Annotated in this window: 71 protein-coding genes and 1 tRNA gene (2 of these 72 only partly in view); 36 read left to right on the plus strand and 36 right to left on the minus strand. The window is 47.5% G+C overall.

The genetic code is table 11. The annotated features are described in order from the left end of the window. The 3 genes from GACE_RS05205 to asd all read right to left on the minus strand — a co-directional run. On the minus strand, positions 1–222 hold the 5' end (the start) of the coding sequence (locus tag GACE_RS05205; RefSeq protein WP_048091770.1) for a phosphoglycerate kinase. Its footprint begins 1017 nt before the window's first position; the window shows 222 of its 1239 coding nt (coding positions 1–222); its start codon is at positions 220–222; its stop codon lies beyond the left edge, outside the window. 77 nt (positions 223–299) lie between these two features. Further along, positions 300–572: a DNA-binding protein Alba gene (gene albA, locus GACE_RS05210; RefSeq protein WP_048093681.1), complete on the minus strand. Its 273-nt coding sequence runs from the start codon at positions 570–572 to the stop codon at positions 300–302. Between the two features lie 40 nt (positions 573–612). After that, entirely contained in the window at positions 613–1647 is a 1035-nt protein-coding gene (gene asd, locus GACE_RS05215) for an aspartate-semialdehyde dehydrogenase (protein WP_048091771.1), read from the minus strand. A 289-nt stretch (positions 1648–1936) separates the two neighbouring features. Here asd and glmM point away from each other — a divergent pair, with 289 nt between their 5' ends. Next, entirely contained in the window at positions 1937–3277 is a 1341-nt protein-coding gene (glmM, locus tag GACE_RS05220) for a phosphoglucosamine mutase (protein ID WP_048091772.1), read from the plus strand. Here the strand turns inward: glmM and GACE_RS05225 are convergent. After that, a complete protein-coding gene (locus GACE_RS05225) occupies positions 3266–3631 on the minus strand; it encodes a response regulator (RefSeq protein WP_048093683.1) in 366 nt (121 codons plus the stop codon). The two genes, glmM and GACE_RS05225, sit on opposite strands and share 12 nt — an antisense overlap. 160 nt (positions 3632–3791) lie before the next feature. On the opposite strand from GACE_RS05225, the gene GACE_RS05230 reads away from it, so the two are divergent. Both GACE_RS05230 and GACE_RS05235 read left to right on the plus strand, forming a co-directional pair. After that, a complete protein-coding gene (locus GACE_RS05230; protein ID WP_048093685.1) occupies positions 3792–4478 on the plus strand; it encodes a metal-dependent hydrolase in 687 nt (228 codons plus the stop codon). Positions 4479–4526: 48 nt separating this feature from the next. After that, entirely contained in the window at positions 4527–5213 is a 687-nt protein-coding gene (locus GACE_RS05235) for a helix-turn-helix transcriptional regulator (protein WP_048091773.1), read from the plus strand. Here GACE_RS05235 and GACE_RS05240 read toward each other — a convergent pair. Together GACE_RS05240 and GACE_RS05245 are read right to left on the minus strand one after the other, a co-directional pair. Continuing rightward, positions 5194–6312, minus strand: a complete 1119-nt coding sequence (locus GACE_RS05240; RefSeq protein ID WP_048091776.1) for a M20 family metallopeptidase — start codon at positions 6310–6312, stop codon at positions 5194–5196. The two genes, GACE_RS05235 and GACE_RS05240, sit on opposite strands and share 20 nt — an antisense overlap. Beyond that, positions 6299–6607, minus strand: a complete 309-nt coding sequence (locus GACE_RS05245; RefSeq protein WP_048091778.1) for a NifB/NifX family molybdenum-iron cluster-binding protein — start codon at positions 6605–6607, stop codon at positions 6299–6301. Before GACE_RS05245 ends, GACE_RS05240 begins: the two co-directional genes overlap by 14 nt. Positions 6608–6728: 121 nt before the next feature. Between GACE_RS05245 and GACE_RS05250 the strand changes: the two genes are divergently transcribed. Then, positions 6729–7598 (plus strand): DMT family transporter, encoded by an 870-nt coding sequence (locus GACE_RS05250; RefSeq protein ID WP_048091780.1) that lies wholly within the window; start codon positions 6729–6731, stop codon positions 7596–7598. A 26-nt stretch (positions 7599–7624) separates the two neighbouring features. Here the strand turns inward: GACE_RS05250 and GACE_RS11215 are convergent, their stop codons facing one another. The 3 genes from GACE_RS11215 to GACE_RS05270 all read right to left on the minus strand — a co-directional run bounded on the left by GACE_RS11215 (position 7625) and on the right by GACE_RS05270 (position 9623). Continuing rightward, positions 7625–8650 (minus strand): Fic family protein, encoded by a 1026-nt coding sequence (locus tag GACE_RS11215; RefSeq protein ID WP_052400229.1) that lies wholly within the window; start codon positions 8648–8650, stop codon positions 7625–7627. A gap of 290 nt (positions 8651–8940) precedes the next feature. Next, positions 8941–9014 (minus strand) — tRNA-Thr (locus GACE_RS05265). A 111-nt stretch (positions 9015–9125) separates the two neighbouring features. After that, a complete protein-coding gene (locus tag GACE_RS05270; RefSeq protein ID WP_048091783.1) occupies positions 9126–9623 on the minus strand; it encodes a LeuD/DmdB family oxidoreductase small subunit in 498 nt (165 codons plus the stop codon). A 104-nt stretch (positions 9624–9727) separates the two neighbouring features. Between GACE_RS05270 and GACE_RS05275 the strand changes: the two genes are divergently transcribed. From GACE_RS05275 to GACE_RS05295, 5 genes are all read left to right on the plus strand, one after another. Further along, complete coding sequence (locus tag GACE_RS05275) at positions 9728–10741, plus strand: adenylosuccinate synthetase (RefSeq protein ID WP_048091785.1); 1014 nt, start codon at positions 9728–9730, stop codon at positions 10739–10741. 70 nt (positions 10742–10811) lie between these two features. Next, the gene (locus tag GACE_RS05280; RefSeq protein WP_048091787.1) at positions 10812–11000 is read left to right on the plus strand and encodes a methytransferase partner Trm112; all 189 of its coding nucleotides are present in this window, start codon (positions 10812–10814) and stop codon (positions 10998–11000) included. Continuing rightward, entirely contained in the window at positions 10997–12595 is a 1599-nt protein-coding gene (pyrG, locus tag GACE_RS05285) for a glutamine hydrolyzing CTP synthase (protein ID WP_048091789.1), read from the plus strand. The genes GACE_RS05280 and pyrG overlap by 4 nt, the downstream gene beginning before the upstream one ends. After that, positions 12588–13502 carry a glutamine-hydrolyzing GMP synthase gene (gene guaA, locus GACE_RS05290; protein WP_048091792.1) on the plus strand — a complete coding sequence of 305 codons (915 nt, stop codon included), beginning with the start codon at positions 12588–12590 and terminating at the stop codon, positions 13500–13502. Before pyrG ends, guaA begins: the two co-directional genes overlap by 8 nt. Then, positions 13495–14640 carry an aspartate aminotransferase family protein gene (locus GACE_RS05295; protein ID WP_048091794.1) on the plus strand — a complete coding sequence of 382 codons (1146 nt, stop codon included), beginning with the start codon at positions 13495–13497 and terminating at the stop codon, positions 14638–14640. Before guaA ends, GACE_RS05295 begins: the two co-directional genes overlap by 8 nt. On the opposite strand, the gene GACE_RS05300 is transcribed toward GACE_RS05295, so the two are convergent. Next, positions 14637–15452, minus strand: coding sequence for an MBL fold metallo-hydrolase (locus GACE_RS05300; RefSeq protein WP_048091796.1), 816 nt, complete (start codon positions 15450–15452; stop codon positions 14637–14639). The genes GACE_RS05295 and GACE_RS05300 overlap by 4 nt on opposite strands. 125 nt (positions 15453–15577) lie before the next feature. Here GACE_RS05300 and GACE_RS05305 point away from each other — a divergent pair, with 125 nt between their 5' ends. Next, on the plus strand, positions 15578–16732 hold the full coding sequence (locus GACE_RS05305) for an MFS transporter (RefSeq protein WP_048091797.1): 1155 nt from the start codon (positions 15578–15580) through the stop codon (positions 16730–16732). Here the strand turns inward: GACE_RS05305 and GACE_RS05310 are convergent. Genes GACE_RS05310 through GACE_RS05355 form a run of 10 tightly spaced genes read right to left on the minus strand, consistent with a single transcriptional unit; the run spans position 16708 to position 25913 of the window. Further along, positions 16708–18432: an aldehyde ferredoxin oxidoreductase family protein gene (locus tag GACE_RS05310; protein ID WP_318249308.1), complete on the minus strand. Its 1725-nt coding sequence runs from the start codon at positions 18430–18432 to the stop codon at positions 16708–16710. The genes GACE_RS05305 and GACE_RS05310 overlap by 25 nt on opposite strands. Next, positions 18429–19514: an iron-containing alcohol dehydrogenase gene (locus tag GACE_RS05315; protein WP_048091799.1), complete on the minus strand. Its 1086-nt coding sequence runs from the start codon at positions 19512–19514 to the stop codon at positions 18429–18431. The genes GACE_RS05310 and GACE_RS05315 overlap by 4 nt, the downstream gene beginning before the upstream one ends. Positions 19515–19519: 5 nt before the next feature. Beyond that, on the minus strand, positions 19520–19927 hold the full coding sequence (locus tag GACE_RS05320) for an SCP2 sterol-binding domain-containing protein (protein WP_048091803.1): 408 nt from the start codon (positions 19925–19927) through the stop codon (positions 19520–19522). 54 nt (positions 19928–19981) lie between these two features. After that, complete coding sequence (gene nifU, locus GACE_RS05325; RefSeq protein ID WP_048091805.1) at positions 19982–20434, minus strand: Fe-S cluster assembly scaffold protein NifU; 453 nt, start codon at positions 20432–20434, stop codon at positions 19982–19984. 2 nt (positions 20435–20436) lie between these two features. Then, positions 20437–21594: an aminotransferase class V-fold PLP-dependent enzyme gene (locus tag GACE_RS05330; protein ID WP_048091806.1), complete on the minus strand. Its 1158-nt coding sequence runs from the start codon at positions 21592–21594 to the stop codon at positions 20437–20439. Between the two features lie 3 nt (positions 21595–21597). Continuing rightward, positions 21598–21825, minus strand: a complete 228-nt coding sequence (locus GACE_RS11540; RefSeq protein ID WP_048091807.1) for a sulfurtransferase TusA family protein — start codon at positions 21823–21825, stop codon at positions 21598–21600. 53 nt (positions 21826–21878) lie between these two features. Then, positions 21879–23009: a tRNA uracil 4-sulfurtransferase ThiI gene (gene thiI / locus GACE_RS05340; protein WP_048091809.1), complete on the minus strand. Its 1131-nt coding sequence runs from the start codon at positions 23007–23009 to the stop codon at positions 21879–21881. Further along, the gene (locus GACE_RS05345; protein WP_048091810.1) at positions 23006–23932 is read right to left on the minus strand and encodes a DUF169 domain-containing protein; all 927 of its coding nucleotides are present in this window, start codon (positions 23930–23932) and stop codon (positions 23006–23008) included. The genes thiI and GACE_RS05345 overlap by 4 nt, the downstream gene beginning before the upstream one ends. Further along, complete coding sequence (gene pscS, locus GACE_RS05350) at positions 23929–25113, minus strand: O-phospho-L-seryl-tRNA:Cys-tRNA synthase (protein ID WP_048091811.1); 1185 nt, start codon at positions 25111–25113, stop codon at positions 23929–23931. The genes GACE_RS05345 and pscS overlap by 4 nt, the downstream gene beginning before the upstream one ends. 26 nt (positions 25114–25139) lie before the next feature. Beyond that, on the minus strand, positions 25140–25913 hold the full coding sequence (locus GACE_RS05355; RefSeq protein ID WP_052400230.1) for a sulfite exporter TauE/SafE family protein: 774 nt from the start codon (positions 25911–25913) through the stop codon (positions 25140–25142). Positions 25914–26033: 120 nt separating this feature from the next. On the opposite strand from GACE_RS05355, the gene GACE_RS05360 reads away from it, so the two are divergent. The 10 genes from GACE_RS05360 (at position 26034) to GACE_RS05405 (ending at position 33556) form a co-directional block, all read left to right on the plus strand. After that, positions 26034–27440, plus strand: a complete 1407-nt coding sequence (locus tag GACE_RS05360) for a nitrite/sulfite reductase (protein WP_048091812.1) — start codon at positions 26034–26036, stop codon at positions 27438–27440. Beyond that, positions 27415–27657 (plus strand): sulfurtransferase TusA family protein, encoded by a 243-nt coding sequence (locus tag GACE_RS05365; protein WP_048091814.1) that lies wholly within the window; start codon positions 27415–27417, stop codon positions 27655–27657. The genes GACE_RS05360 and GACE_RS05365 overlap by 26 nt, the downstream gene beginning before the upstream one ends. Continuing rightward, positions 27648–29201, plus strand: coding sequence for an FAD-binding protein (locus GACE_RS05370; protein WP_048091816.1), 1554 nt, complete (start codon positions 27648–27650; stop codon positions 29199–29201). Before GACE_RS05365 ends, GACE_RS05370 begins: the two co-directional genes overlap by 10 nt. Then, positions 29198–29491, plus strand: coding sequence for a 4Fe-4S binding protein (locus GACE_RS05375; protein WP_048091819.1), 294 nt, complete (start codon positions 29198–29200; stop codon positions 29489–29491). Before GACE_RS05370 ends, GACE_RS05375 begins: the two co-directional genes overlap by 4 nt. Further along, positions 29488–30612 (plus strand): sulfate adenylyltransferase, encoded by a 1125-nt coding sequence (locus GACE_RS05380; protein ID WP_048091820.1) that lies wholly within the window; start codon positions 29488–29490, stop codon positions 30610–30612. Before GACE_RS05375 ends, GACE_RS05380 begins: the two co-directional genes overlap by 4 nt. 9 nt (positions 30613–30621) lie before the next feature. Then, positions 30622–31002, plus strand: a complete 381-nt coding sequence (locus GACE_RS05385) for a DsrE family protein (RefSeq protein ID WP_048091821.1) — start codon at positions 30622–30624, stop codon at positions 31000–31002. A 64-nt stretch (positions 31003–31066) separates the two neighbouring features. Continuing rightward, the gene (gene thrC, locus GACE_RS05390; RefSeq protein WP_048091822.1) at positions 31067–32281 is read left to right on the plus strand and encodes a threonine synthase; all 1215 of its coding nucleotides are present in this window, start codon (positions 31067–31069) and stop codon (positions 32279–32281) included. Beyond that, complete coding sequence (locus tag GACE_RS05395; protein ID WP_048091823.1) at positions 32278–32547, plus strand: ubiquitin-like small modifier protein 1; 270 nt, start codon at positions 32278–32280, stop codon at positions 32545–32547. Before thrC ends, GACE_RS05395 begins: the two co-directional genes overlap by 4 nt. Before the next feature lie 2 nt (positions 32548–32549). Continuing rightward, a complete protein-coding gene (locus GACE_RS05400) occupies positions 32550–33338 on the plus strand; it encodes a HesA/MoeB/ThiF family protein (protein WP_052400231.1) in 789 nt (262 codons plus the stop codon). After that, on the plus strand, positions 33335–33556 hold the full coding sequence (locus GACE_RS05405; RefSeq protein ID WP_048091827.1) for a sulfurtransferase TusA family protein: 222 nt from the start codon (positions 33335–33337) through the stop codon (positions 33554–33556). The genes GACE_RS05400 and GACE_RS05405 overlap by 4 nt, the downstream gene beginning before the upstream one ends. Before the next feature lie 107 nt (positions 33557–33663). On the opposite strand, the gene GACE_RS05410 is transcribed toward GACE_RS05405, so the two are convergent. From GACE_RS05410 to GACE_RS11755, 3 genes are all read right to left on the minus strand, one after another. After that, positions 33664–34167 carry a PIN domain-containing protein gene (locus tag GACE_RS05410; protein WP_084063670.1) on the minus strand — a complete coding sequence of 168 codons (504 nt, stop codon included), beginning with the start codon at positions 34165–34167 and terminating at the stop codon, positions 33664–33666. Further along, the gene (locus GACE_RS05415; RefSeq protein ID WP_318249309.1) at positions 34119–34403 is read right to left on the minus strand and encodes an AbrB/MazE/SpoVT family DNA-binding domain-containing protein; all 285 of its coding nucleotides are present in this window, start codon (positions 34401–34403) and stop codon (positions 34119–34121) included. Before GACE_RS05415 ends, GACE_RS05410 begins: the two co-directional genes overlap by 49 nt. A gap of 158 nt (positions 34404–34561) precedes the next feature. Further along, positions 34562–34711, minus strand: coding sequence for a hypothetical protein (locus tag GACE_RS11755; protein WP_162473325.1), 150 nt, complete (start codon positions 34709–34711; stop codon positions 34562–34564). 66 nt (positions 34712–34777) lie between these two features. Here GACE_RS11755 and GACE_RS05420 point away from each other — a divergent pair, with 66 nt between their 5' ends. From GACE_RS05420 to GACE_RS11810, 3 genes are all read left to right on the plus strand, one after another. Beyond that, positions 34778–34957, plus strand: coding sequence for a UPF0175 family protein (locus GACE_RS05420; RefSeq protein WP_394324665.1), 180 nt, complete (start codon positions 34778–34780; stop codon positions 34955–34957). 74 nt (positions 34958–35031) lie between these two features. Then, on the plus strand, positions 35032–35193 hold the full coding sequence (locus tag GACE_RS11805; protein ID WP_202962750.1) for a hypothetical protein: 162 nt from the start codon (positions 35032–35034) through the stop codon (positions 35191–35193). A gap of 5 nt (positions 35194–35198) precedes the next feature. Next, the gene (locus tag GACE_RS11810; protein ID WP_202962751.1) at positions 35199–35432 is read left to right on the plus strand and encodes a DUF3368 domain-containing protein; all 234 of its coding nucleotides are present in this window, start codon (positions 35199–35201) and stop codon (positions 35430–35432) included. 192 nt (positions 35433–35624) lie between these two features. On the opposite strand, the gene GACE_RS05430 is transcribed toward GACE_RS11810, so the two are convergent. Next, complete coding sequence (locus GACE_RS05430) at positions 35625–35849, minus strand: type II toxin-antitoxin system RelE family toxin (RefSeq protein ID WP_318249310.1); 225 nt, start codon at positions 35847–35849, stop codon at positions 35625–35627. A 22-nt stretch (positions 35850–35871) separates the two neighbouring features. Beyond that, the gene (locus GACE_RS05435; protein WP_048091832.1) at positions 35872–36063 is read right to left on the minus strand and encodes a hypothetical protein; all 192 of its coding nucleotides are present in this window, start codon (positions 36061–36063) and stop codon (positions 35872–35874) included. Positions 36064–36617: 554 nt separating this feature from the next. Between GACE_RS05435 and GACE_RS05440 the strand changes: the two genes are divergently transcribed. Beyond that, the gene (locus tag GACE_RS05440; protein ID WP_048091834.1) at positions 36618–36941 is read left to right on the plus strand and encodes a PIN domain-containing protein; all 324 of its coding nucleotides are present in this window, start codon (positions 36618–36620) and stop codon (positions 36939–36941) included. Between the two features lie 382 nt (positions 36942–37323). On the opposite strand, the gene glmS is transcribed toward GACE_RS05440, so the two are convergent. From glmS to glmU (GACE_RS05455), 3 genes are read right to left on the minus strand one after another with little or no spacing between them, the layout of a single operon-like run. Beyond that, positions 37324–39099: a glutamine--fructose-6-phosphate transaminase (isomerizing) gene (glmS, locus tag GACE_RS05445; protein WP_048091835.1), complete on the minus strand. Its 1776-nt coding sequence runs from the start codon at positions 39097–39099 to the stop codon at positions 37324–37326. Beyond that, a complete protein-coding gene (glmU, locus tag GACE_RS05450; RefSeq protein WP_048091836.1) occupies positions 39100–40272 on the minus strand; it encodes a bifunctional sugar-1-phosphate nucleotidylyltransferase/acetyltransferase in 1173 nt (390 codons plus the stop codon). It abuts the gene before it with no gap. 10 nt (positions 40273–40282) lie between these two features. Further along, positions 40283–41491, minus strand: coding sequence for a bifunctional sugar-1-phosphate nucleotidylyltransferase/acetyltransferase (glmU, locus tag GACE_RS05455; RefSeq protein ID WP_048091837.1), 1209 nt, complete (start codon positions 41489–41491; stop codon positions 40283–40285). Between the two features lie 94 nt (positions 41492–41585). Here glmU (GACE_RS05455) and GACE_RS05460 point away from each other — a divergent pair, with 94 nt between their 5' ends. The 12 genes from GACE_RS05460 (at position 41586) to GACE_RS05515 (ending at position 48889) form a co-directional block, all read left to right on the plus strand. Further along, a complete protein-coding gene (locus GACE_RS05460; protein WP_048091838.1) occupies positions 41586–41858 on the plus strand; it encodes a TIGR04076 family protein in 273 nt (90 codons plus the stop codon). A gap of 105 nt (positions 41859–41963) precedes the next feature. After that, positions 41964–43019 (plus strand): glucose-1-phosphate thymidylyltransferase, encoded by a 1056-nt coding sequence (locus GACE_RS05465; protein WP_048091840.1) that lies wholly within the window; start codon positions 41964–41966, stop codon positions 43017–43019. 9 nt (positions 43020–43028) lie between these two features. After that, positions 43029–44030, plus strand: a complete 1002-nt coding sequence (rfbB, locus tag GACE_RS05470) for a dTDP-glucose 4,6-dehydratase (protein ID WP_048091842.1) — start codon at positions 43029–43031, stop codon at positions 44028–44030. A 32-nt stretch (positions 44031–44062) separates the two neighbouring features. Next, positions 44063–44308, plus strand: a complete 246-nt coding sequence (locus tag GACE_RS05475; RefSeq protein WP_048091843.1) for an AbrB/MazE/SpoVT family DNA-binding domain-containing protein — start codon at positions 44063–44065, stop codon at positions 44306–44308. Beyond that, positions 44295–44711 carry a type II toxin-antitoxin system VapC family toxin gene (locus GACE_RS05480; protein ID WP_048091844.1) on the plus strand — a complete coding sequence of 139 codons (417 nt, stop codon included), beginning with the start codon at positions 44295–44297 and terminating at the stop codon, positions 44709–44711. Before GACE_RS05475 ends, GACE_RS05480 begins: the two co-directional genes overlap by 14 nt. Before the next feature lie 4 nt (positions 44712–44715). Then, positions 44716–45585, plus strand: coding sequence for a dTDP-4-dehydrorhamnose reductase (rfbD, locus tag GACE_RS05485; RefSeq protein ID WP_048091846.1), 870 nt, complete (start codon positions 44716–44718; stop codon positions 45583–45585). A gap of 9 nt (positions 45586–45594) precedes the next feature. Beyond that, positions 45595–45795, plus strand: coding sequence for an antitoxin family protein (locus GACE_RS05490; protein ID WP_048093692.1), 201 nt, complete (start codon positions 45595–45597; stop codon positions 45793–45795). Beyond that, the gene (locus GACE_RS11405; RefSeq protein WP_084063672.1) at positions 45767–46225 is read left to right on the plus strand and encodes a type II toxin-antitoxin system VapC family toxin; all 459 of its coding nucleotides are present in this window, start codon (positions 45767–45769) and stop codon (positions 46223–46225) included. Before GACE_RS05490 ends, GACE_RS11405 begins: the two co-directional genes overlap by 29 nt. Beyond that, on the plus strand, positions 46225–46722 hold the full coding sequence (locus tag GACE_RS05500; protein WP_048091848.1) for a dTDP-4-dehydrorhamnose 3,5-epimerase family protein: 498 nt from the start codon (positions 46225–46227) through the stop codon (positions 46720–46722). Before GACE_RS11405 ends, GACE_RS05500 begins: the two co-directional genes overlap by 1 nt. 116 nt (positions 46723–46838) lie before the next feature. Then, entirely contained in the window at positions 46839–48368 is a 1530-nt protein-coding gene (locus GACE_RS05505) for a flippase (protein ID WP_048093696.1), read from the plus strand. Between the two features lie 70 nt (positions 48369–48438). After that, positions 48439–48660 carry a hypothetical protein gene (locus tag GACE_RS05510; RefSeq protein WP_048091850.1) on the plus strand — a complete coding sequence of 74 codons (222 nt, stop codon included), beginning with the start codon at positions 48439–48441 and terminating at the stop codon, positions 48658–48660. Next, the gene (locus GACE_RS05515; protein ID WP_048091851.1) at positions 48611–48889 is read left to right on the plus strand and encodes a type II toxin-antitoxin system RelE family toxin; all 279 of its coding nucleotides are present in this window, start codon (positions 48611–48613) and stop codon (positions 48887–48889) included. The genes GACE_RS05510 and GACE_RS05515 overlap by 50 nt, the downstream gene beginning before the upstream one ends. Positions 48890–49048: 159 nt before the next feature. On the opposite strand, the gene GACE_RS11410 is transcribed toward GACE_RS05515, so the two are convergent. The 8 genes from GACE_RS11410 to GACE_RS05550 form a co-directional block, all read right to left on the minus strand. Beyond that, positions 49049–49225, minus strand: a complete 177-nt coding sequence (locus GACE_RS11410; RefSeq protein WP_158413814.1) for a PIN domain-containing protein — start codon at positions 49223–49225, stop codon at positions 49049–49051. Beyond that, a complete protein-coding gene (locus GACE_RS05520) occupies positions 49200–49493 on the minus strand; it encodes a PIN domain-containing protein (RefSeq protein ID WP_158413815.1) in 294 nt (97 codons plus the stop codon). Before GACE_RS05520 ends, GACE_RS11410 begins: the two co-directional genes overlap by 26 nt. Continuing rightward, the gene (locus GACE_RS05525; RefSeq protein ID WP_048093698.1) at positions 49465–49677 is read right to left on the minus strand and encodes a hypothetical protein; all 213 of its coding nucleotides are present in this window, start codon (positions 49675–49677) and stop codon (positions 49465–49467) included. The genes GACE_RS05520 and GACE_RS05525 overlap by 29 nt, the downstream gene beginning before the upstream one ends. A gap of 174 nt (positions 49678–49851) precedes the next feature. Next, positions 49852–51486: an alkaline phosphatase family protein gene (locus GACE_RS05530; RefSeq protein ID WP_048091856.1), complete on the minus strand. Its 1635-nt coding sequence runs from the start codon at positions 51484–51486 to the stop codon at positions 49852–49854. A 1-nt stretch (position 51487) separates the two neighbouring features. Next, entirely contained in the window at positions 51488–52435 is a 948-nt protein-coding gene (locus tag GACE_RS05535) for a glycosyltransferase (protein WP_084063675.1), read from the minus strand. Beyond that, positions 52419–53516 carry an aminotransferase class I/II-fold pyridoxal phosphate-dependent enzyme gene (locus GACE_RS05540; protein ID WP_048091861.1) on the minus strand — a complete coding sequence of 366 codons (1098 nt, stop codon included), beginning with the start codon at positions 53514–53516 and terminating at the stop codon, positions 52419–52421. Before GACE_RS05540 ends, GACE_RS05535 begins: the two co-directional genes overlap by 17 nt. Next, positions 53494–54312, minus strand: a complete 819-nt coding sequence (locus GACE_RS05545) for a methyltransferase domain-containing protein (RefSeq protein WP_052400232.1) — start codon at positions 54310–54312, stop codon at positions 53494–53496. The genes GACE_RS05540 and GACE_RS05545 overlap by 23 nt, the downstream gene beginning before the upstream one ends. Further along, on the minus strand, positions 54309–54848 hold the 3' portion of the coding sequence (locus GACE_RS05550; protein ID WP_052400233.1) for a GNAT family N-acetyltransferase. The gene runs 414 nt beyond the window's last position; only the last 540 of its 954 coding nucleotides appear in the window; its start codon lies beyond the right edge, outside the window; the stop codon is at positions 54309–54311. The genes GACE_RS05545 and GACE_RS05550 overlap by 4 nt, the downstream gene beginning before the upstream one ends.

Genomic DNA, 54848 nt, shown 5'->3' on the forward strand with positions numbered 1-54848 from the left:
GTGTTTTTTAAGCGTTGTGAAATCCTTCTTTCCGGGTCTCGACTGATGGGCCAGCAGAACAACCCTGCAATCCTCAAGCTCTCTTATCGTGGGAACATGGGCTCTAAATCTTGTCGTGTCCAGAATTTCTCCCTCGACGATGGGTGCGTTGATATCAACCCTAACGAGGACGCTCCTGCCTGAATAATCAATGTCATCCAGAGTCGGATACTCCTCAATCATCAATCAGAAATCCCGGCCTGAAGTTAAAAACTTTTTGAAAAGCAGAATTGGGCAAAAAGAAGATAAAATAAATGGAATTAGTCCTTCTTACCGAGAACAATCTCAATAGCAGAGACGTTTGCCTCGCCCTGCTCGCTCTCAACCTTCTCGGTTGAGATCTTGATATCCTTAACCTCAACATCGGGAAGGAATCTCTTCCTGACGATCTCTGCAACATCGACAGCCCTGCTGATTGCTCTTCCCCTTGCCTTAACAACGACTTCCTTTGCACCGCCGTTGAACTGGGTCAGAACTGCCAGAACATAGTTCATTACAGGCTTGTTTCCTACAAACACAGCGTTTTCTGCCATTCCCATCTACCTCCTTGTTTTTATCCCGAAAAACCTACCACTATATTAACTTTTCTTTTACCATCAACTCAGCATTCAGTATGCTCGCTCCAGCAGCACCCCTGACAGTGTTGTGTCCGAGAACAAGATATTTGATCCCGCTGTCACCATCCTTCCTCACCCTGCCGACAACGACGCTCATGCCGTTTCCTGCATCCCTGTCAAGTCTCGGCTGAGGTCTGTCAGGTTCATCCCTCACCACGATAACCTCTTCCGGAGACGTGGGCAATCCTTCAATAGGCTTAAAGCCTTTGAACGCCTCTATAACTTCTTCTACTTCAATAGTTCTGCCAAACTCGGCAAAAACTGCCTCAAGGTGCCCGTCTATGACCGGAACCCTGTGACATGAGGCTGAAACACTTATGCTGGCAAAATCGATACCGCTGCCCGTAAACTTTCCAAGCAGTTTGAGCGGTTCGGTCTCAACCTTGTCCTCCTCACCCCTGATGAAGGGCAGAACGTTATCGATAACTGACATAGACGGCACTCCGGGATAACCGGCCCCGCTAAGCGCCTGCATCGTGGCAACGTTTACCTTAGCAAGCCCGAGGTCCACAAGCGGTTTCAGTGTCAGAACAAGCATGATGGTCGTGCAGTTGGGATTCGTTACAATGAACCCGTCCCAGCCCCTGTTCCTTTTCTGCACTTCAATCAGGCCGAGATGCTCGGCATTTACCTCAGGAATAACCAGAGGAACGTCCTCCTCCATTCTGAAGGCAGAAGCGTTGCTCGCTACAGCAAAACCCTCCTGAACGAATTTGGGTTCCACCTCTCTCGCAATATTTGCGGGGAGTGCGGAAAAAACGATGTCAGCATCAACATTCCTGGGATCCATTGGCAGCATTTCCATATCCCTTACGTTTTCAGGCACATCTGAGGAGACGAGCCACTCCACCTCGTCTCCGTAAGCCTTCCCGACCCTCCTCTCACTCGCCATCAGTGCTGAAATCTCAAACCAGGGATGGTTTTCGAGGAGCTGAATGAACTTCTGCCCGACCATTCCGGTCGCTCCGAGCACGGCAACTTTGTATTTCATACGCCAAGGAAAGCCGGGCAATATTAAAACTTTAAGATTATGAAAGGGACGCAACCATCAGAAGACTATATATACTTCGCTGAACAGAGATAATCTGCCCGCCGGCCATGCGTCCCCTGAGAGGATGATGGGGATTCCACAGAGCGGGCAACACTCCTTTTTTGAGCCATTAGTTTAATTGCCGGCGAAAATTGAGGAAGAACCAGCCCATCAAGATTGTGATGGGAGAAAGTTGAAAAGCTGCCGTATTTTCCGAACAGATTATATATTCCCTGATTCAATTAAAAATATGGAGCGCTCTCTTTTCGGCACGAACGGTGTCAGGGGTATTGCAAATGAAGAGCTTACGGCAGAACTCGCTCTTGATCTCGGAAGAACGATAGCATCTCTGAGAGAGGGCATTATCGCCGTGGGCATGGATGCAAGGATCTCATCCCCAATGCTGAAGTCAGCTGTTCTCGCAGGGATAATGTCTGCCGGAGGTGACGCTGTTGACGTCGGGGTGGCTCCAACACCCTCTCTTCAGTATTACGTGAAAAGCACGGATGCCAAAGCGGGAGTTATCGTTACCGCAAGTCACAACCCGCGAGAATACAACGGAATCAAATTCGTAAGTGGGGATGGAACGGAGTTCAGCAGAGAGGAAGATGCTGAAGCAGAAAGAGTGCTTCTGAGCAAGAAGTTCAGAAGAGCCGCCTGGAACGAGGTGGGTAGTGTTTTTTCAGACGACGCAAACAGGATTTACGTTGCCGGCATACTGAACAGGGTGAATACCGATATCATCGCCGAAAGGGAGTACAGGGTTGTCATAGACTGCGGAAACGGTGCCGCATCATTTACAAGCCCGGAAATTGCAAGAAGGCTGAACTGCAGAACATACACCATCAACTGCTACCCGGACGGCAGATTCCCCGCAAGGGCATCAGAGCCGGTAGAAGAAAACGTGTCCGAGCTTAAGGATGTTGTTAAAGCAGTGAAGGCCGACCTCGGGGTTGCACACGATGGTGATGCTGACAGGGCCACGTTTGTCGATGAGAAGGGAAACTTCGTCAGCGAGGACGTCATGCTGGCCCTGATGGCGAAATACTATGTTGAAATGCACAACGGTGGGGTCGTGGTTACGCCTGTAAGCACATCGAGATGCGTCGAGGATGCAGTTAGAGAGGCGGGAGGAGAGGTGATATACACTGCTGTCGGTTCACCCGTTGTTGCAAAGGTGATGAAGGAGAAAAACGCCGTGTTTGGCGGAGAAGGGAACGGAGGGCTTATTTTCCCTGAGCATCTGCTTGCAAGAGATGGAGGGATGAGCCTTGCAAAGGTTCTCGAGCTGATGGCGGAGGAGAACAAACCGCTGTCGGAGCTCGTAAAGGACATACCGCACTACGTTACCCTGAAAACAAAGGTCGAGTGCAGGGATAAGAAAAGGCTGCTTGAAGGTCTGAGAGCGGAGTTTGAAGATGCCAATTTCACCGACGGTGCAAGGATAGATTTCGAGGACGGGTGGCTGCTGATCAGACCATCTGGCACGGAGCCGATAGCAAGGATTTTCGCCGAGGCGAAGGACGAAAAGAAGGCAAAGGAGCTGCTTGAGGCAGGAATTGAGAAGGTGAAGAAAATACTAACAGACTGAGGTGTACCTTTCAAGAATTTGAAATATCTTTTTTTTGGTGAATGGTTTGTCAATTATGTCGAGCGCCCCCGCCTCAATCAGATGTTTGCCCTTTGACCTCGAATAGGCAGTAACACCGATTATTTTGGCATTTGGATCGAGCTTTTTGATTTCCTTCGTTGCAGTTATACCGTCAATGACAGGAAGCTCAATATCCATCAAAACCAGGTCTGGCTTTGCAAACCTGTAGAGGTCAATGGCCTCCTGACCGTTCTTTGCCACGAGAATCTGGCAGTTACCCTTTGAAAGCATCACTTTGAGAACCTCAAGAACCGCATCGTCATCCTCAACGATCATGACCTTTTTCCTTGTCATTCGTCCACCTCTTATTATCATTATGGTGAGAACTAAATAAATTTTTTTGGTAATTAACGAAGGTGTGCCACCAGCGAGCCCCGGTCAGTTGTGCAGGAGTAAAGCATAATAAGTCCCTGTTGAATATCATTCAAAGGCACAAATTCAGGAGGTGGTGCTGTTGAAAATAACCTGGTACGGGCATGCCTGTTTCATGCTTGAGGGTAGCAGGAAGGTGCTGATAGACCCATTCCTAACCGGAAACCCGCTTGCCCCTGTGAAGCCAAATGAGGTGAACGCAGACATAATCCTGGTAACCCACGGTCATGGGGACCACCTGGGAGATGCCGTTGAGATCGCCAGAAACAATGACTGTCCGGTGGTTGGAATCCATGAGCTTTCAAGGATACTCTCCGCCAAGGGCGTGGAGGCTGTGGGTATGAACATCGGCGGAACCGCAAAACTTTCCGGAGTAGCTGCCACGATGGTCAAGGCATTCCACTCCGCAGATGTTGAGGAGGATGGGGAGCTTATACCTGCCGGCGATCCCGCAGGGTTTGTGGTCGAGATGGACGGTCAGAAGGTTTACCACTGTGGAGACACGGATGTTTTCATGGACATGCAGCTCATCGGCGAGCTTTATGAGCCAGAGGTTATGCTTGTGCCGATCGGCGGATGGTACACGATGGGGATAAGAGAGGCCGTCAAAGCTGTTGAGCTTGTCAAGCCCAGATACGCCATACCCATGCACTACAACACGTTTCCGGTCATAGAGACCGATCCCGAAGTGTTCAAAAAGACCGTTGAAGACAGGATTGAGGGTGTTAGCGTAGTGGTGCTGAAACCGGGAGAGAGCTTTGAGTTTTAACTCATTCTTTTGAAAATTTTTTATAATACGATCCAGCAAAAGACTCTTGTGAAGAAAATCCTGGTGATCCTTGCACTGCTGCTGATCACATCAACAGCAAGCGGAGCTAAAATACAGGGGACTGTCTTCTCATGGGAGACCTTTGAACCCCTGAAAAACGTAATAATCACGATAAACACCACACCCCAGCAGAGAATCGTCAGTGAGGACGGCAATTACATGTTCGAGGTCTCACCGGGAATCTATTCAATCGAAGTTTACCACTATGACGACATAACACTGTATGCCAACGAAACTGTCGTTGTGGAGCAAAACGGGACATACAGGATAGATATCCTTGCATACCCGCTGGTTGAAGAGCTGGACAGAAACATGAGCGAGGAGTTAAATCTTGAATTCAATGTGGAAGATGGCAGGATTCAATCAAATTCTGGCTATTACTGGATTGGCGGGGTGCTGCTGATTGCTGTGCTGTTTGCCGGAGCATACGTGCTCAAAAGGAGAGCCTCTGAGGAAGTGCATGAGCTGGTCCCGCAGGAAAGTCTGCCAGAAGACCTCGGCGAAATCGTGGAAATAATCAGGCAGGCCGGAGGGAGAATTACCCAGAAAGAGCTGAAGAAAAAAACGGGTTACAGTGATGCGAAAATCAGCCTGATGCTTGCAGACCTTGAACGCAGGGGTATCGTGGAGAAAGTCAAAAAAGGCAGAGGGAACATTATTTTCCTGAAGGATTAGCGATGTTTCTGTATATTCTCGATGCGGTGTACAGCTCGTCGATATACACAAACTCGCCATCAGAGTGGAGATTTTCACCCCTCGGACCGAGATAAAACGCTGGAATGCCCCTATTTCTCACGTGCCTGATGTCTCCAACACCAAGAGTTACAACTGCCCTGGGAACCATCCCCTCCTGTCTGATCGCACTGCTTATCATGTTTACAAGCTGTCTGTCAAGGTCGGGGTTTACTCCATCGAGCATGTATCCGAAGGGCCTGAGGAAGCCCGTTACAAAAAAGTCCGTGCCTTCATACTGAAATTCATCTCTAAGCCTGCTCACGTCAATCCATGGAGCCACCCTGATATCTGCATCAATTTCACATCGATCTGGAACGACGTTTCGCTTTATACCTGCCCTCACAACAGAGGGGTTGAAAACCGCATCTCCACTACCTCTGAACTCCACTTCAAGGCCGATTCTGGAAATTTCGTCAAAAAACTTTTCCCTGTTTCCTCTGATCTTTTCGAACCGGTCTACTGTTTCGGTTATGATTTCCGATGCTCTGTAAACGGCACCCTTCTTAACATCAGCCATTGCAGTGTGTCCACTCTCTCCGTGAACCACGATTTTTAGAGCAACCACTGCAGCCTGAGCTATGCCGATTCTGTCAGAGCCGAAAGGTTCGCCAACGATTACGAAGTCAGGCTCTTCGTGTTTCATCACCTCTCCCAGGCCAAGCTTCCCTCCGATCTCCTCGTCGGCTGTAAAGGCCAGTTTAACTCCAGATTCGGGCTCATGACCCAGAAATGCAGAGATTATTGAAGCAACACATCCCTTCGCATCGCAGCTTCCCCGTCCGTAGACCCTTCCATCCTCAACGACTGGCTTTAAGAGCGAGTCATCCGAAGGAACGGTGTCCAGATGAGACGTGAACAGGAATTCGGGGTCTCCTTTCGATACCTCAACCACAATGTTGAGCTTCCCATCCTTACCGTAAATCCTCGTGCTGTAACTCGAAAAAAGGTTTTGAAGGTATTCCACAGCCCCCTCTGTATTGCCGGGTGGGTTTCGAGTGTCAATCTCTATCAGGTCCTTCAGAATCTCAACTGTGTCCATGCAGTAGTTTCTCGATATCCATCTCTTTAACAGTTTCTATTTTTATGCCCGCCTCTCCCAGATTTCTGCGCATCCCCTCCCCAACGTGGAGCGCATAAACCACCTCAACACCCTCTCTCGTGAGAAGATTTGCAAGCTCGTGTTTTCCCCTGTGTTTCTCATGCCTGCCTGCATGCCCCCTGTGAGGGTTTTCAGCCAGCTTTGCATTCTTTCCATCGGTGATGTAGATATACCTCGCCCTTCCAAAGTGGGCAGAAATCCTCTTCCCGTCATCAGTTGGTATTGCCACAATCATGTGAATATATATTCAAAATGATGTTAAGTAGCTTTCGGAGTCAGGTGATACAATTCAAAACTGGAAGGTCGTGCCACTCTGTATCCCGCAAAATTGAAAAACGCAGGCAACACCTTTCCCGGTGAATTCAGAGAGAAAGTACGTGCTGGCCCTGCTCGGAACTGCTGTGGTCTGGGCTGCCTCATTCATCTTCGTCAAGATAAGTCTCGGAGAGGTTGGTCCATTCAACCTCGCACTTTACAGGTTCCTGATCGCAGCTCCGGTGCTTTACATGATACTGAAGATGTCAGGCAGGATCGTCCCTGTCTCAAAGCAGGATCTTCCGGGACTGGTTTTCCTCGCCCTGACTGGCGTTACACTGCTTTACGCCGTGCAGTTTCTCGCTCTCGTTTACACAACCGCAACCAACTCGTCCATCCTGATCAACACGTCCGCAATATTTGTTTCAGTTCTCTCGTTTACCGTTGGAGAGAAACTCACGGGCAGGAAGTTCGTTGCGCTGATCCTTGCATTTGCAGGCGTTGTGCTTACGGCATCAAAGGGCAATCTGGAATTCCTGCATGCAGAAACCCTGAAGGGAGACCTGCTGATGATTTTCGACGGATTTCTGTGGGCATTGTACACCCTCGGAGGGAAGAGGCTGCTTGAGAGATACAACCCGGAAACCCTCACGGTCTATGCATTCGCCATAGGGGCAGTTCTGCTCCTGCCCTTTGCGTATGTTGAGGGCATTGCCAGTCCGGCCACATTTTCCACGATGACCTGGATATCCATCGCATTCCTGGCTCTGCTCTGCTCGGTTTTTGGCTATGTTGTGTGGTATTCAGCCCTCTCGGTCATGGAGGCAACGAAGGTTGCGGTCTTCGTGTATCTGATACCCCTCTTCACAGCGGTAATGGCGTATTTCGCCCTCGGAGAGGACATCGGGCTGTTCACCGTTCTTGGTGGAATTCTCATAGTTCTGGGAGTTTATCTTGTTGAGAGGTCTTAGTTTGATTGAGAAATTAAAAAGAAAAGTTAGCCCTTAAGCTTCAACTTCATGAATTGCTTGAGCAATTCATCCATCTCTGGAAAAGCCTCAATCTCTCCCTTCCTGATTTTGCCATAAATTTCGTTCAAAATTGTTCTGTGCTGGTTGATGTAAACACCATACATGAAATCGATTATCGGCTGGTAATTCTCCTTATTTCCCTCTGCCACGGCATCCAGATAACCCTCCCTGTTTTCCAAGCCGAGGTAGAGGGTTGGATAACCATTTCTCTCCAGCACGAAGTTCATCAACGCCCTGGCAACCCTGCCGTTACCATCCACGAAGGGATGTATGGTTACGAACTTCGTGTGAAGCAGTACGGCAAGCTCAAATGGGTGCATTGACCGTCTGTTTTTTCTATACCACTCCACAAGCTCCCTCATGAGCTCTGGAACTTCAAAAGCTGGTGGAGGTTCATGCTCTGCTTTCTCTATCAGAACCTGAATTTTCCTGTATTCTCCAGGAGATTCGAGCAAATTTTCCATGATTATAGAGTGCATCTTTTTAATGAGTCTCTCGGATACGTCCCCCTCATATTCTTCCAAGAACCCCCTCAGCTTCCTGAAGTTCAAAATCTCATAAACCTCTCTGACTGACTTGCCAGCAGGCGTTATGTCGTGCTCGAGCAACTCTTCAGCCTGCCTGAGGGTTATTGTGTTGCCTTCAATTGCTGTCGTTCCCTGCACATATCTTGCGAAAACAGATTGCTCGTATCTCTTCAGCTCGTCTGGATAGTGTTCTCCAAAGAGCCCGTAGCTGTAGTGAAGAGCCTCTAAACTGAGTGCTTTTCTATCATCGAGATACGAACGTTTCTTTTTCAGCCAGAAGTCCGTGAAGGTCTTTAACCTTAATAACTGGAATTCGCCCAGTTTTCTGATGAACTGCTCTGAGGTTATTTTTTCCAGTCTGCCAACGTATATGGTGACAGGCAGGTTTTTATCGTTAACCTTCACCCTATCTTTGATATAGACATATTTATATCCTTTAATGGTCTTAATGTCTAGTTTTACCATGCTGTGTGATATGGCAAAAATAGATTAAAAATGTTTGGAGTTGGGTTAACCTCCTGCAAGCTCCCAACCCGTAAGTGCTTTCGCAATATCACCTCAGAGAGTTTCATCCAGATTCAGTGCCGTTTTTCTCCCCTCAGCATTCTGATTGCAGGAGTTTGTACACCATTCAGAAAACCGCACCAATCTCCTCTGCATGGATTTCAAACACTTCCTGACCTTGCTGGACATCCCGATCAGGAGAATGACGTTGTCTATGACCTGTTTTGCCGACGAAACAGAAAAAGAACCAGAGCCGCCGGCGGGATTCGAACCCGCGGCCTGGTGATTACGAGTCACCCGCTCTGACCAGCTGAGCTACGGCGGCACGCTCACATCCTGGGGCGTATTCTGCTGTTGCAGATCGCACAGTATATACCATCAGGGGTATTTAAAAAATACGCCTGATTGTTGCAGATAGGACATCTCATCTCACCCATCATACTATGATATCACCGTATTTCCTGACATAATCCACGAGCCCCCCTTCGTCCAGAATCCGTATCATGATTTCCGGAAGTGGTTTGGCCTGAATTTCAGTACCCTTTGTCAGGTTTCTGATAACACCTGTCGAGAGATCAATCTCAAGCTCGTCCTCCGAGTCAATCTGGTCAGTATCGGCAATCAGCACAGGGAGACCAACATTTATGGCATTCCTGTAAAATATTCTCGCAAAGGATTTGGCAATTACTGCAGAAATTCCCGCAATTTTGATTGCGAGAGGAGCATGTTCCCTGCTGCTGCCCATTCCAAAATTCTTTCCGGCAACTATAAAGTCTCCAGGCTTCATCTTTGCCGGAAATTCAGGATCAGCATCCTCCATAACATGCTTGGCAAGCTCCGGCATGTTGCTCCTCAAATGATAGTACCGGCCGGGAGTGATGTGATCAGTCGAAATATCATCTCCGAACTTCCAGGCTCGCCCTCTTAATTTCATTGACCCAACGTCATGGACGCTTTTTTTAAAGATTTTGATAAGTTCATTATGACTATGTCAAATTTTAAATAATATGCCTGCGAAAAAAGGGAGGGTGGAATTCAATGTCTGCTACAATTGTCGTTGGTGGATTCTGGGGTGACGAAGGAAAGGGAAAGATAATAGCGCACATTGCACACTCAGATAAGCCGAAAATAATTGCAAGAGGCGGCGTAGGGCCAAATGCAGGGCATACAGTGGAATTCGATGGAAAGTCGTTCGGTATCCGAATGATTCCTTCTGGCTTCGTTTACGGTGATGCGAAGCTCCTGATCGGAGCGGGAGTTCTCGTCAATCCAGAAGTTTTTCTGAACGAGGTTAAAATGCTTAATGTAGAGGAGCGGGCAAGGATCGATTACAGGTGTGCAATCATCGAGCCAAAGCACATTGAATCCGACAAAAGCTCGGAACACCTTGCAGGCAAAATAGGAAGTACAGGAAGCGGATGTGGTCCGGCAAACGCAGACAGGGTTATGAGGGTCGCCAGGCTTGCGAAGGACGTTGTGGAACTCCAGCCATTCCTTACCGATGTCCCCCTCGAGGTAAATGAGACGATTGACAGCGGAGAGTTCGTCCTGATAGAGGGTTCACAGGGTTTTGCGCTCAGCCTTTACTACGGAACCTACCCCTACGTAACATCCAAGGACGTTTCGGCATCATCAATCGCTGCAGACGTTGGAGTTGGACCAACGAAAATAGACGATGTGATTGTCGTTTTCAAAACATTCCCGACGAGGGTCGGTTCAGGTCCATTCCCCACAGAGATGAGCCAGGAAGAGGCAGAAAGCCTTGGGATAGTTGAGTACGGAACAGTCACGGGAAGGAGAAGAAGGGTCGGCTGGTGGGACCCGGAGCTTGCGAGATACTCGGCCATGATCAACGGAGCGACGCAGATAGCCATAACCGGAATTGACAGGCTCGACAAGGAGTGCTATGGAGTGACAGAGTGGGGAAAACTTACGCCAAAGGCAAAGGAGTTTGTTGAAAGGGTTGAGGATGACACGGGCGTTCCGGTTACACTCATTTCAACCGGCCCATCTCTCGAACAGATAATCGATCTGAGAGATGAAAGACTCTAATTGCCTTTTTTAATCCCCATTATTTCAGCATCAAAAACTTAATATTTTGCGGTGTGAGAGGTGGAGCGTTATGAGGAGGAAACTTCTTGAAATTCTCGCATGCCCTGTTTGCAAAGGAGATCTTGACGTGGAAGTTGAGGAGGAGAACGAGGGAGAAATACTCTGGGGACGATTGATCTGCAAGTCCTGTGGGGCTGAATATCCGATTGAGGATGGAATACCAAATATGCTTCCACCGGAACTGAGGGAGACGGTATGAAGTTCATAGTTGTTACTGGAGGAGTGATGAGCGGTCTCGGAAAGGGTATCACAGCAGCGAGCATAGGCAGAATTCTCGTGGACATGGGTTACAGGGTCGTGCCAATAAAAATTGACCCGTACATAAACATCGACGCCGGAACCATGAACCCGTTCCAGCACGGCGAGGTTTACGTGCTCAAGGATGGGACAGAAGTCGATCTCGACCTCGGACACTATGAGAGATTCATAGGTATGGAGCTCACCGGAAAGCACAACATCACGACAGGAAAGATATACCGGAACGTTATTGAGAAAGAGAGAAAGGGCGAATATCTCGGTCAGACCGTTCAGATCATACCCCACGTTACCGACGAGATCAAGCGATGGATAAGGAGTGTTGCAGAAGAGAAAAACGCAGATATCTGTCTCATCGAGGTTGGTGGAACGGTTGGAGATATCGAGAGCATGCCGTTTCTTGAAGCAATAAGACAGATGCACAACGAAGAGAAAGAGGAGGATTTTCTGCTCGTCCATGTAACCCTCGTTCCACTCGACAGCGGTGGTGAGCAGAAAACCAAACCAACACAGCACAGCGTGAAGGAGCTGAGGAGCCTTGGACTGCATCCCGATGTCATCGTAGGGAGGTGTGAGGAGGAGCTTACTGAAAGCACAAAGAGAAAAATTTCGCTCTTCTGTGATGTTCCCGTTGAAGCTGTAATAAGCGCGAAAAACGCAGACGACATTTATGAGGTTCCACTGCTTTTCAAACAGGAAAAGCTCGACAGATACATTGCCGAAAAACTTAGGCTGGATCGGGCCAAAAGCGAGGAAAGGTGGGAAGAGTTCGTTTCAAAGCTTAAAAACGCAGGTGAAAACGTCACAATCGCCATTGTCGGCAAATACATGGATGTTAGAGATGCATACATAAGCATAAGAGAGGCCCTCAAGATAGCCGGTGTTTACAGCGGAACGAAGGTAAGCTATCTGTGGATCGACAGCGAGGACTTTGAGGATTTTGGGGAGATCGAGATAGAGGCGGACGGAATACTTGTACCGGGTGGATTCGGTTCAAGGGGTGTTGAGGGCAAGATAATGGCAATCAAATACGCCAGAGAGAACAACATACCCTTCCTCGGCATCTGTCTCGGATTTCAGCTATCCGTCATAGAATTCACCAGAAACGTTCTCGGGTATGATGGGGCGAACAGCACGGAGTTTGATGAAAACACACCCCACCCGGTTATAGACCTGCTACCGGAGCAGAAGGAGATCGACGAACTTGGAGGGACGATGAGGCTGGGGGACATAGAAATAACTCTCAAAGAGAATACGATTGCCTACAGCCTCTATCAGACCGAAAAAATCCTGGAGAGGCACAGGCACAGGTATGAGGTCAATCCGGAATACATAGGCGAGCTTGAGAAAAACGGGCTTGTTTTTTCCGGGTATTCAGATGGTGGAAGGAGGATGGAAATTCTGGAGATTCCGGAAAAAAGATTCTTCCTCGCTACCCAGTTCCATCCGGAGTTCAAGGCCAAGCCATTTGCCCCATCACCACCATTTGTCGGGTTTGTTAAGGCTGCGCTGGAATACAGGAGGGAAATGAATGGTTAAAGCTGAAAGATTTGTGGAAAAAGCAATTCAGGAGATTAAGGAACAGGTTGGTGACGGAAAGGCAATCATAGCGTTATCGGGAGGTGTTGACAGTTCCGTTTGCGCTGTTCTGGCATACAGAGCCATTGGAGATAAGCTGATACCCGTTTTTGTTGATACGGGGCTTATGAGAGCTGGCGAACCAGAGAGGGTGAAGGAAATTTTTGGGTACATGAATCTCAAATTCGTGGATGCGAGAGAAGAGTTCTTCAGTGCCCTGAAAGGCGTTGTTGATCCTGAGGAAAAGAGGAAGGTTATAGGAGAGCTTTTTGTCAGGGTATTTGAGAAGGTTGCGGAGGAGGAAAAGGCCGACTACCTCATTCAGGGGACTATATATCCGGACATAATAGAAAGTCAGGGCGGTATAAAGAGCCATCACAATGTCGGCGGTTTCCCCACACACTACACGTTCAAGGGTGTCATCGAGCCTCTGAGAGAGCTGTACAAGGATGAGGTCAGAGAGGTGGCGAGGTACATCGGACTGCCGGAAGAGATCTCGGAGAGGATGCCATTCCCCGGACCGGGGCTGGCCGTGAGAGTGCTCGGAGAGGTTACTCCGGAAAAGGTTGAAGTAGTCAGAAAGGCGAACAGAATTGTCGAGGAGGAGCTTAAGGACATTCCAAAGTGGCAGGCGTTCGCAGCAGTCATAGGAAGAGCCACAGGTGTCAAGGGCGATGAGAGAGTTTACGGCTATATAGTCTCCATAAGAGCGGTTGAGAGCAGGGATGCCATGACGGCAGAACCCCTCAGGCTCGATTACGAGATTCTCAGAAAGATCATGAGAAGGATAACCGAAGAGATCCCCGAGGTTGTTAGAGTTGTGTATGACATAACTCCAAAACCACCCGCCACGATCGAGTATGAGTGAGATTATCGAAAGGGAAAGGAAGGTATTCATCCAGTTTTTCAACAGATATCCCATCGTAATCGAGAGAGCGAAGGGATGCTGGATTTTCGATGAACACGGACGAAAGTACCTTGACCTCATAGCCGGAATTGCCTGCGTTTCGGTCGGCCATTCCAACGAATACGTGATTGAAAGGATAAGAGAGCAGGCTGAAAAGCTCATCCACGTTTCAAACCTGTTTTACACAAAGCCCCAGATCGAGCTTGCGGAAAAACTTGTGGAGATAAGCGGAATGGACAGATTCTTTTTCACGAATTCAGGAACCGAGAGTGTTGAGGCTGCCTTAAAAATAGCCAGAAGGGTCACGGGCAGAAGGAAGTTTGTCTCGTTCACGGGCGACTTCCACGGCAGAAGCATGGGTGCGCTGTCAGTAACATGGAAGGAAAAGTTCAGGGAGCCGTTCATGCCTCTGATAGAGCCGGTAAGCTTTGCAGAATTCAACTCGACCGAAAGTCTGGAAAATGTGGTGGATGGAGAAACCGCGGCGGTCATCCTGGAGCCGGTTCAGGGCGAGGCGGGAGTTTATCCCGCAAGAAAAGAATTCATAAAAAGGCTGTTTGAGCTTAAAGAGGAACATGGCTTCCTCGTAATCTTCGACGAGGTGCAGACCGGTTTTGGCAGAACCGGGGAGTGGTTTGCCAAGGACATCTACGGCTTCAGGCCAGACATCATGACCCTCGCAAAGGCCATGGGCAACGGGTTCCCCATCGGGGCGGTTGCCGTAAGCGAGGAGGTGCATTCCGGAATCCAGAAGGGGGATCACGGGTCAACATTCGGCGGGAATCCGCTCGCATGCTCGGCTTCACTCGCAACCATAGAGTACATTGAACAGAACAACCTCCTGGAGAATTCCAGAAAAATGGGGGAGCTGTTCATGAAGGGGCTTGAGGGTCTTGACTTCGTTCAGGATGTGAGGGGATTCGGACTGATGGTGGGTCTGACCGTAAGCGATGCGAAGGAATTTTCCCAGTTCGCCATGAGCAGGGGTGTGCTTGTAAACGCAACATCCGATAAGGATGTCAGAGTAATCCCGCCACTGACAATAAGCAGAGAGGAAGTTGATCTCGCCCTGTCGGCTTTCGAAGAGTTTGCCCGTTAATCTCTGCCCTCCAATTTTTTCACATGCTTGATGACCATGTTCCTCTCGAAGTAGTTGAGGATGTTTTTCCAGGCCGGTTTCTTACCACCGTAAATGGGAGAGTGTTCGACAATCATGTCAATGCTGTAACCCCTGCCCAGAAGTTCTGAGATTACCTCTTCCCTTCTGTCGAAATGCTCAAGAAATTCCATCAGGAGGGTTTCTATGCTCTCCCTGCCCCTGACAGGTTTACGGTGGGACGGGACGATTACCGTGAAATCGTAGTCAAAAAGAGACTCGATGCTCCTCCTGAACAGCTCCGGATCGCTCTCAGGGTTTCCATACCAGGGGCCAAATGGTGTCAGGTCTATGTCTGCCGAGAACAGAATTCTGCCATCAATCAGGAACAGGTGCATGTCCACCGTGTGTCCTTCAGTCTTTATCAGCTCAACTTCGTGGTCTTTCGTGCTGAAATCGTGGCCTTCATCATACAGAGCACCGCTGAAGTCCCTCAGGCCGGCCATGTTTTTTGCAAAATCAATCCACTCATCCGCAACTTCAGGAGCGAACCTTCTGGCAAGTTCCTCCACCGTTGTGGCCGGATGCGGAGTGTAAACCCTTTTCCCGTACTTTTCAGCAAGCCATGCCCCGGATGCGTGGTCGGGATGGGTGTGGGTGAGAACAAGCCTGTCGAATTTGCCAAGAATGGCCTCAAGCCTGTCCTCTCCGCAGCTTGAATCGATCAGAAGGCTATCGACAAGCAGACAGTTGCAGTAGGGAAACCGGCCCCCATTCCGACCCTCAATGAGGTGAACACCATCTGCAAGCTTCACATGGTCTGTCTAAAAAATCGGAATAAATACATTATTTCGCCTGAGGTTCAACGTGAGACAAAATGCGGATATGTGTTAAAATTTTTCACACTTTTTTTATATTCCGACCCGTATTTTCTGCCGGAGTGGAGCGCAGAATACTGACAGTGTCGATCGCAAGATTTGCGGATTCAGTGGGGAGTGGTATGGCCTATTTTGCACTGCCAATCCTGATTTCGTCACTCGCAACCAGCCAGCTCCCAATAGACCTTGTCTCAGGCATAGTCATATCCATCTGGGGCCTTGTGGCAACTCTCGTACAGCCTCTGGCAGGAAAGGTGATTGAAAGATCAGCAAGACCGAAGAAATTTCTTTCACTCTCTCTGCTGCTCACGGCAATCCTCATTCTCTTCTACACATCCATAAGGACTGTTGAGGAACTTCTTTTCCTCAGGGTTGTGCTTGGAATTATTGAAAGCTTTCTCATGGTATCCAGCCTCACGCTCGTCATTTCTCTTGCTGGAAAAAAGAAGGGGCAGAGCTTCGGTATCTACAACACCTTCACCGACTTGGGGTTTTCGGTTTCACCCATCATGGCGGGAATTCTCATAAGCTTCAACCTGAACATTGTCTTTTACATCTCAGCCTTATTCGTTCTGGTATCCTCCATAGGTGTATTCATGCTGGTGGATGAGCCTGAAATATCGGAGATGAAAAAGAAAAAGAGCGGTTTTAGAGATGTTAGCAGGGAGATCTACCCCATCCTCGTGTCCCTCATGTTCGTCGTTGCGCTCATGTCTTCCATAGTCCCTCTTGAAAACTCGTTCCTCGAAAGACTGAACATCACTCCACTGGAATTCGGACTGTCTTTCAGCATCTATCTCATCACCAGAACCCTCTCAAACACCTATGCCGGATATCTGGCTGACAGACACGGTGGTTTGAAGGCATACACAATTTCATCTCTCCTGATCTCGGTAACTTCCCTTCTGATCCTGATTCCGAACATCTACGTTTTTCTCGGTGTCAGGTTCATTCAGGGATTTATCGTGGCGCTTGTTTACACCTCAGCCACCGTTACCATAGCCGAAAGGAGCGGCCTGAGCTATGCAATGTCAATGAGCATCCTCTCGTCAGTCATAACCGCAGGACTGACCGCTGGTCCGCTGATCGCCGGCATGATGAGCGGCTACATTGGTTTCGAATCACCATACATACTCTTTTCCCTGCTCATATCGGTGCCGGTCGTTCTTCAGACCCTGAAAAATAAGAGGGGTCAGTTCCAGCCCCTGAAATCGTAATATTCCTTCAGCTGATATTCAATGTCAGGGACGTTGCCCTCGCTCCCACCATCCACAGGCTGCAGGATTATTTCGGGAAGTCTGTCATGATCCCTGCCCCGACCGGCAAGCTCGTTGAATCTCCTCTTCGCCAGGAAGGTCTTCTCCCCGATTTCGTAAATCCTGTCCACCGGGTAATCCACCCCAAGTCCGTGAGTGAGAAGGGAAGCTATGTGGGACGGTTTCGCAGGGACGAATGCACACATCACAAGGGAGTTGAAGATCTCCGTGAAGTTCTGCATTCTGGCAGTTATGATCCCCTTGCCCCTGTTTTCGAATCTGTCCTCGCTCTCAATACCGTATTCTTTTATCTTCAGGCCCATCTCGACGTTGTACATCTGGTGAGGCAGGTGACATGCCCCTCTGTTGTTTGTTGCGTAGGCCACCGCAAGACTGAAAAACGCCCTCGGATCATGCATTGGAATCTCAAGACCCCTGACGTGGGCCGCAATTCCGTTAAGGCCAAGCTTCTGCTCAACCCTCATCGTACCCTCTGCAAGGAGGTTGCCGTTTCCCCTTTTGAACGCTATGTCATGGAGAAGGCTGAAGGCCCCTTCAGCATCACCGAACCTCACTCCAAAGTCGGCAAGGTTGTTTTCAGTGAGATACATCGCCATGCCGATGGTAACTCCAGCAGAAATCGTATCAATGCCAAGAGCGTTGGCAGCGTGATTCATCTCAATCAGCTTCTCTCCAGAATCAATCATCAGCAGGGAACCGAAAGATGCGAGGGTTTCGTATTCCGGCAGATGATATTCCCCTCCATTGTACTCGAGAACCTTGCCGCACCTTATTGCACAACCCATGCACCCGTCGTGTTTCTTGAGGTACTTCTCCACCAGATAGTTTGCGGAGATGCTCTCGGCTTTACCGAAAACTCCGGAGGTGAAGTACCTGACGGGCAGATCACCGAACATTTCTGCAGACTCAACGTAACCTCCCGTGCCCACTTCCTTGAGCATGTTTGCCGTGAAGTTCTCCTTTATCCTGTCGGCAAGCTGTTTTACGGAATCTCTGTAAGCTTCCGGGTTCTCGGGTTCCGGAGTGAACTCATCTTCCTTCAGCACCGCAATACCCTTAAGATTTTTGCTGCCCATAACCGCCCCCATTCCGGTTCTCCCGGCCGCTCTCGAGTTGTCGACCAGGACACATGCATATCTCACCAGATTCTCTCCAGCCGGGCCGATCACTGCCGTTGACACTTCTCCCACGTCTTTTCTTATCTCATCCTGAGTTTCGAAAGTCGTTTTCCCCCAGAGGTGGTCTGCATCCCTGATTTCAGCCCCCTCAGAGCTGACAGTTATGTAAACAGGCCTGTTGCTCTTTCCCTCAATGATCAGACCATCCCATCCTGCCCTCTTGATGTATGTTGCAATTCTTCCGCCAGTACTGCTCTCGCCCCACCCGAGGGTCAGCGGAGACCTTGCCGTGAACTGCAGTCTTGAACACGATGGAGCAGAGGCGGTGAGCGGACCGGTCATGAGAATCAACGGGTTCTCAGGGCCAAGTGGGTCAGCGCTGTATGACTCCATGTCGAGATGCAGGTTCACAGCCAGACCGCCGCCACCGAGAAACTCCCTGTAGAGGTCCTTTCCGGGCCTGAAGGTTTTAACATCGCCGCTATTGAGATTGATTCTCAAAAGCTTTCCCGCATACATCATCCAACCACCTTTCCGATAATCTCGAAAAGCTCATCCTCATCAGGCACAAATGGTCCGGTAACTATGCAGCTATCCTCCATCGCCCTTTTCACTATTCCCTCACTGTTTTTCCTGATTTCTGAAGAATCATAATAACTCTTCACGCCGAATCTCGAATACAGCTTATGCATCATGGCCATGACGTCCATCCCCGCCTCATGCGAAAGCCCATTAACTCTCTCAATCCCCCTCTCAGCATAATATTCGAGAACCGGTTTCAGATATACCGCAACCGCAATCCCGTGGGGCATGTTCAGAACCGCTCCGGTGGCATGGGCGAGGGCGTGCACCACTCCGACCTGTGAGTTGCTGAAAGCCAGGCCTGCAATCGTGGCGGCCAGGTGCATGTTCTCCCTCGCCTTCCTGTCGCCTTCAGCAGATTGTTCAAAGCTTTCGGCGATAAGCCTTACAGCCCTCACAGCGAGAGAGTCGCTGAAGGGATTGCTGAAGGCTGACAGGTAGGCCTCAACCGCATGACTCAGAGCATCAAAACCCGACAAAATTGCGATGCTTTCCGGCATTTCGTAAACGAAGATGGGGTCAACCAGGGCAACGTCGGGCATCGCCTTCTCATTGGCCATGACGATCTTTCTTCTCTCGCCCCTGTCCTTCAGAACTATTGCCCAGGTAACCTCACTGCCCGTTCCGCTTGTGGTGGGTATCGCAACCAGCTTCACCTTGCCGGAATACCCCATCTCCCCGAGATCGGTGAAGGGAGTTATCTCCTCGGGAGGTATGTCAAGCTCCGCAAGAATCCTCGCTGCCTTTGCAACGTCAAGAACACTTCCACCACCGAGGGCAACGATGAAATCCGGCTCGGTTTCTCTGAGCTTCTCAGCCACATCCTCTGCGTCCTCTCTGTATGGCTCTCTCGCAGGAAGATAAATCCTTCCGGCAAAATCAACATACCTTTCCAGAATTTTTGAAAATTTTTCGCCAACGATTTCGTCCGAGATCAGAACCACTTTCCTACCCTGCAACCTTTCGAGAAATTCGACAGAGTCCTCTCCGAAGACGATTTTTGGAGATAGGAAATTCCACATGATATCTACTCCGGCAGCTCTGTTTCGACCTTCTGAGCCACCTCTACCAGTGCCTTCGCGGCCTTGGCATACCTCATGACCTTTGCCATATTCCCCCTGAGCTTGAACTTGCCGGTTACAAGCCCTTTTATGGGGTCAATCTCACCGTTTAAAAGCTTCTTCCAGTTTGAATACTTCCCCCTGAACTCGAACGCCGCATTCACCTGGGAGGGGTCCTTTACCATGTACCCATCTCTGGCCTTGCCATGGTAGAGGTCGAGGTAAATGTACATCGGCTCGGTCAGCCCCTCGTCCGGCTCCACCACAAAAAGAAAATCCCCTTCCCAGTCCTTCGCAGCCTGCTCATATTCCTCACTTTCGTTCAGCAATCTCATGTACTCCTTTACCCACTCTTCAGAAAACAGCTTTGGCATAGAGTAAATTGAAATCAAAAATAATTAAATTTAACGCCCGATGGAACTTGAAGTTTACATCGGACAGAGTTCCCCGTGGTCGTCGTGTTCATCCTCATCGGGAAGGTTGTCAAGACCGAGTCTTTTCAGGTCTTCTTCTCTTCCATTCTTTTTCAGATAGTCCGCAATGGCCCTTTTCAGCGCATCTGCAGCGAGATTTGAGCAGTGCATTTTCTGAGGAGGTAAACCTCCGAGCGCTTCAGCAACGGTCTGCTTGGTAATCTGCAATGCCTCCTCAAGCGTTTTTCCCTTCGCAAGTTCTGTTGCCATGCTGCTGGTTGCTATTGCCGCACCACAACCGAACGTCTGGAATTTTATGTCAACTATCCTGTCATCCTCGACCTTGATGTACATGGTCATCAAATCCCCGCAGACAGGGTTGCCGACGGTTCCAACACCATCAGCATCCTCGATAACGCCAACGTTCCTCGGGTTCCTGAAATGCTCAAGGACCTTTTCACTATACAAGTCTAATCACCCCCTTTCTTCCTCTTCATGTAAAGAGGAGACATCATCCTCAACCTCTCGATGACAGGTGGGAGTTTTTCAAGAACAAAATCCACGTCCTCTTCCCTGCTCCACCTTCCGAGACTGAAAACGACACTTCCGTGTGCCTCCTCATGCTTGAGACCTATCGCCATAAGGACATGAGAGGGCTGCAGGGTCTTTGAGGTGCATGCTGAGCCTGTGGATGCCTGAATATCCTCCATATCAATGCTGAGAAGTATCGATTCACCCTCTATGTAGCTGAATCTGAAACTGGCGTTGTTCGGGAGCCTATCAACGGGATGTCCGTTGAGATACGTGTCCTCAATCTTCAGCATTCCCTCGATGAGCCTGTCTCTCATTTTCTGAAGTCTCTCAGATTCTGCCTTCCATTCCTCACTCGCAATCTCAGCAGCTTTTCCAAAACCAGCTATGCCCGCCACGTTCTCCGTTCCACCTCTGAGACCTCTCTCCTGCCCGCCACCCAGTATGACGGGGTTCACCCTGACACCCTTGCGAATGTACAGCGCCCCAACGCCTCTCGGGCCGTAGATATCGTTTGAGGAGAGCGTTAGCATATCCACGCCAAGTTTTTCAACATCCACCTCTATCTTTCCGAGGCTCGCCGTGGCATCCACATGAAACGCACAGTCGAAAATCTCTCTGATTCTCTCAATGTCCTGGATCGTTCCTATTTCGGGATTGGCATGCTGAATTGAAACCAGAATCGTGTCATCTCTGATAAGATTCTCAAGCTCATCAAGCTTGACCTTCCCATAGCTGTCAACCGGTGCGAAGTCCACTTCGAATCCGTTTTTCATCAGAAACTTGGCAGAATTGATTATTGAGATGTGTTCAACTGCGCTCACCACAATGTGCCTGCCCTTGTTTCTGTTCCTCATCGCATACCCTATCACTGCGAGGTTGTTGGACTCGGTTGCCCCGCTCGTAAAGATTATTTCAGAACTGTCCGCATTTACAAGCCCGGCCACCTTGGCTCTCGCATCCTCAACAATCTGTCTCGCCTCAAGACCCTTCGAATGAATTGATGACGGGTTTCCGGGATGCCCGAAATACTTCAGCATCTCCTCGATTACACGTTCATCAACCGGAGAACCGGCCACATAATCCATATACGGCATTTTTCAGACACCTCTCTGAATTCTGATTATGAATATACCATCATCTTCCTCAACACTTAAAACTTTATGTCCGGCCCTCTCAGCCCACTCGGGAATGTCCTTCCTGGCGGAGGGGTCGTCGGCATGAACCTCGATAACATCCCCCACATCGACCTCTTCTATCGCCTTTCTTGTAAGGAAAAGAGGCATGGGACAGAACATACCAATGCAGTCCACAGATTTCTCTTTCATCACGAAATTAACAATGTTAATTTATATATTGGTTTCGCTGGAGTTACAGAGGATTAAAAACCGTATTCGTAAACCTCAGCGTTTTCAACGGCATCCTCTTCCTGAAGGTTGCAGAAACTTTCGAACCGCATGACGTCCTCAGGGGTTGTTTTGGTAGCGGGATGCCTCGACACGAGCAGAGAACAGCAGTCCTCGTAAGGGAGAATGGAGATTTCGTATGTGCCTATTTTCCTCGCAACCTCGATTATCTCATCCTTATCAAGTCCGATGAGGGGTGTGAGAACAGGATACTGTGCCGCCTCGTAAATCGTTCTCATGTTGTCGAGTGTCTGGGATGCGACCTGTCCGAGATTGTCTCCAGTGAAAATTGCCTTGGCGTTTTCCCTTTCAGCAATCATCGATGCCATCCTCATCATGCTTCTTCTATAAACCACCATTCTGTAATCTGCGGGTATCTTCGCTATGATTTCCCTCTGAATCTGCACAAATGGAACCATGTAGAGCTTTATCCTGTGATACTCTGAAAGCTTTCCGACAAGATCGTGAATCTTCTTCCTGACGGAAGGAGAATGAATCGTGGAATTAAAGAAGTGCACAGCCACAACTTCGGCTCCCCTCTTCATCGCCATGAATGCTGATACGGGGCTGTCGATGCCTCCAGAAATCAGAGCAACAACCTTGCCCGAAACACCTGCTGGCAGACCGCCAACACCCTCAATCCTCCCGGAATAAATGTAAGCGTGGTCTTTCGAGATTTCAATGTAAACCGTGTTTTCCGGATTTTTGAGATCAACCTTCAGATTTTTCTTCACCCTGAGTATCCTTTCGCCAATCAGCCTGTTCACTTCCATTGAGTTCATGGGGAACTCCTTGTAGCTTCGCTTCGTCTCAACCCTGAACGTACCTGAGTCGGGGGCAAACTCTATCGCCTTTTCGGCAATCAGGCCAATATCAGGCTCAACCATCTCTGCAAGTGCAGAGTACTTAACTCCAGGTGTTTTCCTAAGCACGTTTTCGATCCTTTCATCTCCAGAATCGATCACTATTCTCCCGTATTCTCTCCTGATTTTTATGCCGCCATCACCGAGCTTCCTTCTGAGGTTGCCGACTAACTTCCTCTCAAAATAACTCCTGTTCTTTCCCTTCAATGCAATTTCCGAGTAATGTACAACATACACCCTCATGCTCTTGCCTTCAACCCCTTTATCCTCCTCGCTTCCTCGACTATTTTTTCAATCTCTGAGTTTAACCTTTTCTCAAAGTCCGGTTTCCTGTATTCCTGAAAGACGTCAATGTCAGACACCTTCATGATCTCGATCCAGTTTTCCCTCGGCATGAGGACATACTCTCCGGTGTAGCTCTCTGCAACCCTCTCAGCCTCTTCCTCGCTTTTGAACTTGACTGATGTGTATATTCCAAGCGTGTTCTTTTCTCCCTTGAAGATATACAGCTTCACGCTCTTGCCGTTGACAAAGCCGAAGAAGTGGTCGGTTGACTTGTCGAATCCCATCTGCTCAAACCTTTCAATGAGATCCTTGGGCAGATCGTCCATCAGACATCCGCACAGCGCCCTGACTTCCTGTTTTCTTATCGCAGTTTCGATTCTGACGAACACGTCCTTCGGGAACCCCAGGACTACCTCTTCCCTCCTGTAATTTCCAATCTCTCTCGCTCCAGGGCAGAGGAAGGATATGTTCGGCTCGCCTGTATCCCTCACTCTTGCAGTCGCTTCTCCACAAACCGCAGTTTCTCCAGCGAACTGCGCCCTAAGCTCCTCATCGAACAGGTTCTTGTAGTAAGAGGAGATTCTCATTATTCTGTCAGGGGTAGCCACAACAAGCACCACATCACATTCCTGACCCCTGTACGGCTCAAGCACTATACTCCTCGTTTCGCCCTCCTCAGCCAATTCGGTGACAAAGCCGAGAGAGACCAGCGCTCCTGCACACATCAGATTGAATTCATTGATAACAATCCTCTCTCCACGCTCCGCTACGATTCTTACTGCCTCACAGAACCGGTATTCGCCCTCAGCATCCATTTCCTCCTTTTTAAATATGACTGCCACGGGATTGAGCGGAATTTCGAAGTAATCTCTGAAGTTCAATCCTCCACCTCCACCCCGTATTTTTCGGCTATGTCCTTAAAAGCATTTGCAACCCTCTCAAGTTCCTCCCATGAAAGCCCGTAGGTGTTTACCTTGAAGTTTTTGGTCATGCCCGCCTGCACACCAAAGACGCCCCTCTTCTTCAGTTCATGATACAGGAAGTAGCCCTTCTTCTTGTGGCTTTTTGCTATGCTGTGGAACGCAGGAGACTCGAAATGCATAAGCGTGTGATTCTTGGGCCTCTCGCCTATGAGCTGAAGCCCCTCGATTTTTTCCATCTCCTTCACGAACCACCTCGCCTTCTCGACCTCCTCATCCCAGCGCTTAACCCTCTCGACCACCTTCGGGAATGAGGCCATCAGCGTTATGACGGGCAGTCCGTAAACCGGTGAGCATCCAAACATGGACAGCTCCTTCTTTGTGAATGCTCTGCCGCTCCACTCTCCCCTGACCTTTGACGTCTGAAAAGCTCGGTCGGCAAGCTCGTAGTTGGTGGCAAGAATGCCAATTGGGGCGGTGGCCGCCCAGCTTTTGTGACCGCTACCAACTATAAAGCTCGCTTTCAGCTTCTTTCCGTTTATCTCCATGAGACCAGAGGTGTATGCTGTGTTCAGAACGAGCGGTATTTCGTATTCCTCGCAGATCTTGCCCACCTTCTCTGCATCGACCAGATTGCCGTATCTGTAATCAACATGAGTCAGGAGAGCTATATCGGGATAGCTGCCCGTTTCCTCCTTCACCCTTTCAAAGGTCTGAGCATAACCTTCAGGATTTATTTTAAAATCAGGATAGCCCGAATTGGGGACCTCATATATTTTCATATCATTCAGTTCAGCCGCAATGTAAGACGTGTAGTGGGCGAGTGAGTCGAGGACAAGGGTGCCTCCCTTGAAGGCAGACATTATAACGAATTTTGCGTGTCTCGCCCCCGCAGTAAACCTGGCAGTATCCATTCCGAGGAATTCGGCAACATCCTGTTTGAGCTGATTTATCGGAGGATTCTTTATGAGATCGACCCTGCCTTCGAGACAGACGTCACAGACAGAGTAACCATCTGACCAGCTTAAAAGTATTTTCTTTGCTTCCTCCGTCAAGATTCCGCCTCTCTGGATGGGATGTATGTTTATCATCCCCTCAGAGATCCTCTTCAGGTTGTTCGGGTGATATCTCGACAGCTCCATCCCTCTCCTTAACGGTGTTTAGTTATTTAAATTTTGCTCGCTATTATCACAAGAGACGCAAACCCGATGCTTGCAGTTATTGCCATTCTCAGAAATCCGGGGGAGCACCTCTTCGACAGATAATACCCGAGGAGTGACCCCACCAGCCCCGCCGGAATCAGCTGTGTCGCAAGACCAAGATCCACGTTTCCAAGGGAACCGTGCGAAATCAGAGCAACTGCGGAAAACAGCGTCGATGTGGCCAAATCCGTCCCAACAACCCGGTTGGGCTTGAGGTTCGTCAGGTTGAGTACTGCGAATGTGAGCAGAGTGCCACCCCCAACGGACGTTATCTGAACCAGCAACCCGACCAGGAATCCCACAGGAATCAGAAAGTAAACCTTCATGCTGTTATCGTGAAAGCTCTCACAGTATTTGTCACATATAAAGCACTCTGTTTTAATTCTGCTGGTTTTACTGGTGTAAAGCATCAGAATAGAGGAGACGAGAAGAACAGCAGCGAGGGTGATTGTTATCATCCCCTCATCTATCAGACCTCTGGTGAAGAATATATGCCCAGCGATAATCCCGAAAACGCCCGGAACGGCGGTGAATCTGAAAAGTCTGAAGTCGAAATTATCGCCCCTCTTGTGAACAGCGGCCGAAAAGGACTTGACAGAGAAAGCGTATGCGAGGTCCGTCCCAACAGCAATCTTTGGAGATATTCCGAAAAGTATTAGGAGTGGGGTCATGAGCGCTCCTCCTCCTATCCCTGTCAGCCCCACGAGCAGCCCCACCGCAAATCCCACTATCTCCAGCATTTTTGGATCACCTTTAACACCGTTAAATTTAAGTTCAGATATTAATATTTAACGAAAAAGTCAAGATTTAAAAAACATATCACCTGCTTTAAACATGCACATATGAGGAGATGATGCAGTATGGAGATTTCGATAGATATTGGAGACATTTCAAAATTTGTGGGAAAATACTCGCTCGGCAGGGACAATGGCAGTGGTTCCGCTCATTTTCTGAGGATCAAGATTCCCGCCGGTCAGGTGGAGTCTGAAAAGCTGAGAAAGATAGCAGCGCTTTCGGAAAAATATGGGAGAGGGTATGCAGAGGTTACGGACAGGCAGAGCATTCAGCTTCACTGGATAGAGCCGGAGAAGGCACTGGAAATCTTCGAAAACCTGTACGAAATGGGATACTATACAGACATGTGCGGTCAGGGTTTCAGCGGTGCATGCTTCGGAGACGTCAGAAACATAGTGTCCTGTCCGCTGAGCGGGAAGATAACCGATTTTGACGTTTCAAAACATGCCATAAGGCTGACAGAGTATTTCACAGGAAATCCAGAATTCCTCGACCTGCCGAGAAAATTCAAAATAGCCTTTACCGGATGCGGTGGAGACTGCGTCAGACTGGGAATCAACGACCTGGGAATGTTCGGGATGGAGTATGACGGAGAGTACGGATTCGTTCCCTTCGTCGGAGGGAGCATTGGTGCAAGCCAGCCCGGACCGAACCTTGCAAAGAGCCTCGGAATATTCGTGCCAGAGAAGAAAGCATTCGACTTCGTGAAGACCGTGGTCGAGATACACAGGGATAACTCAAGCAGGGAGAGCAAGGTCAAGGCGAGATTCAAAAACCTCGTGAATCAGTGGGGCATCGAGAGGCTGAGGGATGAAATCGAGAGCATAACGGGTGAATTCGAGAGGGTGGAGGTGTCCACGCCCGCGCCCTCCGACCACAACGGATCAGGAGAGCAGGTCAACGGTCTTTACTACTACACGCTGCCCCTCGTTGGGGGCGTTCTCGATGCCGAAAAGCTTGTTTTCATTGCAGACATGGCAGACAAGCATGGTAATGGTGAGGTTAGACTCACACCGGAACAGAACGTAACCTTCGTCGATGTTAATGACGTCGAAAAGCTGAAAGAAGACCTTTCAAGGGTTTTTGATATTAAAGAGGGAACCATGTACTATTCCTCAATCGGCTGTGCATCCAACTTCTGCGGAAGAACGAATGAGCCGCATGCAAAGGATGTTCTCAAAAAGCTGATCGAAATATGTGAGAGGAAAGGAGTTAAGGACGTAAGAATACACGTTTCCGGATGCAGAAATGCGTGCGGATGCCACCACGTCGGCGAAATTGGCCTTGTTGGGAGGCTGGTCAAAACGGATGAGGGCATCGTCCAAGGTTACGACCTGCTCTATGGTGGAGATTTCGCCGGGCTGAAAATGGCAAAGGTTCATGCTGAAGGACTGTATGGAGATAAGCTGTTCGAGGAATTTGAAAAACTGCTGGAGGGGATAAAAAATGGAACTGAAACTGAAACAGATTGAAGACGGAGTTTTTGAGCTTGACGTCAGGGGCAATGCATGCCCGTTCCCGCAGATCTACACGGAGCTTGCCCTGAAAAAAATCGGAGATGCGAGACTTGAGATCATCACGGACAATCCTCCATCGGCCAGAGATCTGCCCATCGTTCTCAAAAAAAGAGGATATCAGGTGGAATCCGAAAAAGAGGGTGATCACTGGAGGATAAAGATATGGAAATAATCAACACAGAGCTTGCGATAATAGGGGGTGGAACGGCAGGCTGCATGGCGAGTTATGAGGCAAAGAAAAACGGAATAGAGAGCCTCATAATAGAAAAGGCCAGCACAAGGAGGAGCGGGTGCCTCGCCCCGGGTGTCAATGCGATATATTCCTATCTCCACGAGGGTGAAAGGCCGGAAGATTATTACGAGTTCGTGAAACACCAGGGAATGGGTCTTGCAAGGAGAGACCTCGCCCTGAGCCTAATCAAAGAGACCCCCTACGCCGTGGAGATTCTTGAAAAATACGGTCTGCCCGTTCTCCATGAAAGGCAGGGAAGATTCGGGATGAGAATTTACGGAGAGCACATAAAGCCAATCCTTGCAGATATAGCCAGGGACAGCACGGAGAACATAATCGAAAGGGCATATCCATTTGAGCTTGCCGTTGAGAATGGAGAGGTTGCAGGAGTTTACGTCTATGATTTCAAGAACGATGAGACGTTCTTCGTGAGAGCAAAATCCGTGCTGATAGCAACCGGAGGTGCAAGCGGACTGTACATGAATTACACTGTTCCATGGTATCCCCCTTCAAACGCCGGAACCGGATATTCCCTGGCAATAAGGGCCGGGGCGGAAATAGAGGGTTTCGAGTTCAGATTCATTCCGCCAAGAATAAAGGACGTGAACAGCCCCATAGGTGTTACGGCTGTTGGCTTCAGAGCTTCCCTCAAAAATTCAGAAGGGCAGGAATTCATGAAGGAGAAGTTTGCTGAATATGGCGGTGAGGGATCGCCAATAGCCCTCAGGGCTTTCGGACCAGTAAGAGAATACGCCGAAGGCAGGTTTCCGGTATACATCGACACCTCAGAGATAACGGACGAACAGAAGGAAAAGCTTCTCAAGCTGTACCTCAACGCCTGGCCCCTGTTCTACCTGTTCATAAACGCCAGAGGTATAGACCTGAAGGAAAGGCTCCTCGAGGTCATGCCCTGTGAACCCTACATCTCGGGCTCACACTCGGTTGCAGGAATATGGATTAACCAGGACAGGATGACCTCAATCAAATACCTGCTCGCCGCCGGAGATGCTGCCGGTGGGGTTCCTCTGAAACACGTGGGAGGGGCTCTGGCTGAGGGAATAATAGCCGCAAGAACTGCATCCAGAATAAAAAGGGCGAATGACTTCAAACCAGAGGAGAAGATTCCCGAATTTGGAGATTACAGCTGGAAGGATGCAGAGGAGAGAATGAAGTTCGTTCTGGAGCATTATGCGGGCGGTCTTTCCAGGTATTACATGTACAACGAACAATCAGCAAGAATCGCTCTCGCAGAGGTGAACAGACTTCTGACGTTGAAGTTTGGAGGGGATGTGGTCAGATGCTTAGAAACCTTCGACAGGCTTGTGACGGCAAAGACGATGCTCCACCACATGATCGAAAGAAGAGAGACGAGAATGCCGCCGTTCCAGATGAGGAGCGATTTTCCCGAATGGAGTGACTCAAACTACCTCCTCGTATCCAGATTCGAGAATGGAGAAATTGCTTTCAGGAGGGATTACACATGATTGTCTTCGATCTCGAGAAATGCATAAAATGCAGGAAATGCGAGAAGATCTGTCCCACACTTGCTATTGGCTTCGACGAATTCCCCTGCCTCGCATATCCGGAAAAATGCTGGCACTGCTGTGCCTGCATAAAGGAGTGTCCGGCCGAGGCGATCAGGCTCAGACTTCCCCCTCACATAGGCGATCAGCGCTACGAGATGCTTGTTAAAGATGAGGGCAAAAGCATGATATTCCAGATCCTGTTTGAAGGAAGGAAAATCGATGAGATGGAAATCCAGGTGAGAAAATGATTGAGCCGCATGGGGGCAGGCTTGTAAAGAGGATTGCCGACGAAAGGCTGAAGGAAGAGGCGAAAGAGCTGGAAAGCGTGAGCATAGACCGAGTGCGGGCACTGGATGTCGAAAACATAGGTTATGGTATTTACAGCCCCCTTGAAGGGTTTTTATGCTCAAACGATTTCGAATCGGTTTTGTGGGAAGGTAGGCTTGAAAACGGGCTTTCCTGGACGATACCGATAGTGCTTGACGCCAATGTCAGGGAAGGAGAGAGTTATGCCCTGAAGTTTGGAGATACGATTGTCGGCGTCATAGAGGTTGAAGACGTTTACAGCTACGATAAGGAGGAGTACGCAAGGCAGGTCTTCAAAACTACCGACGTCGAACATCCCGGAGTGAGGAGGATCAAGTCATTCGGGGACAAACTTGCAGGAGGTAAGGTCTGGTTCATTGAAACCGCAGATAACAGATTCAGCGAGTATTTCTTCCCTCCCGAAGTTACAAGAGAGATTTTCAAGAAATGGGATTATGTGGTTGCGTTCCAGACGAGAAACGCACCCCACATAGGCCACGAATACGTGCAGAAGACCGCAGTAATGGCGGTTGAGGCATACACCGGCAAGGAGGCAGGGCTGTTCATAAATCCGGTTATCGGGAAGAAGAAGCCCGGAGACTTCAGAGATGAGGTCATCATCGAAGCGTACAGGACTCTCATCGACAGCTACTACAGAAAGGACAAAACCTTCCTGGGAATCTGGAAAACGGAGATGAGATACGCCGGTCCAAAGGAGGCGGTGCTGCATGCCATTGTCAGACAGAACTTCGGATGCACCCACTTTATTGTGGGAAGGGACCACGCAGGTGTTGGCAGCTATTACAGACCATACGAGGCCCACGAGAAGCTGATGGAACACGATGACCTTAAGATAAAACCGCTCTTCTTCAAGGAGTTTCACTGCTGCGACAGGTGCGGAATCATCAGCAAGAGTGTCTGTCCGCACGAAGCGAGCAATTTTTCGGGGACATACGTCAGAAACTGCCTGCTGAACAACCACAGGTGTGAGTACATCAGGGACGAGGTGCTGGAGACTGTGAGAAAATTTGATAATCCCTTCGTAACTGACGAATTACCCTGAGGTGAGTTGATGATCAGCATAATCGTTCACAGCGGTGAGTGGGACAGGATATACCATGCGTTCAGCATAGCATCGACCTACTCAGCTCTGGGGGAGAAGGTTTCCATTTTTCTCACGTACTGGGCAATCGACACGGTTGTCAGAGATACTGCAGAGACCGGCGATGAGAGAAAGGATGGCATCATAAAAAAGGCGATGGATTCCGGGAAGATGAAGTCGCTGAAAGAGATGATTGAACTTGGAAAGCAGTTCGGGAATGTGGAAATCATTGTCTGCAGCGGAAGCCTGGACATTCTTGGATATAACGAGAATGACCTGCCGGAGTGGGTCGATAGAGTTGGAGGGCTTGCGGAGCAGCTTATGACCGGTGAGAAAGTCATCTTCATCTGAAATTACAGTTGTTAATTTTAACACCGTCGAAAATTATTTATATTCATGGGACTATGCTGACTCCATGAAGGTTACAGGACTGAGGTGCAGGATTTGCGGTAAAGAGTTTCCTCCGGAAGCGCTTTACACTTGTGATAACTGTTTCGGCCCGCTCGAAGTAAAATACGACTGGGAGTGGATAAAGAACAGGGTCAGCAGGGAAAAAATCGAGAAGGGTCCAAAGTCCCTCTGGAGATACAAGGACTTCCTTCCGGTTGACGGCGAACCTGTTGACCTCGGTGCGGGATTCACCAGGTTCATCAGGGCGAGCAACTTAGGCGAGGAGCTCGGCCTCAAAAACCTGTTTCTGATAGATGATTCCACCAACCCGACGTACTCGTTCAAGGACAGGGTCGTGAGCGTTGCGGTTACGAAGGCAAGGGAATTTGGAATGAAGGCTGTCGGGTGTGCCTCGACGGGAAACCTTGCAGGCAGCATTGCTGCGCACGCTGCAAAGGCCAGACTTCCAGCTTACATCTTCGTTCCGAGAGGCATAGAGAAGAACAAGATAATCCAGGCGCTCGTGCACGGGGCGAACGTGATAGAGGTGGACGGCACTTACGATGACGCAAACAGAATTGCAACAGAAGTGGCTGAGGAGCATCCGGACTGGGGGTTCGTGAACATAAACCTGAGGCCGTTCTACGCAGAGGGGAGCAAGACCCTTGCATACGAAGCTGCCGAAAGGCTCGGATGGACCCTTCCGGATCAGGTTGTTGTCCCGATGGCCTCAGGGGCATTGCTGTGCGCAATATACAGGGGATTCAGAGACCTGGAGAGGGTTGGGCTGGTCGACGAGAAGGATGTGGTGTTCAACGGCTCCCAGCCCCACGGACTGCCGATATCAAGGGCCGTAAAGCTTGGAACCAGGGTCGAGCCGGTGAGGAAGATGGACACAATCGTCCACAGCCTTGCGATAGGCAACCCGGCTGACGGTATATTCGCCAAGGAAATCATCGAAAAAACTGGCGGGTATGCCGAAGACCCGGCAGACAGAGAGGCCATCGAGGGCATCAAACTGCTCGCCAAGACCGAGGGCATTTTCACCGAGCTTGCAGGCGGCGTTACGGTTGCGGGGTTGAAGAGACTTGTTGAGGAGGGCAGGATAGACAGAAGTGATGTTGTTGTTGCCTATCTAACAGGAAACGGTCTCAAGACCGGTGAAGCGATAGTGGATTATCTCGATGACACGCTCAAGATAAGACCGAGACTTGAAGATTTCGAGGAGGTGATAGCTTGATTAAGGTAAAGTTCCCCACAGTTTTCGTGCAGATAACCGGAAAGAGGAGGATCGAGGTGGATGGTGTTACCACGGTATCCCAGCTCCTCGAAAAACTCTTCGACGAATATCCCCAGCTGAAAGAAAGACTCATAAAGGATGGAGACCTAAGCCCATTCATAAACATATTCGTGAACGGAGAGGATATCAGGTTCCTGAACGGTCTCGATACGGAAATTAAAGATGGTGATGAGGTCGCATTCATACCTGCAATATCAGGAGGTTGAAAATGAACGAGGAGCAGATTAAGAGATACGCAAGACAGATAATAATGCCCGAAATAGGAGTCAAGGGCCAGAGGAAGCTGCTGGAATCAAAGGTACTTGTCGTTGGAGCCGGCGGACTCGGAAGCCCTGCGATCCAGTATCTTGCCGGGGCAGGTGTTGGCCATATAGGGATTGTGGATGGCGATGCTGTGGACATATCCAACCTGCAGAGACAGACGATCCACGCAGGAAACCTCGGCAAGAACAAGGCAGAGAGTGCAAAGGAGTTTGTCGAAAGGCTCAACCCCGACGTGGAGGTTACGGTGTACCCATTCCACCTCGACCCCGAGAATGCAAGGGAAATAGTCAGGGAATACGATGTCGTGCTGGACTGCACGGACAACTTCGTGGCGAGGTTTCTGATAAACGACGCATGCGTCATAGAAGGCATACCTTTCGTTCACGCGGCGGTGCTGAGATTCGAGGGCGAGATAATGACGATCGTTCCGGGAGAGACCGCATGCTACAGGTGCGTTTTCAGGCACGCACCCCCTCCGGGAAGCGTTCCAACCTGTCAGGAGGCTGGAGTTATTGGAGCCACGGTCGGCGTTCTCGGAACTCTCCAATCGATCGAGGCAATCAAACTCCTGACCGGCATCGGAGAACCACTCAAGAACAGGATGCTTGTCGTTGACCTGCTCACGATGGATTTCACGGAACTCAAGCTTAAGAAGGATCCGGAGTGTCCGGTCTGCAGCGGGAAAGTCAGGGACATAATTCCGGAAAAATATGCGGAGAGCTGTCAGCTATGAAGAAGCTCGATCTGAGGGGAGAGGTCTGTCCATTCACGTTCGTCAAAACCAAGGTGGCACTCGAGGACATGGACAGCGGAGAGATCCTGGAAGTGCTATTCGACCACGAACCCGCAATCAGAGACGTGCCCAGAAGTGTCCAGGCTGAGGGACACGAGGTGCTATCTATCGAGAAGATTGGAGAGGACGAGTGGAAGATCGTGATAAGGAAAAAGTAAATGCAAGACTGAAAATTCCTGCCTGTGCTTTTATTTATTTTACGGTAGCAAATCAGAAATGGCATCAAGCAGACAATGAGAATTTTCGCCCCACTTCCAATTGAAAATTATTGGCCAAGATTTTTCCTTAACCACTCGTTATATTTCTCAAAAACATCCTCGGGAATCGGGTTGATAACATGAAGGTCCTTCACCCTTTTTCTCATCTGTTTGTCAAGTGTATATACTATGGAGGCCGAATGTGTTCTGGCGATGGCAACAACGTATCCGTCCCAAGATTCTATCCTGTAACCCATTGCATTTGTCAGAGATTCGATGACAGCCTCCACATCCAGATCTGCATAGAACGCTGGAGATTTCGTTTCAAGTGTCTTTTTTAAAGCTTTATAAGCAGAAGCCCTTTCAACCTTGAGATAATTGGTAAGTATGTGGTACGCACCAAGGAAGGCCGTTAAAGGTATAAGACATTTCCTTTTCCAGAGCAAGACCTCCTTTAAAAATTCGAGAGCATGATCCTGTGCAGGATTCTCAAAATGTGATACCACTATCAGGCCAACGTCGACTACTCCCTCAATCCTATCTTCCTCATGCTGAATTCCGCCGAGTACCACTTTTCCTCAGCCCCCCCTTCACTGACGAAAGGTTTCGGGGCGTTGCTTTTGAGATAGCTTATAACCTCATCAACTCTTTTTTCGAGAGTTTCATTTTTTGGAATTATCAGGATCCTATCATCCTTTATCTCTATCTCAAGTTCCATTTCCCCTTTAATCCCTGCTCTCTTTCTTATTTCTTTTGGAATGAGAATTCTACCAAACCTGTCTATTTTTACTTTTGCCAACCAAACCACCAAATGGAATCTTGTTTGGCAATATAAATAGGTTTTGATTTAGGCGGAACGATTCATCAGTTTTGAAGGGAAATAAACCGTGGAGATCGTGATGAACGAATGATTCAGCTCGGAATTTTCTCAGTTCCTATATCCTACTTACAATCAGATTCTCTCGTTCAACCGGATCTTTCCTGATGTTGTAAAGCTCGTCTTCCTTGTCTGAATTTTGTTATCAGCTTCCACTCCTTGTCTCTGACTGTGATTCCGAAACCTTCTTCCAATCTATTTTCAGCTATCGGAATGAAATATCCAACATCGTCAAGCAAAGTCCGATTTTTTGGAGGGGAAAGTTTTTAGTTTGGTTTCCCAGAGATATAACAAAAATCCTTAGAGTGAAAAATTTAGAAGAGGAGGCAAAACTTCTTGTCGCTATAGAACTCTATCGTGAGGGTGTTGTTTCCCTTGGAAAAGCTGCTGAGATAGCTGGCTTGAGTATCAGGGAATTCCTGTACGAGTTGAGAAAAAGGGATGTATCATTCAATTATGATTTGGATGAGCTAAAAAAGATGTAGAAACTATCAAGGGATTGTGATGGTTATTGTTCCAAACACAAGTCCTTTGATTGTTCTGTCTAACATCGGAGAGTTTGAAGTTCTTCACTTTCTTTTTTGGGAAGATAACAATTCCAAAGAGTGTTGCGGAAGAGTTTGGCGATCCCATTCCAGAGTGGATTGAAGTTAGAGAAGTTGAGAATATGATTCTGCTGAACTTGCTTAGAGCAAAGCTTCATAAAGGTAAGCTGAGGTAATAGCCTTGGCTATTGAATTAGAAGCTGAACTTGTGATTATTGATGACAAAGCTGCGAGAAGTACCGCCCTGTCCCCTGGATTGAAAGTCGTGGGAACTGTTGGACTGATTCTTCTTGCGAAGAAAAAAGGTTACTATACCAAAATTAAGCCGGTAGTTGAGAAACTTGTAAAAAAAGGTTTCAGGCTGAGTGATGAACTTGTAGAACAAATTCTGAAGGAAGCCGGAGAGCTTGGATAACTCCTCATATTTTTCGTACTTCTCCAGATTTTGGCCATTTCACTGCAGAACTTCTCTCACGGCTTGCTTTATTAGCTGAACTTCCATCTTCTTCGATGGTATCTTCTCCGCCAAGATGGGGCATCAGCTTACGTTCCATACCTCTGACTTTAACTCCAGACCTTCTTCGTGTCTGGTGCGAAAACAAGATTATCATTTTTTGTAGACTTTCCCTCTGTAGTCCACCTGTTTAACGAAAACGGTATTTTTGTGTTTATCAAAGTCGAAAATTATTCTAATATCTCCCGACCTCAATCTGAAGGTTCTATCACCAATTTTCCTGATATCGGCTCTGATCAGCGGAAAGTTCTCCAGAGATTTGAGAATTTCCAGTATCTTTGCTCTTCTTTTCTCTGTGAGATCATCCAGAAATTTCACTACCCTTTTATGGAGCAAAACATTATTCATACTTTTTCAGAACTTCCTCAAGAGCCACATAATCTTCTGCTCTGGTTTCCTCTTCTAAAAGCTTTTTTTCATCTTCTTCGGGTTCATCTTCAGGTATGAGGTTTAACATTATTTCTTTCAGGATTTTGGGTAGCTCCTCCTGCAGAACTTCTCTCACGGCTTGCTTTATTAGCTGAACTTCCATGTTCCCTCTTTGTTCACAAAACTATTAACTTTTTCGACGAAGATGGAATTCCAGCTCATGCTTCCCTTCATCCCATAATCCTTCTTAGCCTCTTTATCCCGGCTCTCACTCTTTCCTCCTCCGTCCTCTTCTTTAAGTGTTTCTCAGCCATTTTTTCTCAGCGTTTCAATCGGATCCATTTTCATGCTGTAAGATTTGTTTTCTCTATATCAGTTTCGACAGAATAGATTGAATTCGAAGACCTCGGTTACACTGGCAAAACAACAGTGGACGGAAAAAGATCTGTAAAAGAAACGAAAGAAGCCGGGATATACAAAGGTGTATGATGATAGTCAGGAAAGATTTTATATTCTGGAAAATAGAATAATTCTGGTGATTAAGTGTGACTCTGGAAGTGTCCGCAAGGATCGGGAAAAAGTTTGCCAGAATCTCTGCTGAGGAGGTTGAAAGAATAAGTTTGAAGGAGCAGAATGAGCATGAAGGTTCTGCTTGACACTTCCTTGCTTTTGCCAACCATCGGAGTTGAGGTTGAAAGAGCTGATGAAATCCTATAAATGCTGAGAGATCACGAACTGTATTACTCGGACTTCAGCATTTTGGAGTGTCTCTGGGTTGTCAATTCGCTCAAGAGAAAAGACAAGTTCGATCTTGATTCTTTCGAAACTGGAATCAAGAGCATATATGAATGCTACGCTAAAGCAGAGATTGACGCTGAGATCGTTTTTAAAGCCTTTGAAATCTACGAGATGGGGCACAGGGATATTATAGACTGTCTGCTGTATTCGACAGCTTTGAACAACAACATGAAGTTCGCAAGCCTGGATAATGAGTTGAGGAATTTCGTAAAGGAGAATAATTTAAAGTACGTGTTTTTTTGAATGAGCCGACTGGCGATAGATTATTTCAGATTTTAAGGTGATATGGGTGTGTCCGGAATGGGCTGCTGAAACAGCAGATATCCAAAAGAGGCAATGTATGAGTTATTGTCGAAAGCTTTGTTGAGGGTGCATGAAGTGACATGGTCGATACGGGGAAAAAGAGAGGGTGATGGTGACGCATACGTAATGATAAAGCGCGGATTTGGGCTGAGTGTTGAAGTATACTAAGAGCCTTTAAGACTCCCTGAGGTGGATTACAAAGGTTAGAATAGCTTTTATTCCAGTTACGGGTTACGGAACGAGAATTCTGCTCCCAGTGTGTTTTCCAATCAGCCATTCTCCCCCCCCGAATCCCAGTAGATTCAGAGATGTGCTGTGCCGCTCACTCCACCGTAACGCTCTTGGCAAGGTTTCTCGGCTTGTCGATCTCGCAGCCTCTCTTCCTTGCGGTGTGGTAGGCTAAGAGCTGGAGCGCAACGGAATGGGTTATTGCTGCGAATACATGCTCGGTTTTTGGAACTCGGATAACGAAGTCAACGTATTTCTCCACTTCCCGGTCGTCCTCATCTGCAACTGCAACAACAACCGATTCTCTTGCCTTAACCTCCTTGATGTTGTTGAGCATTATTTCATAGGTTTCATCAGGGATCAGCGAAGCTATGACCGGTGTTCTCTCTCCGAGCAGTGCAAAAGGTCCATGTTTTAGCTCACCGGCAGGATACGCCTCTGCGTGAATGTAGGATATCTCCTTCATCTTGAGTGCTCCTTCCATGGCGATTGGTACGCCGATGCCTCTCCCCACATACATCACATTCTCATAACCAGAAATTAGACTCGCAATCTGTTCGATTTCATCTTCCAGCTCCAGAACCTTTCTGACAAGCTCAGGCATTGCCCTCAGTTCGTCAATAAGTCTGTTAACCTCGCTTCCCGGCAATCTTGAGAGCTTCAAGGCAATCAGGTACAGAACAACAAGCTGGGCAATGAAAGACTTTGTTGCAGCAACGCTTATCTCCGGCCCAGCTCTCGTGTAGAGAACGTGGTCGGCAATTCTCGTGGCCGTGCTTCCGAGAACGTTCACAACCGCGAGGGTTCTCGCACCAAGCCTTTTCGCAATCCTCATCGCCTCAAGCGTGTCAGCAGTCTCTCCGGACTGCGTTATGGCTATGGCAAGAGCCCTGTGCATGGGTGGCTGGTGATATATGAACTCCGACGCGAACTCAACTCTGACCGGAATGCCTGTGAGCTTCTCGATCAGGTACCTGCCCACCAGGCTTGCATGGTATGATGTGCCGCAGGCAATGAACACAATCTCGGAGATCCCTGCTGAAAAGCTGGCATCTATTTCTATATCTTCTGAAAGGTACTCAAACAGCGTATCCTCGATAACTTTCGGGATTTCATGTATCTCTTTGAGCATGAAGTGCTCGTAACCACCTTTCTCCGCATCTTCTATGCTCCATGGAATTGTTTCAATCATTCTCTCAATTCTTGCTCCATTGTTCCACACTTCAAAGCCGTCTCTGCTCAGAACAACCATATCTCCGTCTTCAAGGTAAACTACCCGATTCGTGTAATCCAGAATGGCGGGCACGTCAGAGGCTATTATCCATTCCTCATCTCCAGCACCAAGCACAAGTGGGCTCTTGTATCTCACTGCCACAAGCTCATCTTTTTCAGCATGGAGAGCAACAATGGCATAGGACCCCCTCAGCCTTTCAACGGCCTTACCCACGGCCTCCTTCAAATCACCCTGATAGGATTCCTCAATAAGGTGTGCAATAACCTCCGTATCTGTTTCCGATTTGAATATGTGTCCTCTGCTTTCAAGCTCCTCTTTCAGCGATTGAAAGTTCGAGATTATCCCGTTGTGGACGACGGCAATTTTACCGCTGCAATCGGTATGAGGGTGGGCGTTTATTTCGGACGGTTTTCCGTGAGTTGCCCATCTGGTATGTCCTACGCCCAGATTTCCCCCTGCTATGCTGTACGAGCCAGCATCACCTATGGCCCCCACTTTCTTTATGACCCTTATTTCGTTATCATCCCTGACCGCTACACCCCATGAATCGTATCCCCTGTACTCAAGCCTCTTGAGAGCGGAAATTATAACCCCATCTGCCCTCCTGAATCCGAGATAGCCAACGATTCCGCACATTCACAACACCCTCGACTTATCGGGGAGTTTTCCGGAGAGAATCTTTAAAGGGGCGACTTCAACATCATTCCCCACAACCGTACCGGGCATTGCAGTTACCTTGGCACCCACCCTGCACCTCTCACCCATGAAGACCCCAGTTTCAATCCGCGTAACTGCACCATCCACCTCGACTGATGCTGCGTCTTTTACTGCGGTAAAGCCAGGCATAATTCTCGTCCCAGAATCCACCACAGAACCCCCAATTCTGCTACCGCTCCCGACTATAACGTTATCCCCGATAACACTGTTCTCTATAACGGAGAAGGGCTCAATTTTCGTGTTGTTCCCTATCGAGACCCCCGGACCAATTACAGCGTTAGGCCCAATTTCACAGTTTTCCCCTATTATGACAGGTCCTTTTATGTAAGAACCGCCCCGTAACACGCACCCCTTTTCCACAATCACATCTCCGACAATCGTTACGCCACTTTCAACCTTTCCCGAGATTTTTCTGCCCTTGAAAGTCAACGCATACTCATTGACAACGGGAATATCCCATGGATAAACAATATCCAGCCATACCCCTCTGCTCTCAACCGCCCTGAACACAACACCCTCCTCAATCATGGAGTTTATTACAGCTGTTAAATCCCTCTCATTCAAGATGTGATTGAAAATTGACGGGTCAAGATGATAAACGCCGGTGTTGGCGAGGTAGCTCACAGTTTCTGATGGTTTTTCAACTATTTCTGATACAGTCCCGTCGCCCCTCAATCTCAGGACTCCATACTTCGATACGCCCTCAATCACCTTGTAAACAATCGAATTTTTCTCATCAAGGGCACAGTTTATCGTTCTGGCGTCAATTATGTTATCTCCCGGAACAAGTAAAAACTCCCCATCAACAAATCCTTCCGCCTGCCTGAGGGCATGGGCTGTTCCGAGCTGCTGTTCCTGAAAGGCGTACTCGATTTTAACTCCAAATTTTTTCCCATCTCCAAAGTAGCTCATCACCCTGTCCTTCCTGTAGCCAACCACCATCACTATATCGTGAATGCCAGCATTTCTGAGGGCATCGACCACATACTGGAGGACAGGTCTGTTTCCAACTCTTATCATGACCTTGGGCTTTCCAGCCGTGAACGGCCTCAGCCTCTGCCCTTCCCCGGCCGCAAGAACAACCGCCTTCATAACACACCACCTAAAACACCCGGGAGTGCGGCTGGATGAATCCAGCAGCTACAGCCCCCGGACCGATAAAAACGTCATTACCAATCAGGCTGCCGACGTTTATCGAGGCATTTATGCCCGTTTTTACGTTATCACCTACGGCAGCTCCGAACTTCTTTCTGCCCGTATTCACGGGCTTTCCCTTCACGTTTACGGTGATCTCCCCCTCGTCAAGCCTGAGATTTGCGATCTTCGTTCCAGCCCCAAAGTTGCAGTTCTCCCCGATGACCGAGTCTCCGATGTAGTTGAGGTGGGGTATCTTGGTGTTGCTCATGATTATGGAGTTCTTTATTTCGACCGCGTTTCCAACGTGGCAGTTGTCACCTATGGACGTGTACGGCCTTATGTAGCAGTTTGGTCCGATCCTGCAGTTCCTTCCGATAATTACCGGCCCGACTATGTAACTGCCGGCCATGACGACGCTGCCCTCTCCAATAACCACGTTGCCCTTTATCACGGCCCCCTCCTCCACCTCACCCCTGATGTCCCTCTCGATTTCCGACAGCAGGATTTCGTTCGCCCTCAGCATGTCCCAGGGGTAGCCAACGTCAATCCACCTCTCGATGCGCACCGCCTTGAATTCAACTCCGTCCTGAACTGCCATCGTTATCGAGTCCGTGATCTCGTACTCTCCCCTGACGGAAAGGGGTGTTCTCCTGAGATAATCCACGATCTCCTTCTTGAAGACGTATATGCCAGCATTAATGAGGTTGGATTTCGGAACCTCCGGCTTTTCGATTATCTCTCTGACCACCCCATCCTCCACCGTAACCACTCCAAAGTCCTGCGGATTCTCGACCTCCCTCACGGCAATGGCCATCTCCTCTCTCAGGAGGTTTTTCAGGTCGTCCTCAAAAACGATCGCATCACCGTTCAGCATTACAAACCGATCCTCCAAGAGGTGTTCCGCAGATAAAAGCGCGTGAGCCGTGCCGAGCTGTTTTCTCTGCCTGACGTACCTTATTCTCACACCACTGAATTCCTCGCCTAAGTGCTCCCTCACCCTCTCCTCCCTGTATCCCACAACGAGTATAACCTCATCAACTCCTGCTCCAATCAGGTTCTCAACCACGTGCTGGAGAATCGGTTTGTTCGCAACGGGGAGCATGACCTTCGGTTTCGTGTACGTGAGGGGTCTCATTCTGGTTCCTTCACCTGCTGCAAGGATTACGGCCTGCACAGCTAACCTATCCGAGTTTGAAGGATAAAAAATTAACTGCAGGCAAATGTGCAGCGGGACAACATATAAATTACCGTTCTGCCGACCTGATGGTGTGAGGGTCAGAGTAAGGGCTGTAAGCGTTGAGGGCAGGTGTGCCGCCGGCTATAAATCAGGCGACGAGTTCTATCTGGAGAAGTTCCTGCTCGAGTCTGAAAAACCCGTTTGCATACACGCGATTCTTGCTGTAAGCCACGTTGCGTACGCGCTGGCCCACGGAATGGATGCTGATGCTTTCGGAAAAAAGGAAATCCACCTGTCCTGTCCAGACCCAGGAGAGCCGCACGGAGATGGAAGGGTCACCTTCAGGATAGAGGTGGTCGAATGATTGTAATCAAAATTGAACAAAATAATTCAAAAAGAGGTTTTAACAGATATTTAAAGGGAAAATTATTACTGCCTGCACGGTAAAAAATTAAAAAGGTGATGAACTATGAAGGCCCTAATCCTCTCAGGCGGACACGGCACACGCCTAAGACCCCTAACCTATTCTCAGCAGAAACAGCTTATTCCAGTTGCGAACAAGCCCGTGCTGTTCTATGCGATAGAGGACGTTATAGAGGCTGGAGTGGATGAGATAGGAATAATAACCGGCCCGAACAGGGAGCAGGTGATGGAGACTGTCAGATCTGCAGAGTGGGATGCAGAAATAACCTTCATCCATCAAGGTGATCCCAAGGGACTGGCCCACGCGATACTCGTTGCAGAGGAATTTTTAGGAGACGATGAGTTCGTGATGTACCTGGGAGACAACATACTGAGGGACGGGATTGTAGAACACGCTCAGAAATTCAGGGAGAACGATCCCGACTCGCTCATCCTCTTAACGGAGGTGGATGATCCAACGCGTTTTGGAGTTGCCGAGCTCGACGAGAATGGGAATGTTGTAAGACTGGTGGAGAAACCGAAGGTGCCTCCCTCAAACTTTGCCCTTGTGGGCATTTACTTCTTCAAGCCCGTCATACTCGAGGCGTGCAAGAGCATAAAGCCTTCGTGGCGAAACGAGCTCGAGATTACAGATGCGATACAGTGGCTCATAGAGAATGGTTATTCAGTTGAAGCCTCGATTGTCAGGGGTTGGTGGAAGGATACGGGAAAGCCGGAGGACATACTCGAGGCAAACAGGCTGATTCTTGACGACATCAGGGAGAGCATTTCCGGGGAAGTCGTTGATTCCGCGATAATTGGCAGGGTTGTTGTGGAAGATGGAGCGAAGGTCATGAATTCGACAATCAAGGGGCCGTGCATAATCGGCAGAAACGCGAGGATTGAGAACGCATACATCGGCCCCTACACGGCAGTGGGTAACGGCTGCATGGTCAGAGATACTGAGATTGAGGACAGCGTCGTTCTCGACGAGAGTGTCATTGAGAACGCTGGAAGAATAGTCGAAAGCCTGATAGGCAGGGGCGTGAGAATCAGGAAGGGCAATTCGAGGCCCTCCGGACACAGGTTCGTCATCGGAGACAATTCAGAACTGACTCTCTGAGGTGGAGGGATGAAGATACTGGTGACAGGAGGTCTGGGCTTCATAGGGAGCAACTTCGTAAGATATGCTCTGGACACGCACCGAGACGTGGAAGTCGTGAACGTGGACGCGATGAAGCACGGGTCTAACCCTGACAATCTAAGGGACATTGAAGAGAGTGACAGATACTCGTTTGTAAAGGGGGACATAGCAGATTACGAGCTTGTGAAGGATCTGGTCAGGGAAGTGGATGCAGTTGTCAACTTCGCAGCAGAGACTCACGTTGACAGGAGCATATCCTCGCCACACTCATTCCTGCAGAGCAACGTCGTGGGGGTTTTCACGATACTCGAGGCAGTCAGGAAGGAGAACCCTGACGCGAGGCTCGTCCACATTTCCACGGACGAGGTGTACGGGGACATACTGGAAGGTTCTTTCAGAGAAGAGGACAGGCTTAAGCCGTCCTCGCCATACTCTGCCAGCAAGGCCGCCGCAGACATGTTCGTTCTGTCTTACGTCAGAACCTACGGAATTGATGCGAGGATCACCAGATGTACAAACAACTACGGGCCATACCAGTTTCCGGAGAAGCTGATTCCGAAGACGATAATCCGGGCCGTTAAGGGGCTCAGAGTGCCAGTTTACGGGACGGGCCAGAACGTCAGGGACTGGCTTTACGTTGAGGACCACTGCAGGGCAATAGACCTCGTGATGAGGGAGGGCGAAAGAGGAGAGGTGTACAACATCTCGAGCGGAGAGGAGAGGACGAACATCGAGGTTGTGAGGACGATACTTGACATCCTGGGGAAGGGTGAGGATCAGATAGAGTTCGTTGAGGACAGGCCCGGGCACGACGTTAGATATAGCCTGGACTCCTCGAAGGTCAGGGAAGAGCTCGGCTGGAAACCGGAGCTGAGCTTCGAGGAGGGTATAAAGAGAACGGTGGAGTGGTACCTGCAGAACGGGTGGTGGTGGGAGCCCTTGGCTGACGATAGGGTTCTGCATCCAACGCCATGGAGGCTGGAGTGGTAACGGTTAAGTAATTCCACTGCAAAATTTTCACCATGGCATCTGATGTGGAAATAATCAAAGACCTGGACAAGCAGGGCCGGCTGGTATTGCCCAAAGAATGGAGGGAAAAGTACGCCAGGAGGGGGAAAGTAATTCTGAAGGTGGAGGATGATGAGATAATCATAAAACCTTACAGGTTGGCGGATCTGACCGAATTCTTCGACAAAATCGAGGTGGACATTCGGTCAGACTTATCCGACTGGAAGTCTGTCAGGAGGGAGCTGCGTGAGGTTCGTTGACGCCAGCGTTTTCGTCCACGCCTACCTCAGGCCGAAAAGAGAACTGAAACCCCACGAAATGAAGATAAAGGAATCTGCCAAGGAGATTGTCACGAGGATAAACGACGGTGAGGAGGTGGGCATGACCGTCGTTCAGATTACAGAGATAGCCAATCTCCTCGAGAGCTACCTGCCTCTCCGGGACGCTCTAAAGGTGGAGGAGTTTCTGCTTCTCGCAGGGAACGTTAAGGTGTTCGACGTCACGAGGAGGGACTGCCTCAAAGCCCTGGAAACAGCGAGAGAAGAGGGTGTGGGACTGAGCGATGCGGTAGCCTACGTGATAATGCGGAAAAACGGTGTGAACGAGATATACTCGTTCGACAGCGACTTTGACAGGCTTGACGTGAAGAGGGTTACGGAGTGATGTTATGAGGCTGTTCATCACGGGTGGGAGTGGTCTGCTGGGAAGCAGAATAGCCGAGATTGCCCTGGAGAGGGGGTATGAGGTTTACTCCGGATACAGCAGCCACAAACCCGAATCAGGTGAGCCGGTTAAACTGGACCTTGCAAGTCCAGAAAGCGCCGTAAAGGTTATCGGCGAGATAATGCCGGACGTCATCATTCACTCCGCAGCGCTCACGGATGTTGACAGATGCGAGGTTGAGAGGGAACTGGCATACAGAATAAACGTCGAGGGGTCGGATGTGATAGCGAGAGCTGCGAGGAGGAGCGGCGCGTTCCTCGTTTACGTCTCAACGGACTACGTGTTCGACGGGGAGCGGGGGATGTACAGGGAGAATGACGAGACCAATCCCGTGAATTACTACGGCCGCACAAAGCTGCTGGGGGAGGAGAGCTGCCGGGACTTCTGCATCGCGAGGACCTGCGTTATTTACGGGGCGAAACCGGCGAGCGGTAAGGTGAACTTCGCCCTGTGGCTGATGGATAAGCTTGAGAAGGGAGAGAGTGTTAGAGTGGTAACAGATCAGTTCATCACGCCCACACTCAACACAAACCTCGCCAGGATGATTCTGGAATGTGCAGAGAGAAGGCTCAGAGGGATCCTTCATCTGGCCGGAGCAACAAGGGTTTCGAGGTTCGAGTTTGCCAGGGAGATTGCAGAGGTGTTCGGTCTTGACGATAACCTGATAGCTCCCTCGAAGATGGATGAGATAAACTGGATTGCGAGAAGGCCGAGGGACTCTTCGCTCGACGTTTCGAAAGCTGAGGAGCAATTGAAAGAGAAACCTTATGGACTGAAAAAAGCTTTAAGAGTGTTGAAAGAAGAGATTGTTTAGGTGATTGAAATGCCGAAGGTCATTGAAGTTGTGTATGAGAATGGTGTGTTTAAACCTCTTGAAAAGGTTGATCTGAGAGAGGGAGAAAAGCTAAAAGTAGTAATTAGGAAGGGTGTAGGACATTTAATTGGAAAGTATGGTAAGGGGAAAGTAGATCTTCTGGTGTTGAGAGATGAAATCTATGACAGAAGAAGCCATATTCATCGATAGTTCCGTATTTTTGGCTTTCTTTATAGATGGGATAAACGTCTTTGAGAAGCTTGAGGAATATAAACTGCTGACATCCGCAAACGTAATTGAAGAAGTAACTTACGTTTTGATAAAAGAAAGTGCTAAAGATATAACTAAAATTGATAAACACTACGATCTACTGAACCACTTGAGAGAAAATCCAGATTTGGTATCAGAAATCTCTAAGGAGGTAATTTTAGACATAACAGACGTTTTAAATTTCTTTGATATAGTCGTTATACATCCAGTAAACCATTTCGCAATGTTCGAAATTATAAAATCCTACGGTCTACTACCAAACGATGCTTTGATAGCTGCGACGTGCAAGCATTACGGAGTAAAAAAGATTGCCACGTTTGACGGGGATTTTAAGAGGGTCGATTTTCTTGATGTGGTGGAGGTGGTATAATGCTCCCCGGCATAGTTATCAAACCCCTGAAGAGGTTTGCTGACGAGAGAGGTTTCTTCACCGAGATAATGCGCAGAGACTGGGACATTTTTGAGGACGAGATAGTACAGGCAAACATGTCCATCACCTACCCCGGAATAGTGAGGGCCTGGCACAGGCACGAGAGGGGGCAGGTGGACTACTTCGTCTGCGTCAGGGGTGCGATAAAGATCTGCGTTTACGATGAGGAAACGAAGGAGCTGAACGAGATAGTTTCAACTGGTGAAAATCCACAGATTGTGAGAGTTCCAGGACACTACTGGCACGGGTTCAAGGCTCTTGGCACTGAGCCGGCGATGCTGGTTTACTTCGTCAGCAGGCTCTACGACTACGGCAATCCGGACGAGGTGAGGAGGCCGTGGAACGATCCGGATGTGGTGCCTGAGGTTATCAACGGCAGGAGAGACGACCCGAGATGCGGGAAGCCCTGGGACTGGTTCTATCCACCGCATAAATAATCCATGAATTTTTATAAGCAAGGTCAGAGAGAGTGTGGCCTGAGTCCCGGTGGAACAGTCGGCGTGATGGTTTCTGGCCGATTTTAAAAACAGGCAAAGGTAACCCGGTGGATGACATGAGTGAGGTCAATCATGCTCTCCAGAGGATAGCGAGGGGAACAGGAATAGTATTTGCTGGAACGGTAATCTCGATGTTCTTTGGATTTCTGAGCAGAACACTAATAGCAAGGTACTTTTCGGTCGGAGAATACGGAGTTTACAATCTCGCCATAACTATTCTGAGCGTAGCCCTTGTAATTGTTACACTGGGATTTCCAAGTTCACTTCCGAGAGAGATTGCAGTTTACAGAGAAAAAGAGCCTTCGAAGGTTAAAACGCTAATTTCGACTGCACTTACGACGGTGGCGCTGACCAGTGCCGTCTGGACGATAGTACTGGTCCTCGGTGCAGAAGACCTTGCCAGGATTTTCAGTGACGAACGGCTGGTTTACGCTGTGGAAGTTACGGCACTTGCCCTTCCGTTTTCGGCCTTAACCGGGGTGATTATCTCAATCACCCAGGGATTCGGAAGAGTAAGAGAAAAAGTGTATTTCCAGAACATAGTCTATCCCGTATTCTGGCTGGTATTCGTTTTACTGATTGTCGCCCTTGACCTGCATTTCTCCACAATATTCTGGGCCTACGTTTTGGCCCAATCCATAACATTTTTCCTCCTGTTTTTTGAAGTCATCAGAACCGAAATCTTCGGAATCGGCCCGTATTTGAATCGAAATATCGGGAAAGAGCTCATTAAATTCTCGGTTCCCCTCATGCTTACGGGCATTGCGGGTTTCGTCATGACGTGGATGGACACTTTAATGCTCGGTTATTACAAAAGCTCCGAAATAGTGGGGCTGTACAGCGCCGCAACGCCGCTCGCCAGATTGCTCCCGATATTTCTCAACTCAGCGGCGTTCCTCTACCCATCCATCATCTCCAGATTGTACGCTCACGAAAAGCTGACCGAGATGAAAAGAGCGTACCAAGTTCTCACAAAGTGGATTTTTCTGCTGACACTGCCATTATTCAGCATAATGATGCTGTTTCCAGCAGCCACAATAGCCTTCTTCTTCGGGCCCAATTACATTTCAGCCAGCCAGGCGCTTCAAATTCTGGCATTGGGATTCATGTTCCACACGTTCTTGGGACTGAACGGGCTGAGCTTGGTCGTCATCGGGGAGAGCAGGTTTATAATGGTCTCAAGCATCCTCTCTTCGATCCTCAACCTCATGCTGAACGCACTTCTGATACCAGTTTACGGCATGTCAGGAGCAGCAACAGCCACCGCCGTATCCTACATAGCCGGTAACGTTTTAGTTTCAATTAAACTCTACAGAGAAACTAAAATCCACCCATTCAGCCGGAATTACGTGAAACCCCTGACAATTAGCTTTTTGCTGCTGGGATTGATCCAGAGCCTTCACCTGGAAGTGCCAAACGTATGGCATGCGATCCCCATACTGGTCATGTTCATCACACTTTACGGATTTTTAGTCCTCCTGAGCAAGAGTGTTGATAGAGAGGACGTCGAGCTGCTACTGGCAATAGAGAAGAGGCTGGGAATCGACTTGGGAGCAATAAAGAAAATATTGAGGAAGTTTGTTTAGATCTTCGCATTTTTGATCATGAATTGCTTTGACGGTAAGTTTTTATTTTGCTAAGAGAATTTGTAAAGTGATGAGCGACGTGATTGAAGTTTTGAAGAGAATAGAGGACAAACTTGATGAAATGGACAAAAGACTCAGGAGGATCGAAGAAGAGTTTTTTGATGAATTGAGTGAAGAGGAGCTGAGAGAGCTTGAAGAAGACTTAAAAGCATATAAAGAGGGGAAACTGGAGTTGACAGACTTTGAAGAGATCGAAAGAGAACTTCAGGGTCAGGCTGAGTCCAAAAGCTAAGAAATTTCTGAATAAACTACCCAAGAACGACAGGGAGAGAATTCTGTCCGTTCTTGGAGCTTTAAGAGAAAATCCCTTTTCTCTCAATATCAGAAAACTTGAGGGGACGGAATTTCACAGGGTTCGGGCTGGAAGAATCTACAGAATCATTATCCACATCGACTGGGAGAACAGAATCGTGGTGGTTTTCAAAATAGACAAAAGAGAAAAGGTTTACGATCGATTGTGACTTACAGCGACTATCGCATTATATCCTGCCTTTTAGTTTCAGGTTTCTTATAGCTTTTTTGAGGTTTTCGTCTTCTCTCTTTTCCCGGTAGTAGCTTTGAGATACCTATTTCGGCCGACACCTTGAAAACCCTGAACCCGGTTCAGAGATCATAATTTATTAAAGCCTTCTCAGAAAACCAAAGTATCTGTTAACAAAATTCACAACATCCTCTGTATTCAGAACAGTAATCTCCTCTATGCCTTTCAGCCTTCTGTCGTTGCTCCAGAGTGGAAATCCCGCTTTCAATGCAAGTGCTATAAAATCCGCATCATCCGGATCGGGAGAGATTTTCAAGAGCGAGAGGAATGAATTCTGCATAAAAGCTATCTTCAACAAACACAACATGCTTTCTGAGGATGGAGATCAGCTTCTCAAAGTCTTCATTCTCAATTTTTGCTTTCCTTACAACCACATCTCTGTGCTTTTTGAGTTCTTCTATCGAAAATTCAGGGCTTATCAGATTTCCAGATAAGAGAAAAATCAGTTCTCTTGTTCTGGTTGACTTTCCGAAAAATGAAAAGAGGACGTTTGTGTTAACCACCAGAGATATACTTCCTCTCAAAATGTTCTCCCCTGCCCTTCTTTGTCCTTCTTCCAAGCTCCAAGGCATCCTCCTCTGTGAGCTCTGAGCTCTTCGGCACCTCGTTTACCCATCTGAGCTCACTCAACCTGCTGGCTATTGTCTCTGCAATGAGCTTAGCAAGCTCTTCACTCACGTTCTGCGGAACCTTAATCCTGATTTCCATGGGATTCACCCTTTTTACATAATTTACACACTACCATATTTTAAATCTTCTGCCACATCAGCATGGACAGGCGCTCTGAGAATGTTCAGGAATTTTTTCTCCATTTACTTTCCCTTTACTCGCAGATGTTCAGGCAAGTCAATAATGTACTCCACCTGAACACGTTTCAGGATGTTAGAGCTTGCCTTTAAGCTTCAGGTTTCTGATGGCTTTTTTGAGGTTTTCGTCTTCCTGTTTTTTCTCGCGGTAGCCGGGATCAACGTATTTTGGTCTTCTCTTTGCAAATTCTGAGTCTTCTTCAAATATCTCCATTAATACCCTTCCGTCCATGTCGTTCGGAATTGGTAAGCCGAAGATGTGGAGGATTGTTGGGGCGATGTCATAGATTTTTGCATTTTCTATTTTGTGGCCTTTTTTGATTCCCGGGCCATAGGCGAGGAAGATGCCCCTTCTTGTGTGAGTAGAATAAGTTAAAGGGGTTGGATCAGATAAAAGTTTAAATGGTTTAGCAGAGTCTAAACCATAACTTCCATAAAAAGTTTCACCAACTGGTTCTATTAGAATATCCGGCATAATATCAAAGTATTTCCCAGAATACACATCCTCCTTGACCCATATGGTGCTTACTATATTCACATTAGTTCTTGGATCTTTTAGCTCCTTAAGTAAATTAATTATTTCACTCCGTACAGTATGATATTCATCAATACTAACAACCCCATATTTTTCTCGTCCTTTCAGATTGATAAAAATAGTACCTGCTGCAGGATTATACGCTAGTGTATTATCCCAATCAATAAAGTCGATAGCATGGATACTAGTGTCTATTTCTCTCCTTTTAGTTTCTTTTAGCTTGTTAAGTATCCCAATTTTATCGACTAACTTGCCCATAGGAGAACGATACAGCTTAGCAAGCGCTTTGTAGAAGTTCAGTTTAAATAACCTTCTATATTTATTCTTGAATTTTAAATAGCCTTTATTGTTGAAATATACATTATAATTAATTTCCCAATGCATCGGACCATGCCCATGATCAGACACTAAAAACAAAATATCATCTTCTCTTAGCCCATACAAAAACTCTTCTATGCTAGTATCAATAAATTTAAAGAAATTTAGAATGGCATCTTTATATTTATCATCGGGAATGTGACGTGGATGATTTTTATCCATATAATGCCAGAAAAAGTGCATAACTTGATCTGTATAAAAAATCGTAAAGAAAAATAACTCCCACCCTCCCTTTTTGAACAGTTTGGAAGCAAGTTTAATCTTCTTGTTAACAAGAGTATACACTTCATTCAAATATTCATCCCATCCAAGCGTATGAGGATTACCATTAACTAGTCGTTCATAATCTAATTCTTTTAAAAGATGACGTACATATTCAGGATAAGCAAACTGATCCACATTTTCAGAACCCATTATTGGACACTGAACATATGCTCCCAAATACCCAGTTGGATCAGGAGTCACAGTTGGAACATTTACAATAGTAGTTGCATAACCTTCTGAATTAAGAATCTTCCATAGAGGATTATATTCATCCCATTTTATATTAACAAATCGCATTGTTAGTGAATCCCAATCAGGTTGCCTGAAGTAATAGATTCCAAGTTTTCCAGGATTTTTCCCAGTTAACATAGAAACCCAAGCGGGACATGTTACAGGGGGGATTGTGGATTCTAAGTGTCCCCAGCTCCCGTTTTCCATGAGCTTCTTAAACGTTGGTAGCTCTCCCTTATCCGCCCAAGGTTTAATTAGATCCCATGTTGCACCATCGAGACCTATTACGATTACACGTACCATGTTACCACCCCCATTTACTAACCATTTTATATAGCCTTCTGAAGACCTGTCTTATAACACTATCCTCTTTAGTACATAGTATTACTAACAACATACTCCAATAGGGAGATGCAGGACATGTCGAAAAGATTTTGTATAAATATTGAGTAGCAACTTTTTTATTTCCTAATTGGCCATAAGCAGCAGCAATTTTATAATACAGCAATGTTCTTAGTTCCCTGGATATTCTGCTCCCATAATGGTCTAGAAAATACCTATTGACACGTATAGTATCCAAGAGCCATCCGGGTTTATCGGCAAGTATAGTATTTTTCCCATGTATTCTGTATTTGGCAAGAGGACGCTTAATAAAATAGTAGTCATACCTAAACGCAAGTTCAACTTCAAACTTGTAATCATTCAGATATCTCAAGCTTTCATCAAATCTAAGTTTACCTATATTTTTTCTTTTTAGTATTCTACTAGAACCATATACAAAATTTCCTTTTAATAATTCATAGAATATATATCCGCTCTTTTTTCGATTTGTTGCGTTATGCATCTCAGTAAAGGTTTGGCCAGTAGAATTGCCCTCAGCATCTACAATCTCACCTTCGCTCCATACCACCAAATCTTCATCACGAGCCAAGATTTCTAGTTGAGTTTCTAATTTATTTGATATCCAGACATCATCCGACTGTGTAAATGCTACAAATTCCCCCTTAGCAGCATCCAGTCCATCATTAACAGTCCTAGCTATACCCATATTTTTTTCATGAAATAGGGGGATCACTCTTGAATCAAGTTCTGCAAATCTTTGGATAATATCTCTAGAATTATCGGTTGAGCCATCATCTATTATTATTAATTCTAAATCATCAAAGGTTTGGTTCAAAACACTTTTGATAGCTTCATGGATGAACCTTCCGTGATTATAAGAAGGCATTATAATACTAACTGTCGGACGCATCTCTCATCACCTTTGCTATGTTTTTGATCTCATAGTAGGTGAGATGCGTAAACATTGGGAGTGATAACACCTCCCGGCTAATCCTCTCCGTAACGGGTAACTTCACTCTAATTCCAAGATCAAGGTAAGCTTTTTGGAGATGAACTGGAACAGGGTAATGTATCTGGGTTTTTATTCCATTTTCCAAGAGGTATTGCTGAAGTTTATCCCTATCTTTGTGTCGGATTACATAAAGATGGTAAACATGCTTTGCCCATTCTTTTTCAACAGGTGTGATAACATCCGAATTTTCTAAGAGTTCATTATACATCTCAGCTATCTTCCTCCTTCTTTCGTTCCATTCATCGAGGTGTCTCAGTTTTACCCTGAGAATTGCGGCTTGAATTTCATCAAGTCTGCTGTTGACTCCAATGAATTCATGGTAATATTTTTTGGATGAACCATAATTTCTCATCATTCTCAATTTCTCAGCAAGCTCGTCATCATTTGTAACTATTGCACCGGCATCGCCATAAGCTCCAAGGTTTTTTGTTGGATAGAAACTAAAACAAGCTACATGCCCTATACTACCGACTTTTCTTCCTTTATACTCGGCCCCATGTGCCTGACTGGCATCCTCTATTACATATAGCCCATACTCCTCTGCTATTTCAATTATGGGATCAATATTCGCAGGATGACCGTAAATATGAACCGGGAGAATAGCCTTTGTTCTATCCGTGATAGCCTTTTCAATCTGAGGTACGTCTATTGTATAGGTCTCGGGGCCTATATCAACGAATACTGGCCTAGCACTGTTTCTAACTATCGCATCTACGGTAGAGATGAATGTATGGGATACAGTGATTACTTCGTCGCCAGGACCGATTCCAAGGGCTTTAATAGCCAAATAAAGGGCATCAGAACCAGAGTTTACACCAATGGCATGCTTAACTCCAATATAACTAGAAAACTCTTTTTCAAAAGTTTCAAGTTCCTTCCCTAAAATGAACCATCCTCTTTCTAGTACTCTTTGTATTGCTTGATCTGTCTCTTCTTTAATCTCTTGGTATTCCTTTCTAAGATCCACAAATTGAATCATTATCTTCCCCCCGATTCTCTTTTGGTTTTGCCTCTATGAAAATTTCAGCCCCAAAGTTAGGAAAATATTTACTCATTCTTGCTAAACCCTTAATTACAGACTTATCAACAATACCCCTGTAAACTAGCTCCTCCATTTGCCTATTAGAGAAAGGCTTAATAAAATATGTCCAGATAGAAAGCACCTCAAAACCATGAGTATCTAAAATCCTGACAAGCTTGTCTTTATCAAATACCCTTTGCCTATTAAATTTAACATCCGTAGCAGACAACTCAAACACGCTATTAATTATTCCCATTTCATATGCAAGAACTCTGTGGAATGAGTATGCATTGGGCACATTTAGGTGTATAATAGTATCTTTATTACAAATTTCCAAGACTGAATATAAAAATTTATCAATATCTGGTATTTCATGAAGCACACTACTAATTATAAGAAACTGAAAATTATACCGTTTCTTGAGTTTTTTAATGCTATCTTCAAAATATTCATTGTATAGTCTAATTTTGCCAAGCACCTTCTTAGATTCGGCGATATCTCTTATTATTTGTACAAAACCATCGTTTGGTTCAACAATACCATAAACATCATATTCATCTGGATCTAAATACTGAAAAACAGGATCCGGGCCAGGGCCGATCTCTAGAATAGTCCTTGGTCGGTATTTTCTAAGAGACTTCACTACTTGGGTCTTTCTCATGAAATCCAAAACTTTTTCAAATGAAATATCCAGCTCTCTATCTCTCAAATAATGCTCCAGATATTCCCCCAAAAAATTAGATCCCCTCCTCATTTAATAATCACCTCATAAAAGTCATGAACAATTCCCCTAGCTCCAAATCCTTCCTTGTACCTGATTAATCCTACATTAAGATAGTTACCTTCATTCTCAGTAGATATGCCAAAGTCAAAATATATCTTTTCAGTTTTTGGATAATATTCATCTATTAAGTAATCAAAAACAACATCAAGGGCTCCCAATTTCATACCTTCCTTAGAGTTTGCAATATACTGGGCATGAGCAACGTTCTTATTGCTTTCATATATTATCGTACCTGCTAGCATTTTAGAACCTTTATATGCAGCAAACAACTTTATATTATCGGGAAATCTCGACGCCAACAACTCCATCTCCTCAGCAGTATGTACTGGTTTTGTATTGTGTCTTCCTCTCAGTACTTCCTCTACTATAGACATAAACGCTCTAAAATCATAACTTCGTTTTACCACAATTCCATTTTTTAGCCCTTTCTTAACACTACGAATTCGGTTTTTATCAAATGATACCTTACTTGGGAGATATATAGAAGAGGTTATATCTCTTCTTAT

The organism is Geoglobus acetivorans, from assembly GCF_000789255.1.
GTDB classification, from domain to species: domain Archaea; phylum Halobacteriota; class Archaeoglobi; order Archaeoglobales; family Archaeoglobaceae; genus Geoglobus; species Geoglobus acetivorans_B.

What these genes read in the sequence shown, in the direction of transcription:
- albA (WP_048093681.1), bottom strand. Translation starts at nt 572, where the DNA reads ATGGCAGAAAACGCTGTGTTTGTAGGAAACAAGCCTGTAATGAACTAT.
- asd (WP_048091771.1), bottom strand. Translation starts at nt 1,647, where the DNA reads ATGAAATACAAAGTTGCCGTGCTCGGAGCGACCGGAATGGTCGGGCAG.
- glmM (WP_048091772.1), top strand. Translation starts at nt 1,937, where the DNA reads ATGGAGCGCTCTCTTTTCGGCACGAACGGTGTCAGGGGTATTGCAAAT.
- GACE_RS05225 (WP_048093683.1), bottom strand. Translation starts at nt 3,631, where the DNA reads ATGACAAGGAAAAAGGTCATGATCGTTGAGGATGACGATGCGGTTCTT.
- GACE_RS05240 (WP_048091776.1), bottom strand. Translation starts at nt 6,312, where the DNA reads ATGGACACAGTTGAGATTCTGAAGGACCTGATAGAGATTGACACTCGA.
- GACE_RS05245 (WP_048091778.1), bottom strand. Translation starts at nt 6,607, where the DNA reads ATGATTGTGGCAATACCAACTGATGACGGGAAGAGGATTTCTGCCCAC.
- GACE_RS11215 (WP_052400229.1), bottom strand. Translation starts at nt 8,650, where the DNA reads ATGGTAAAACTAGACATTAAGACCATTAAAGGATATAAATATGTCTAT.
- GACE_RS05270 (WP_048091783.1), bottom strand. Translation starts at nt 9,623, where the DNA reads ATGAAATTAAGAGGGCGAGCCTGGAAGTTCGGAGATGATATTTCGACT.
- GACE_RS05275 (WP_048091785.1), top strand. Translation starts at nt 9,728, where the DNA reads ATGTCTGCTACAATTGTCGTTGGTGGATTCTGGGGTGACGAAGGAAAG.
- GACE_RS05280 (WP_048091787.1), top strand. Translation starts at nt 10,812, where the DNA reads ATGAGGAGGAAACTTCTTGAAATTCTCGCATGCCCTGTTTGCAAAGGA.
- pyrG (WP_048091789.1), top strand. Translation starts at nt 10,997, where the DNA reads ATGAAGTTCATAGTTGTTACTGGAGGAGTGATGAGCGGTCTCGGAAAG.
- guaA (WP_048091792.1), top strand. Translation starts at nt 12,588, where the DNA reads ATGGTTAAAGCTGAAAGATTTGTGGAAAAAGCAATTCAGGAGATTAAG.
- GACE_RS05295 (WP_048091794.1), top strand. Translation starts at nt 13,495, where the DNA reads ATGAGTGAGATTATCGAAAGGGAAAGGAAGGTATTCATCCAGTTTTTC.
- GACE_RS05310 (WP_318249308.1), bottom strand. Translation starts at nt 18,432, where the DNA reads ATGATGTATGCGGGAAAGCTTTTGAGAATCAATCTCAATAGCGGCGAT.
- GACE_RS05315 (WP_048091799.1), bottom strand. Translation starts at nt 19,514, where the DNA reads ATGTGGAATTTCCTATCTCCAAAAATCGTCTTCGGAGAGGACTCTGTC.
- GACE_RS05320 (WP_048091803.1), bottom strand. Translation starts at nt 19,927, where the DNA reads ATGCCAAAGCTGTTTTCTGAAGAGTGGGTAAAGGAGTACATGAGATTG.
- GACE_RS05330 (WP_048091806.1), bottom strand. Translation starts at nt 21,594, where the DNA reads ATGCCGTATATGGATTATGTGGCCGGTTCTCCGGTTGATGAACGTGTA.
- GACE_RS11540 (WP_048091807.1), bottom strand. Translation starts at nt 21,825, where the DNA reads ATGAAAGAGAAATCTGTGGACTGCATTGGTATGTTCTGTCCCATGCCT.
- thiI (WP_048091809.1), bottom strand. Translation starts at nt 23,009, where the DNA reads ATGAGGGTGTATGTTGTACATTACTCGGAAATTGCATTGAAGGGAAAG.
- pscS (WP_048091811.1), bottom strand. Translation starts at nt 25,113, where the DNA reads ATGGAGCTGTCGAGATATCACCCGAACAACCTGAAGAGGATCTCTGAG.
- GACE_RS05355 (WP_052400230.1), bottom strand. Translation starts at nt 25,913, where the DNA reads ATGCTGGAGATAGTGGGATTTGCGGTGGGGCTGCTCGTGGGGCTGACA.
- GACE_RS05360 (WP_048091812.1), top strand. Translation starts at nt 26,034, where the DNA reads ATGGAGATTTCGATAGATATTGGAGACATTTCAAAATTTGTGGGAAAA.
- GACE_RS05365 (WP_048091814.1), top strand. Translation starts at nt 27,415, where the DNA reads ATGGAACTGAAACTGAAACAGATTGAAGACGGAGTTTTTGAGCTTGAC.
- GACE_RS05370 (WP_048091816.1), top strand. Translation starts at nt 27,648, where the DNA reads ATGGAAATAATCAACACAGAGCTTGCGATAATAGGGGGTGGAACGGCA.
- GACE_RS05375 (WP_048091819.1), top strand. Translation starts at nt 29,198, where the DNA reads ATGATTGTCTTCGATCTCGAGAAATGCATAAAATGCAGGAAATGCGAG.
- GACE_RS05380 (WP_048091820.1), top strand. Translation starts at nt 29,488, where the DNA reads ATGATTGAGCCGCATGGGGGCAGGCTTGTAAAGAGGATTGCCGACGAA.
- GACE_RS05385 (WP_048091821.1), top strand. Translation starts at nt 30,622, where the DNA reads ATGATCAGCATAATCGTTCACAGCGGTGAGTGGGACAGGATATACCAT.
- thrC (WP_048091822.1), top strand. Translation starts at nt 31,067, where the DNA reads ATGAAGGTTACAGGACTGAGGTGCAGGATTTGCGGTAAAGAGTTTCCT.
- GACE_RS05400 (WP_052400231.1), top strand. Translation starts at nt 32,550, where the DNA reads ATGAACGAGGAGCAGATTAAGAGATACGCAAGACAGATAATAATGCCC.
- GACE_RS05405 (WP_048091827.1), top strand. Translation starts at nt 33,335, where the DNA reads ATGAAGAAGCTCGATCTGAGGGGAGAGGTCTGTCCATTCACGTTCGTC.
- GACE_RS05435 (WP_048091832.1), bottom strand. Translation starts at nt 36,063, where the DNA reads ATGGAAGTTCAGCTAATAAAGCAAGCCGTGAGAGAAGTTCTGCAGGAG.
- GACE_RS05440 (WP_048091834.1), top strand. Translation starts at nt 36,618, where the DNA reads ATGCTGAGAGATCACGAACTGTATTACTCGGACTTCAGCATTTTGGAG.
- glmS (WP_048091835.1), bottom strand. Translation starts at nt 39,099, where the DNA reads ATGTGCGGAATCGTTGGCTATCTCGGATTCAGGAGGGCAGATGGGGTT.
- glmU (WP_048091836.1), bottom strand. Translation starts at nt 40,272, where the DNA reads ATGAAGGCGGTTGTTCTTGCGGCCGGGGAAGGGCAGAGGCTGAGGCCG.
- GACE_RS05465 (WP_048091840.1), top strand. Translation starts at nt 41,964, where the DNA reads ATGAAGGCCCTAATCCTCTCAGGCGGACACGGCACACGCCTAAGACCC.
- rfbB (WP_048091842.1), top strand. Translation starts at nt 43,029, where the DNA reads ATGAAGATACTGGTGACAGGAGGTCTGGGCTTCATAGGGAGCAACTTC.
- GACE_RS05475 (WP_048091843.1), top strand. Translation starts at nt 44,063, where the DNA reads ATGGCATCTGATGTGGAAATAATCAAAGACCTGGACAAGCAGGGCCGG.
- rfbD (WP_048091846.1), top strand. Translation starts at nt 44,716, where the DNA reads ATGAGGCTGTTCATCACGGGTGGGAGTGGTCTGCTGGGAAGCAGAATA.
- GACE_RS05490 (WP_048093692.1), top strand. Translation starts at nt 45,595, where the DNA reads ATGCCGAAGGTCATTGAAGTTGTGTATGAGAATGGTGTGTTTAAACCT.
- GACE_RS11405 (WP_084063672.1), top strand. Translation starts at nt 45,767, where the DNA reads ATGACAGAAGAAGCCATATTCATCGATAGTTCCGTATTTTTGGCTTTC.
- GACE_RS05500 (WP_048091848.1), top strand. Translation starts at nt 46,225, where the DNA reads ATGCTCCCCGGCATAGTTATCAAACCCCTGAAGAGGTTTGCTGACGAG.
- GACE_RS05505 (WP_048093696.1), top strand. Translation starts at nt 46,839, where the DNA reads ATGAGTGAGGTCAATCATGCTCTCCAGAGGATAGCGAGGGGAACAGGA.
- GACE_RS05510 (WP_048091850.1), top strand. Translation starts at nt 48,439, where the DNA reads ATGAGCGACGTGATTGAAGTTTTGAAGAGAATAGAGGACAAACTTGAT.
- GACE_RS05525 (WP_048093698.1), bottom strand. Translation starts at nt 49,677, where the DNA reads ATGGAAATCAGGATTAAGGTTCCGCAGAACGTGAGTGAAGAGCTTGCT.
- GACE_RS05530 (WP_048091856.1), bottom strand. Translation starts at nt 51,486, where the DNA reads ATGGTACGTGTAATCGTAATAGGTCTCGATGGTGCAACATGGGATCTA.
- GACE_RS05535 (WP_084063675.1), bottom strand. Translation starts at nt 52,435, where the DNA reads ATGCGTCCGACAGTTAGTATTATAATGCCTTCTTATAATCACGGAAGG.
- GACE_RS05540 (WP_048091861.1), bottom strand. Translation starts at nt 53,516, where the DNA reads ATGATTCAATTTGTGGATCTTAGAAAGGAATACCAAGAGATTAAAGAA.
- GACE_RS05545 (WP_052400232.1), bottom strand. Translation starts at nt 54,312, where the DNA reads ATGAGGAGGGGATCTAATTTTTTGGGGGAATATCTGGAGCATTATTTG.